57 protein-coding genes and 1 tRNA gene (1 of these 58 running past the window's edge) are annotated in these 56,456 nt (G+C 61.2%); 22 read left to right on the forward strand and 36 right to left on the reverse strand.

The genetic code is table 11. From position 1 onward, the window contains the following. On the reverse strand, nt 1–1,203 hold a 1,203-nt coding region (locus MUY21_RS12810), incomplete at its 3' end, for a site-specific integrase (protein WP_248410750.1). Nucleotides 1,204–1,567: 364 nt separating this feature from the next. Here MUY21_RS12810 and MUY21_RS12815 point away from each other — a divergent pair. Both MUY21_RS12815 and tagD read left to right on the forward strand, forming a co-directional pair. Next, nucleotides 1,568–5,170: a CDP-glycerol glycerophosphotransferase family protein gene (locus MUY21_RS12815; protein WP_248410751.1), complete on the forward strand. Its 3,603-nt coding sequence runs from the start codon at nt 1,568–1,570 to the stop codon at nt 5,168–5,170. Nucleotides 5,171–5,209: 39 nt separating this feature from the next. Further along, nucleotides 5,210–5,596 carry a glycerol-3-phosphate cytidylyltransferase gene (tagD, locus tag MUY21_RS12820; RefSeq protein WP_248410752.1) on the forward strand — a complete coding sequence of 129 codons (387 nt, stop codon included), beginning with the start codon at nt 5,210–5,212 and terminating at the stop codon, nt 5,594–5,596. A gap of 21 nt (nt 5,597–5,617) precedes the next feature. Here the strand turns inward: tagD and betB are convergent, their stop codons facing one another. From betB to MUY21_RS12835, 3 genes are all read right to left on the reverse strand, one after another. Next, nucleotides 5,618–7,072: a betaine-aldehyde dehydrogenase gene (betB, locus tag MUY21_RS12825; RefSeq protein WP_248410753.1), complete on the reverse strand. Its 1,455-nt coding sequence runs from the start codon at nt 7,070–7,072 to the stop codon at nt 5,618–5,620. Nucleotides 7,073–7,234: 162 nt separating this feature from the next. Further along, entirely contained in the window at nt 7,235–7,966 is a 732-nt protein-coding gene (locus tag MUY21_RS12830) for an RlmE family RNA methyltransferase (RefSeq protein ID WP_248410754.1), read from the reverse strand. Then, the gene (locus MUY21_RS12835) at nt 7,966–9,078 is read right to left on the reverse strand and encodes a Ppx/GppA phosphatase family protein (RefSeq protein ID WP_248410755.1); all 1,113 of its coding nucleotides are present in this window, start codon (nt 9,076–9,078) and stop codon (nt 7,966–7,968) included. The genes MUY21_RS12830 and MUY21_RS12835 overlap by 1 nt, the downstream gene beginning before the upstream one ends. Nucleotides 9,079–9,357: 279 nt before the next feature. Here MUY21_RS12835 and MUY21_RS12840 point away from each other — a divergent pair, with 279 nt between their 5' ends. From MUY21_RS12840 to MUY21_RS12875, 8 genes are all read left to right on the forward strand, one after another. Next, the gene (locus tag MUY21_RS12840; RefSeq protein ID WP_191285813.1) at nt 9,358–9,654 is read left to right on the forward strand and encodes a virulence factor; all 297 of its coding nucleotides are present in this window, start codon (nt 9,358–9,360) and stop codon (nt 9,652–9,654) included. A gap of 26 nt (nt 9,655–9,680) precedes the next feature. After that, complete coding sequence (locus MUY21_RS12845) at nt 9,681–10,619, forward strand: methylenetetrahydrofolate reductase (RefSeq protein ID WP_248410756.1); 939 nt, start codon at nt 9,681–9,683, stop codon at nt 10,617–10,619. 3 nt (nt 10,620–10,622) lie between these two features. Next, nucleotides 10,623–11,696: a methyltetrahydrofolate cobalamin methyltransferase gene (locus MUY21_RS12850; protein ID WP_248410757.1), complete on the forward strand. Its 1,074-nt coding sequence runs from the start codon at nt 10,623–10,625 to the stop codon at nt 11,694–11,696. A 156-nt stretch (nt 11,697–11,852) separates the two neighbouring features. Then, nucleotides 11,853–12,161, forward strand: coding sequence for a hypothetical protein (locus MUY21_RS12855; RefSeq protein WP_248410758.1), 309 nt, complete (start codon nt 11,853–11,855; stop codon nt 12,159–12,161). A gap of 197 nt (nt 12,162–12,358) precedes the next feature. Further along, nucleotides 12,359–13,534: a CoA transferase gene (locus tag MUY21_RS12860; RefSeq protein ID WP_248410759.1), complete on the forward strand. Its 1,176-nt coding sequence runs from the start codon at nt 12,359–12,361 to the stop codon at nt 13,532–13,534. A 138-nt stretch (nt 13,535–13,672) separates the two neighbouring features. After that, entirely contained in the window at nt 13,673–15,715 is a 2,043-nt protein-coding gene (locus tag MUY21_RS12865; RefSeq protein ID WP_248410760.1) for an ASKHA domain-containing protein, read from the forward strand. 55 nt (nt 15,716–15,770) lie between these two features. Continuing rightward, nucleotides 15,771–15,844: transfer RNA gene (locus tag MUY21_RS12870), tRNA-Gly, on the forward strand. Between the two features lie 60 nt (nt 15,845–15,904). Next, nucleotides 15,905–16,393: a thioesterase family protein gene (locus MUY21_RS12875; RefSeq protein WP_248410761.1), complete on the forward strand. Its 489-nt coding sequence runs from the start codon at nt 15,905–15,907 to the stop codon at nt 16,391–16,393. Between the two features lie 3 nt (nt 16,394–16,396). Here the strand turns inward: MUY21_RS12875 and MUY21_RS12880 are convergent, their stop codons facing one another. The 20 genes from MUY21_RS12880 to MUY21_RS12975 form a co-directional block, all read right to left on the reverse strand. After that, entirely contained in the window at nt 16,397–17,221 is an 825-nt protein-coding gene (locus MUY21_RS12880; RefSeq protein ID WP_248410762.1) for a sulfite exporter TauE/SafE family protein, read from the reverse strand. Nucleotides 17,222–17,229: 8 nt separating this feature from the next. Then, the gene (dusA, locus tag MUY21_RS12885; RefSeq protein WP_248410763.1) at nt 17,230–18,237 is read right to left on the reverse strand and encodes a tRNA dihydrouridine(20/20a) synthase DusA; all 1,008 of its coding nucleotides are present in this window, start codon (nt 18,235–18,237) and stop codon (nt 17,230–17,232) included. Between the two features lie 65 nt (nt 18,238–18,302). After that, a complete protein-coding gene (locus MUY21_RS12890) occupies nt 18,303–19,070 on the reverse strand; it encodes an SDR family NAD(P)-dependent oxidoreductase (protein ID WP_248410764.1) in 768 nt (255 codons plus the stop codon). Between the two features lie 81 nt (nt 19,071–19,151). Continuing rightward, nucleotides 19,152–20,933, reverse strand: coding sequence for a sulfate permease (sulP, locus tag MUY21_RS12895; protein ID WP_248410765.1), 1,782 nt, complete (start codon nt 20,931–20,933; stop codon nt 19,152–19,154). 41 nt (nt 20,934–20,974) lie between these two features. Continuing rightward, complete coding sequence (locus tag MUY21_RS12900; RefSeq protein WP_248410766.1) at nt 20,975–21,304, reverse strand: TIGR01244 family sulfur transferase; 330 nt, start codon at nt 21,302–21,304, stop codon at nt 20,975–20,977. Nucleotides 21,305–21,334: 30 nt separating this feature from the next. Next, complete coding sequence (locus MUY21_RS12905) at nt 21,335–22,222, reverse strand: MBL fold metallo-hydrolase (RefSeq protein ID WP_248410767.1); 888 nt, start codon at nt 22,220–22,222, stop codon at nt 21,335–21,337. A 45-nt stretch (nt 22,223–22,267) separates the two neighbouring features. Then, entirely contained in the window at nt 22,268–22,711 is a 444-nt protein-coding gene (locus MUY21_RS12910; protein ID WP_248410768.1) for a DUF6691 family protein, read from the reverse strand. Between the two features lie 11 nt (nt 22,712–22,722). Then, nucleotides 22,723–23,157 (reverse strand): YeeE/YedE family protein, encoded by a 435-nt coding sequence (locus MUY21_RS12915; RefSeq protein ID WP_191285799.1) that lies wholly within the window; start codon nt 23,155–23,157, stop codon nt 22,723–22,725. Nucleotides 23,158–23,327: 170 nt separating this feature from the next. After that, nucleotides 23,328–23,714 carry a DUF302 domain-containing protein gene (locus tag MUY21_RS12920; protein ID WP_248410904.1) on the reverse strand — a complete coding sequence of 129 codons (387 nt, stop codon included), beginning with the start codon at nt 23,712–23,714 and terminating at the stop codon, nt 23,328–23,330. Between the two features lie 195 nt (nt 23,715–23,909). Continuing rightward, nucleotides 23,910–25,184, reverse strand: coding sequence for an NAD(P)/FAD-dependent oxidoreductase (locus MUY21_RS12925; protein ID WP_248410769.1), 1,275 nt, complete (start codon nt 25,182–25,184; stop codon nt 23,910–23,912). A gap of 74 nt (nt 25,185–25,258) precedes the next feature. Further along, complete coding sequence (locus MUY21_RS12930; protein ID WP_248410770.1) at nt 25,259–25,969, reverse strand: c-type cytochrome; 711 nt, start codon at nt 25,967–25,969, stop codon at nt 25,259–25,261. 72 nt (nt 25,970–26,041) lie between these two features. Continuing rightward, on the reverse strand, nt 26,042–26,629 hold the full coding sequence (locus MUY21_RS12935) for a thioredoxin family protein (RefSeq protein ID WP_248410771.1): 588 nt from the start codon (nt 26,627–26,629) through the stop codon (nt 26,042–26,044). A 120-nt stretch (nt 26,630–26,749) separates the two neighbouring features. Next, nucleotides 26,750–27,799 (reverse strand): c-type cytochrome, encoded by a 1,050-nt coding sequence (locus MUY21_RS12940; RefSeq protein WP_248410772.1) that lies wholly within the window; start codon nt 27,797–27,799, stop codon nt 26,750–26,752. Beyond that, nucleotides 27,783–29,063 carry a sulfite dehydrogenase gene (gene soxC, locus MUY21_RS12945; RefSeq protein ID WP_248410773.1) on the reverse strand — a complete coding sequence of 427 codons (1,281 nt, stop codon included), beginning with the start codon at nt 29,061–29,063 and terminating at the stop codon, nt 27,783–27,785. The genes MUY21_RS12940 and soxC overlap by 17 nt, the downstream gene beginning before the upstream one ends. 94 nt (nt 29,064–29,157) lie before the next feature. Then, nucleotides 29,158–30,855, reverse strand: a complete 1,698-nt coding sequence (gene soxB / locus MUY21_RS12950) for a thiosulfohydrolase SoxB (RefSeq protein WP_248410774.1) — start codon at nt 30,853–30,855, stop codon at nt 29,158–29,160. A 111-nt stretch (nt 30,856–30,966) separates the two neighbouring features. Continuing rightward, complete coding sequence (gene soxA / locus MUY21_RS12955) at nt 30,967–31,818, reverse strand: sulfur oxidation c-type cytochrome SoxA (protein ID WP_248410775.1); 852 nt, start codon at nt 31,816–31,818, stop codon at nt 30,967–30,969. 27 nt (nt 31,819–31,845) lie between these two features. Then, a complete protein-coding gene (soxZ, locus tag MUY21_RS12960) occupies nt 31,846–32,175 on the reverse strand; it encodes a thiosulfate oxidation carrier complex protein SoxZ (protein WP_191285791.1) in 330 nt (109 codons plus the stop codon). Nucleotides 32,176–32,193: 18 nt separating this feature from the next. Further along, nucleotides 32,194–32,610 carry a thiosulfate oxidation carrier protein SoxY gene (gene soxY, locus MUY21_RS12965; RefSeq protein ID WP_191285790.1) on the reverse strand — a complete coding sequence of 139 codons (417 nt, stop codon included), beginning with the start codon at nt 32,608–32,610 and terminating at the stop codon, nt 32,194–32,196. A 38-nt stretch (nt 32,611–32,648) separates the two neighbouring features. After that, nucleotides 32,649–33,119: a sulfur oxidation c-type cytochrome SoxX gene (gene soxX / locus MUY21_RS12970; RefSeq protein WP_248410776.1), complete on the reverse strand. Its 471-nt coding sequence runs from the start codon at nt 33,117–33,119 to the stop codon at nt 32,649–32,651. Nucleotides 33,120–33,299: 180 nt separating this feature from the next. Further along, on the reverse strand, nt 33,300–34,037 hold the full coding sequence (locus MUY21_RS12975; protein ID WP_248410777.1) for a cytochrome c biogenesis protein CcdA: 738 nt from the start codon (nt 34,035–34,037) through the stop codon (nt 33,300–33,302). 95 nt (nt 34,038–34,132) lie between these two features. Here MUY21_RS12975 and MUY21_RS12980 point away from each other — a divergent pair, with 95 nt between their 5' ends. The 4 genes from MUY21_RS12980 (at nt 34,133) to MUY21_RS12995 (ending at nt 36,883) form a co-directional block, all read left to right on the forward strand. Further along, entirely contained in the window at nt 34,133–34,555 is a 423-nt protein-coding gene (locus MUY21_RS12980) for a thioredoxin family protein (protein WP_248410778.1), read from the forward strand. Between the two features lie 134 nt (nt 34,556–34,689). Then, the gene (locus MUY21_RS12985; protein WP_248410779.1) at nt 34,690–35,055 is read left to right on the forward strand and encodes a metalloregulator ArsR/SmtB family transcription factor; all 366 of its coding nucleotides are present in this window, start codon (nt 34,690–34,692) and stop codon (nt 35,053–35,055) included. 119 nt (nt 35,056–35,174) lie between these two features. Then, the gene (locus MUY21_RS12990; protein ID WP_248410780.1) at nt 35,175–36,233 is read left to right on the forward strand and encodes a YeeE/YedE family protein; all 1,059 of its coding nucleotides are present in this window, start codon (nt 35,175–35,177) and stop codon (nt 36,231–36,233) included. 155 nt (nt 36,234–36,388) lie between these two features. Beyond that, on the forward strand, nt 36,389–36,883 hold the full coding sequence (locus MUY21_RS12995) for a flavin reductase family protein (protein ID WP_248410781.1): 495 nt from the start codon (nt 36,389–36,391) through the stop codon (nt 36,881–36,883). Nucleotides 36,884–36,899: 16 nt separating this feature from the next. Here the strand turns inward: MUY21_RS12995 and MUY21_RS13000 are convergent, their stop codons facing one another. Further along, entirely contained in the window at nt 36,900–37,313 is a 414-nt protein-coding gene (locus tag MUY21_RS13000; RefSeq protein WP_248410782.1) for a hypothetical protein, read from the reverse strand. A 166-nt stretch (nt 37,314–37,479) separates the two neighbouring features. On the opposite strand from MUY21_RS13000, the gene MUY21_RS13005 reads away from it, so the two are divergent. Beyond that, on the forward strand, nt 37,480–38,493 hold the full coding sequence (locus MUY21_RS13005) for a hypothetical protein (protein WP_248410783.1): 1,014 nt from the start codon (nt 37,480–37,482) through the stop codon (nt 38,491–38,493). Nucleotides 38,494–38,577: 84 nt separating this feature from the next. Here MUY21_RS13005 and MUY21_RS13010 read toward each other — a convergent pair whose 3' ends face one another. Both MUY21_RS13010 and MUY21_RS13015 read right to left on the reverse strand, forming a co-directional pair. Then, nucleotides 38,578–38,784: a cold-shock protein gene (locus MUY21_RS13010; RefSeq protein ID WP_242111999.1), complete on the reverse strand. Its 207-nt coding sequence runs from the start codon at nt 38,782–38,784 to the stop codon at nt 38,578–38,580. Nucleotides 38,785–38,985: 201 nt separating this feature from the next. After that, nucleotides 38,986–39,399: a VOC family protein gene (locus MUY21_RS13015; RefSeq protein ID WP_248410784.1), complete on the reverse strand. Its 414-nt coding sequence runs from the start codon at nt 39,397–39,399 to the stop codon at nt 38,986–38,988. A 177-nt stretch (nt 39,400–39,576) separates the two neighbouring features. On the opposite strand from MUY21_RS13015, the gene MUY21_RS13020 reads away from it, so the two are divergent. Then, nucleotides 39,577–40,869, forward strand: coding sequence for an O-acetylhomoserine aminocarboxypropyltransferase/cysteine synthase family protein (locus MUY21_RS13020; protein WP_248410785.1), 1,293 nt, complete (start codon nt 39,577–39,579; stop codon nt 40,867–40,869). A gap of 71 nt (nt 40,870–40,940) precedes the next feature. Here the strand turns inward: MUY21_RS13020 and MUY21_RS13025 are convergent, their stop codons facing one another. Then, nucleotides 40,941–41,639: an SIMPL domain-containing protein gene (locus MUY21_RS13025; protein WP_248410786.1), complete on the reverse strand. Its 699-nt coding sequence runs from the start codon at nt 41,637–41,639 to the stop codon at nt 40,941–40,943. A gap of 187 nt (nt 41,640–41,826) precedes the next feature. Between MUY21_RS13025 and MUY21_RS13030 the strand changes: the two genes are divergently transcribed. Continuing rightward, nucleotides 41,827–44,871 (forward strand): hypothetical protein, encoded by a 3,045-nt coding sequence (locus tag MUY21_RS13030; RefSeq protein ID WP_248410787.1) that lies wholly within the window; start codon nt 41,827–41,829, stop codon nt 44,869–44,871. A gap of 61 nt (nt 44,872–44,932) precedes the next feature. Here MUY21_RS13030 and hppD read toward each other — a convergent pair whose 3' ends face one another. Beyond that, nucleotides 44,933–46,030, reverse strand: a complete 1,098-nt coding sequence (hppD, locus tag MUY21_RS13035; protein ID WP_248410788.1) for a 4-hydroxyphenylpyruvate dioxygenase — start codon at nt 46,028–46,030, stop codon at nt 44,933–44,935. Nucleotides 46,031–46,170: 140 nt separating this feature from the next. On the opposite strand from hppD, the gene MUY21_RS13040 reads away from it, so the two are divergent. Then, on the forward strand, nt 46,171–46,632 hold the full coding sequence (locus tag MUY21_RS13040) for an Lrp/AsnC family transcriptional regulator (protein WP_248410789.1): 462 nt from the start codon (nt 46,171–46,173) through the stop codon (nt 46,630–46,632). Nucleotides 46,633–46,701: 69 nt separating this feature from the next. Next, entirely contained in the window at nt 46,702–47,214 is a 513-nt protein-coding gene (locus MUY21_RS13045; RefSeq protein ID WP_248410790.1) for a class I SAM-dependent methyltransferase, read from the forward strand. Nucleotides 47,215–47,221: 7 nt separating this feature from the next. Here MUY21_RS13045 and cobT read toward each other — a convergent pair whose 3' ends face one another. Further along, complete coding sequence (cobT, locus tag MUY21_RS13050; RefSeq protein ID WP_248410791.1) at nt 47,222–48,241, reverse strand: nicotinate-nucleotide--dimethylbenzimidazole phosphoribosyltransferase; 1,020 nt, start codon at nt 48,239–48,241, stop codon at nt 47,222–47,224. 80 nt (nt 48,242–48,321) lie between these two features. Here cobT and cobS point away from each other — a divergent pair, with 80 nt between their 5' ends. Beyond that, entirely contained in the window at nt 48,322–49,110 is a 789-nt protein-coding gene (gene cobS, locus MUY21_RS13055) for an adenosylcobinamide-GDP ribazoletransferase (RefSeq protein WP_248410792.1), read from the forward strand. A 63-nt stretch (nt 49,111–49,173) separates the two neighbouring features. On the opposite strand, the gene MUY21_RS13060 is transcribed toward cobS, so the two are convergent. The 5 genes from MUY21_RS13060 to MUY21_RS13080 all read right to left on the reverse strand — a co-directional run bounded on the left by MUY21_RS13060 (nt 49,174) and on the right by MUY21_RS13080 (nt 54,343). Further along, nucleotides 49,174–49,680, reverse strand: a complete 507-nt coding sequence (locus tag MUY21_RS13060) for a CarD family transcriptional regulator (protein ID WP_191285772.1) — start codon at nt 49,678–49,680, stop codon at nt 49,174–49,176. A 296-nt stretch (nt 49,681–49,976) separates the two neighbouring features. Beyond that, entirely contained in the window at nt 49,977–50,312 is a 336-nt protein-coding gene (gene fdxA / locus MUY21_RS13065) for a ferredoxin FdxA (protein WP_191285771.1), read from the reverse strand. A 49-nt stretch (nt 50,313–50,361) separates the two neighbouring features. Then, a complete protein-coding gene (locus tag MUY21_RS13070; RefSeq protein ID WP_191285770.1) occupies nt 50,362–50,736 on the reverse strand; it encodes an RNA-binding S4 domain-containing protein in 375 nt (124 codons plus the stop codon). A 56-nt stretch (nt 50,737–50,792) separates the two neighbouring features. Further along, on the reverse strand, nt 50,793–53,687 hold the full coding sequence (locus MUY21_RS13075) for a helicase-related protein (protein WP_248410793.1): 2,895 nt from the start codon (nt 53,685–53,687) through the stop codon (nt 50,793–50,795). A gap of 50 nt (nt 53,688–53,737) precedes the next feature. Further along, nucleotides 53,738–54,343, reverse strand: a complete 606-nt coding sequence (locus MUY21_RS13080) for a tetratricopeptide repeat protein (protein WP_248410794.1) — start codon at nt 54,341–54,343, stop codon at nt 53,738–53,740. A 199-nt stretch (nt 54,344–54,542) separates the two neighbouring features. On the opposite strand from MUY21_RS13080, the gene MUY21_RS13085 reads away from it, so the two are divergent. Both MUY21_RS13085 and MUY21_RS13090 read left to right on the forward strand, forming a co-directional pair. Next, nucleotides 54,543–54,833 carry an SCP2 sterol-binding domain-containing protein gene (locus MUY21_RS13085; RefSeq protein ID WP_248410795.1) on the forward strand — a complete coding sequence of 97 codons (291 nt, stop codon included), beginning with the start codon at nt 54,543–54,545 and terminating at the stop codon, nt 54,831–54,833. Nucleotides 54,834–54,853: 20 nt separating this feature from the next. Then, entirely contained in the window at nt 54,854–55,813 is a 960-nt protein-coding gene (locus MUY21_RS13090) for an alpha/beta hydrolase (RefSeq protein ID WP_248410796.1), read from the forward strand. Between the two features lie 39 nt (nt 55,814–55,852). Here MUY21_RS13090 and pgi read toward each other — a convergent pair whose 3' ends face one another. Then, a protein-coding gene (pgi, locus tag MUY21_RS13095) for a glucose-6-phosphate isomerase (RefSeq protein ID WP_248410797.1) crosses the window boundary here: on the reverse strand, nt 55,853–56,456 show its end. 1,028 nt of this gene lie beyond the right edge of the window; 604 of the gene's 1,632 nt are visible here — the last part of the coding sequence; its start codon lies off the right edge, out of view; it ends in the stop codon at nt 55,853–55,855.

Here is a 56,456-nt window from a genome sequence, read left to right on the forward strand (position 1 = left end):
TTCAAGCATGGCGCGACGGCGACTCAGCATATCTGTCCGGCGATAGGCGCGCTCTACCTCGCTGCCGACCGTATGCGCCAGCGCGAGCTCGGCCAAAACATGGTCATATCCATGCTCAGCCGCCCAATCGCGAAAGGTGGACCGCAATCCATGCGGTACCACCGGACGGCCCGAGCGGGCGTCGAGATAGCCAACACCGCCCGCCTGTTCCTCGGACTTCTGCATTTTGCGCATGACGGCAGACAGCGACATATCCGATAGCATCCCGCCTTGCGGGGCAAAGAACACAAAATCGCTGCCTTCCAGGCGCGGCAAGTCACGCAACAGCATGACCGCCTGATCTGGCAACGGCACGCGATGCTCGCGCCCCGCCTTCATCCGATCCGCAGGAATGACCCACAGCGCTTCATCAAGGTCCACCTCATCCCAGGTCATACCGCGCACCTCACCCGAGCGTGCGGCGGTCAGGCAAAGAAACTGCAAGGCGCGGGCAGAATTGCCACCGCGTTTGGCAAGCGCAGCCCACCAGCGCGGCGCGTCCTTGAGCGTGAGCGCGGCATGGTGGCGGGTCTTGGTGATCTTCTCGGGCTTGGGCAGAAGCTCGGATAGAAACCCTTTGTAACGCGCCGGGTTGTCGCTCTTGCGGTGGTTGGCGACGATGGCCCAGTCAAAGACTTTCTCAATCCGTCCTCGCAAACGCTTGGCCGTTTCCGTCTTGGTCAACCAGATCGGCTCCAGGATGCGCAACACGTCCTGCACCATCACCCCTTCCATCGACATATGCCCGATGACTGGCATCGCGTAGTTGTCCAGAGTCGAACGCCATTGCTTGCGGTGCTTGTCGTTGCGAAACTCTTTGAGTTTGATCTCAAGATAGCGATCCACGGCATTGGCAAAGGTCATGTTGCCATTGTGCTTGTTTCGCTCGATGCGCGGGTCCTTGCCATTGCGCACCATGCGCTTGTTCTCAAGCGCATCCTCGCGCGCCATCGCCAGAGTGCTAATCGGATAGCTGCCCAGCCCAAGCTCGACGCGCTTACCCCCGACAACCACGCGCTGCACCCACTGCTTGCGCCCCTTCTTGTCGAGCCGTAGGTAAAGCCCGGTGCCTTTGCCATCGTGATACTTGCCAGGTTCCCGCGCCTTGCTCACGAAAGCCGCTGTCAGTCCCGAATTTGGCCTTGGCTTAGTTGAATCGGTCATAAATATATCCCCCATATTATCCCCCACTAGATGCCGGATACAGTAAGAAGGTGCAAGACTCTATGGGAACCTATAATCGGCTATATAACTATAAATATAAAGATTTAGCTGGACGCAGTGAGATTGGGTCGGAATGCCCTATGGCTGCCTGTCTCTCCGCCACTAAAATCCTTATCTCAGGCGTGGGTTGCGTGTCTGTCAGCCATGATTAAGGGTGAATTTCCCGTTCCTACGTGGCGTTAATCTGCTCGAAAAACACGTGCAGCCCGGGGCGGGCCGCAATCTCCACATCCCTGCAGCTGTTGACGCCCTTCCCGTTGAGAAATAACTGTATTGTGGAACGGGTTTTGCACGATTGGGTCCAATGAAACGTCCGAGGTCTCTTGAGGATATCCGTTCTCTCACACGTTTAGAGGTACTGGAAAAGATCGGGGCGCGGCTGCGTCTGAAATCACTGTCGCAGCTGAAATCACGCGTCAGATTTCGCAGATATGCCAGTGCATGGAACGTGCCTGTCGATGAGAAATACTATGCCCGGCACAACAGGGATGCGCTTGTCGGCGGTGAAAGCGGGCATGAACATTTCAACGCAACAGGCTATCGCGAACTGCGCAACCCGCGCGCGGATTTTGACATTTGGTGGTACACGCAGAACTATCTGCTGGGAACCGCCGATCAGGACGCCAACCCCCTGTGGCATTACAACAAGGTCGGTCAAGCGCGCGGTCATCTGGCTCGCCCCCCGCAAAAGGTGGAGTTCCGGCCAGAGTTTTCAAAACCCCTCGCCCCGTCGCCCCGGCGGATCTGCCTGTTTGCCGGAACCGATCCGGATGGGCGGGTCGACGATACGGTTGTGACCTATCTGCGCGAAGTGTCGCGCCATGCGGATGTGTTCTTCCTTGCCGATGGTCCCGCCGTCGATTCCGAGCTCGCTAAGCTGGACGGAGTGGTTGAACGGGCCTGGGCAAGACGCCACGGCATGTTCGAATTCGGGGCCTACTCGATCCTGGCGCGCGAACTGGTCGGGTGGAACCGGATCGGGGCATATGACGAACTGATCCTTGCCCATGACGGCTGCTATCTGGTGCACCCGCTGAAGGACACGCTGGATGCGATGGCCGAAAAGCCCTGTGCGTGGTGGGGGTTGGTGGCCGGCAAGGGGTTCATCCCCGACACCCCGCGCGATGGCACACCAGATGACACGCCGATCCCCCTGCCCGATATCAAGGCGCAGCATCTGACCGCATATGAAGCGGATGACATTTATGATTTCCATGTCGGCGCGGGGATGCTTGGTTTCAGGTCGGCCGTCCTGCGCGACCCGAAGTTCCGGCGCGTTCTAGATCACGTCACCCGCGAAGATGACCCCCGTCTAAGGGCCCGAAAATACGATATCGGACTGACCCGTTTCCTGATCGGGCATGGATACGCGTTCGAAACACTTGTCGAGGACGTCGCCGCCGACCTTCCGACCCTGACAACCAAGGTTTTCACCCTGATTGAGGGCGGATTTCCCCTGCTCGACCGCGCGCTGCTGGGTGCCAACCCGTTTCGGCAGCCCGGCCTGCATCATTGGAAGGCTCGGATCGCACGGGCCAACCCCGATCTGGACACAAACGCGATCGAGCGTGACCTTCTGCGCCGGTCCGATGCCGGGCGCCTGCATGCTGCCTTCCGCATTGCCAAGACCCCCGGTCTGTCCCCCGCCCCACGATCTGCGGCGGGGATGTTCTATGAGGATCGCATCACCCCGAAATACGATCATTGGTGGGCGTTCCCGGTCTGTGCTTATAGCCACCAGTTTTCCGACAACACCCGCGCGGTGTTTGAACGCGTAAAAAATGACCCGTCGATCAAGAAAATCGTTCTGACCCAAAGCGTTCCGATAGAAGCGAAAGGGGTGAACGTGGTCGTGGCCCCGCTCGGCAGTCATGAAGGGCAGACCTATCTTCTGCGTGCGCGGCAGGTGTTTCTGAGACATGGCGTCCAGTCCAATATCGGCTATCCGTTATCGGGTGATCTGCACAAGTTCCACAATCTGTGGCACGGTATTCCACTAAAGCGCATCGGCTACACTTCGCTGGATACCCAGCATGCGCTGGATGATGTTGCCCGTGAAAACGGGCGTCTGACATCGGTCATCGCCTCGTCGGATGTCGACCGTCTTGCCATGACCGCAGCCTATTGGCCGCTCACCTATCACGACATCTGGGTCACGGGCTTGCCGCGACACGATTATATCCTGACGGACGAGACCCTGCTGCCCCCAGATTTCCAACTCCGGCTGAACCAACTGCGCAAGACCCTGAACGGCCGCAAATTTGTCCTGTTCGCGCCGACCTTTCGTGCGGATCAGGAAACGGGATATTACAGGTTCTCCGAGCAAGAGGTCAGCGACCTGACCCAATGGCTGACCCGGCACGGCATGGTGATGGGAGTGCGCGAACACATGGCCGACGAGGCGCGCCTTTACAGTTCGCAACTTCAGGGGGACTGCTTCTTTGACGCCTCCGAACGCCATTTCCCGGATATCGAGCTGTTGTATCGCGAGGCCAACATCTTGCTGACGGATTACTCCAGCTGTTTCATCGACTTCATGCTGACCGGGCGACCGGTGATCAGCTTTGCCTTCGACATGGAGCATTACGAACAGAACGAACGTGGTCTTTATTATGATATGAAGCTCGTTTTTCCGGGACCGATCTGCACGGATTTCAATGGGTTGATGCAGGCGTTAGAGGGCTCTGTCCGCCCGGAGTCAGACCAGGACCGCGCGGCCTATGACTGGAAGGTCAACTTCTTCCACCGTTTCCGCGACGCGGGCAGCAGCCAGCGTGTGGTGGACAGGGTCCGAGACACCTATGCCGGATCAAAACTGCTTTGGGCGTCGCGACCGGGACAGACCACGCCGGACCGAGCGGTGACATTTGTCACAGCATCGGACCCGGCAGGTGGCACAACTTCACACCGTTTGCTCGCGCTGCTTGACCCGTTGCGCAAACAGGGCTGGAGTTGCACCGTCGTGCAAGGCGAGCAGCTGCGCCCGAAACATCTGCGCCAGACCCGGACATTGGTCCTGTGCGGGGGGCAAATGACCGAAAGCCTTCTGGATCTGTGCGAAACCTTCAAGGCACATGGTGGCAAGGTCATCTTTGACCTAGCCAATGCAACACATGATTTTGGCGCGGTCAGCGAAACCGATCTGTTTCTTGGCGATCCCGATGCCTCGGGTGATTTTCTGATACAGGCTGAGCGCACCCAAAGTATGATTGAAACGGCCGATTACGTAACGGTTTCAACGCCCGGTCTCGCCCGGATGCTTGAGCAGGTCGGGACATCCGGCACCGTTGTACCCAGTGTTTTGACACCCGATGACAGGAGCCATCTGACCGATCTGCCCCCCATCAGTCGCGATGACGGGGTGATCCGGCTGTGCCTGATCCTGGACCGTTTCACCCCGCTCGCGGATTTTTCCCTCTGCCGTGATGCAGTGTCCGAACTGCTGACACACCACCCTTCCCTGGAGCTTCACCTGATCGACGGGCCGGATATTGACGCGCTCGGAATGGCAGGTCACAGGGATCAGGTCAGGCGCCATCCGGTGCCGAATGGTGCTGAACTTCATCACCTTCTGAACCGCATGGACATCAACCTGGCCCCCGTCGCCCCGCTTGTATTCAGCCGGTCCAGGGACGATACGCGCTTGATCATGGCGGCACAGCACCGGATCCCGACGATCCTGACCCCCACCCATCCCTTTGCAGACGTGGCGGACGACCAGAAAACGGCCATACTGGCACAGACGAAAGAGGGTTGGACCCGGTCCATCGAGACCTTGATCAGCGACCCCGACCTGCGACACCGCATCGGCGTCGCAGCATTTCAGGACCTGCTGCCACAGTTTGCCGCGTCACGATCCGCCAAAATACTGGCAGAAGTTATGGACGCCGCCCACCGAAACGGCTAACCGTGCAGTCACCTTTCATGGCAACAAAGGAAACAGACCTTGCGAGTCATCACCTATGGAACCTTCGACACCCTGCATTATGGGCACATCCTGCTGCTGGAGCGCGCAAAGGCGATGGGCGATTACCTGATCGTCGGGTTGTCAACGGACACCTTCAACGCCACCAAGGGAAAAAAAGCACATCTCAGCTATGAGATGCGGCGGGATCTATTGCTCAGCCTGCGCTGTGTTGACCTGATCATTCCGGAAAACACCTGGGAACAGAAACCCGATGACATCCGCACCCACAAGGCCGACATCTTCACGATGGGCAGTGATTGGGAAGGCAAGTTCGACGAGTTGAAAGAGTTCTGCGAGGTGCGCTATCTGCCGCGCACCCCGCGTGTGTCCAGCACCGCGATCCGCAACGCGTCGGTCAAAGCCTGACGACTTTCGGGTAGTTTCTGATCAGAACGGCGCCTCCAGATCGCTCAGCCGGACATAGACGGTTTTCAGCTCGGAATAATGTTCGATCGCCGCTTTCGAGTTTTCGCGCCCGACGCCTGAAGCTTTGGTGCCTCCAAACGGGGCTTCGACAGGCGCGTCGTTATAGGTGTTGATGTAGCAGGTGCCAGCCTCGAACCCGGCCACCACGCGATGCGCGCGGGTCAGGTCGTTGGTGAACACCCCGGCGGCCAACCCGAACTCGGTCGCGTTGGCGCGGGCCATCACCTCGTCTTCGGTTTCGAAATCCAGCACTGACATGACGGGGCCGAAAATTTCTTCGCGCGCGATGGTCATGTCGTCTGTTACATCGGCAAAGACGGTGGGTTGCAGGAAGAACCCGTCCCCGTCAATCCGATTGCCGCCATAGACCAGACGCGCGCCCTCTTCTTTACCCTTCGCGATATAATTCATGACGATGTTCAACTGGCCTTCGCTAACCATCGGACCGAAACTGGTTTCCGGGTCGAGCGGGTCGCCGATGATGGCTTTGTCCAGCCGTTCTGCCAGACGCTTCAGAAACGCCTCTTTGATGCCCTTTTGCACGAAGACCCGCGTGCCGTTGGAACAGACCTGTCCGGACGAATAGAAATTGCCCAGAATGGCGCCGGACACGGCGTTGTCGGTATCTGCGTCGTCGAACACGATCAATGGAGATTTGCCGCCCAGTTCCATGGTGACATGCTTCATTTCGGCCGCCGCCGCGGCATAGACCTTCTTGCCGGTGGGCACGGAGCCAGTCAGCGACACTTTGGCCACACGCGGGTCAGTGACGAGCGCCGCGCCGACCTCGCCCATGCCCTGCACCACGTTGAACACGCCCGCAGGCGCGCCCGCTTCCATCAGGATTTCCGCGACTTTCAACGCCGATAGGGGTGTCGTTTCGGACGGCTTGAACACAGACGTGTTGCCGCATGCCAGCGCGGGCGCGGCTTTCCAGCACGCAATCTGGGTCGGATAGTTCCACGCCCCGATGCCGACGCAGACGCCCAAGGCCTCGCGCCGTGTATAGACGAAATCGCCGTTGGCTAGCTGGATGTGCTCGCCGGTCAGGCTGCCCGCGATCCCCCCGAAATACTCCAACGCATCCGCGCCCGAGGTCGCATCGGCAACGCTGGTCTCCTGATAGGGTTTGCCGGTGTCCAGCGTTTCCAGAACTGACAGGTCATGGTTGCGCTCGCGCATGATATCGGCGGCGCGGCGCAGAATACGGCCGCGTTCAGTGCCCGTCATCGCCGCCCAATCGGCCTGCGCCGCTTTTGCAGCGGCCAAGGCCTTGTCGATAATGGCGGGAGTTGCTGAATGAAGCTGCGCGATCACTTCGCCGGTGGCCGGAAAAATCACGTCGAACGGCGTGCCGTCGGTATCCTCGACATACTCACCGCCGATGAAATGGCTTGCTTTGGGTTGCGCTCTCATGCCCTTGCCTCTCTGCATTGTGCGATCTCAGCCGCCGGGCGGCGGGATTCGCACCTATCAATGGATTTGACCAAGTCTTTCAGGATGGGCTGGGAAGAACCATCCAAAAGGCGACGGACCAGGGCGCGCTTTCGACCCCTGCCCAAACGACCCCAAGATCCGTCAGCCCTTGAAGCCCATGGCTACCACGAATTTCTCGGAACTGTCCGACCGGCTGGACGGCGGCTTCACATTCATCACCTTCTCGAACTTCAGCTTGAGCAGCTTCTGCAACTCGCCCTCGGCCCCACCGGCCAGAACCTTGGCGACGAAGGTGCCGCCCTCGTCCAGCACGTCAAAGGCGAAATAGGCCGCGGCCTCGCACAGCGCGATGATGCGCAGGTGGTCGGTTTGCTTGTGGCCGGAACTTGACGCGGCCATGTCCGACATGACCACATCCGCCTTGCCGCCCAACAGCTCTTTCACCTTCACATCCGCATCGTCTTCCATGAAATCGAGCTGGTGGAATGTGGCGCCTGCCAGTGGTTCAACCTCTTGCAGGTCAATACCCAGAAACGTGCCGACCTTCTTGCCGCTTTTTTCGCCAAGCGCATTGATGCGCGGCACGGCGACCTGCGCCCAGCCCCCCGGCGCACAGCCCAGATCCACGACCCGCGCCCCATTCACCAGAAACCGGAACTTGTCGTCCAATTCCATGATCTTGTAGGCTGCGCGCCCGCGATAGCCTTCGGCCTTGGCGCGTTGCACGTAAGGATCGTTCAACTGCCGTTGCAACCACCGGGTCGAGCTGTTGCGCCGTCCGCGCGCGGTTTTCACCTTCACCGTCAGATCGCGCTGCCCGCGGCCCGAGCTTTTTCGCACCCGACCGCCTTTTTTGCCACCTGTGCCTGTCATCAGAATGGTCCGCCTTCCAAAACACCGTCCGCAGACATCTGCGAATACAGGATGCCCTCGCGCAACCCGCGATCCGCGACACTCAGCCGATCCGTGGGCCAGACCCGCAATAACGCCTGCAGGATCGCAGCGCCAGACATGATCAGCGATTGCCGGTCACGCCCGATATGCGAGTTCATTCGCCGCCCCTGTGGCCCGAGCGCCAGATACCCCTGGATCACACGCTCGATCTGGTCCGAGGTCATGCGCAGCCCGTCCACCTTGGTGCGGTCATAGCGGCGCAGCCCCAGATGGGTCGCGGCCACGGTCGTCACGGTGCCGGATGTGCCGATGATCTGGAACCCGGCGCGCGGGGGTTCGTGGTGGAACGGGCTGAAGCCCGCCAGTTGTTCTTCGAAATGCACCGACATCAGGGCATAGCGTCCGGCGTCGTCTTCGACATCATCAAACATCTCGCGCAATGTGGCCACGCCCAACGGGACCGAAATCCAGTCCACCACGCTGGCGGCCGGAAATTCGCTGGCGCCGCCGATGAAACCACGCCCCATCCGCATGATGGACCGTGCGCGTTCCATCGGCGGCACTTTGGACAGGTCGATCCAGACCAGCTCGGTCGAGCCGCCGCCGATATCGACGACAAGCAACTGTTCGGTTTTGGTCGACACCAGCGGCGCGCAGGAGACCACGGCAAGGCGCGCCTCTTCCTCGGGCTTGATGATCTCAAGCTCCAGCCCGGTTTCGCGCCGGATGTAGTTCATGAAACTTCTGCCATTTGACGCCCGGCGACAGGCTTCGGTGGCAACAAGGCGCATCCGTTTCACGTCATGCTTGATCAGCTTCTTGCGGCAGATGCGCAGCGCCTGAACGGTGCGCGACATGGACGACCGGCTCAGCCGGCCCGAGGCCTCAAGCCCGTTTCCAAGCTGCACCGATTTCGAAAAGCTGTCCACGACGTGAAACTGGCTCCCCTTTGGTTGGGCAACCAGCATTCGACAACTGTTGGTTCCAAGGTCCAGAGCCGCATAGAGGCTGGCCGGATCCACGGGTGACGGCGCGGGGGTATCGACCGCTTTCGGGAACGCGCCCGCACCTTTGGGACGCTTGGGCGCCATAGCTCACGCCCTCCATTTCAAGTTGGTTTAAAGATAGGGCGGCGCCGGTGGTCTGGCAATCCCCTCACGCGATCCGAGATGCAGAATTTCGTCGTCGCACATAATCATCTTGAGAAGTTTTCAGCCCTACCCCCATGGCCGGACGCGCTGCTCTGGCGTATCCCCATTGGGTCAATCAAAGTCGCGCGGGGTCGCTTGTGGCCCGTGTGACGTCGAAAAACGACGCAGGAAACGCCCCACCCACGCGTAGGTAAGGGACAGCGGAGGAGGAAGATTCGCATGCCAGACGTAACCATTGTGTATTGGAGGGATATTCCCGCCCAGGTGATCGTCGGCAAAGGGCGTCGCGGGGCCAAGGCACCGCTGCCCGAGCGGTTCGAACAGGCCATTGACCGGGCCGCCATGAAGGTGAACGCAAAAGACAGCGATGCCTATCTGGCGGAATGGCGCAAGGCTGCCCCCTATACCGTGGACGGAGACCCGCACGAGGTTGCAGCGGCCGAGGCCGCCCGGATCGACGCGGAATATGACAAAGAGCGGCTGATCGCTCTGATTGGCAACGACGGATGGGCGTAAGCCTGTCCCGAATAAAGGAGGCAGCCATGGCGCTGTTGAACTTCCGCAAGAAGCCGACCGAAGGTCAGGCCAAGCCCGCATCCCCCGCCCTTCGGGCGTTCCTGAAAGGCTATTCGATCGAGGTGATGCCGCGCACCGCCGAAAAGGTCGCCGATTTCCGCGACCTGCTGCCCGACGGCACCCGCGTCTATATCGCCCATATCGACGGCACGCCGATCGAAGACATGGTCGCCACCGCCAAACGCATCAATGCCGAAGGGTTCGAGGTGATGCCGCACTTCCCTGCGCGCATCATCAAGGACGAAGCCACGCTGGCCGACTGGATTGCCCGCTATCAGGGTGAAGCGAACGTGAAACAGGCGCTGCTGCTGGCCGGTGGGGTGGAAAAACCCCATGGTGACTTCCACTGCTCGATGCAACTGTTGGAAACCGGGCTGTTCGACAAGGCCGGGTTCACCCAGTTGAACGTGGCCGGCCACCCGGAAGGCAATCGCGACATCGACCCGGACGGGTCACGCAAGAACGTCATGGAAGCCCTTCTTTGGAAACAGAAATTCTCGGAACGCACCGACGCGCAGATGGCGATTGCCACGCAATTCGCGTTCGAGGCCGGGCCGATCATCAAATGGGCCGACAGCCTGAAAGACGCAGGCGTGGACCTTCCCATCCACATCGGCATCGCGGGTCCAGCCAAGCTGCAAACGCTGATCAAGTTTGCCATTGCCTGCGGCGTCGGCCCGTCCCTGAAAGTGCTGCAAAAACGCGCGATGGATGTGACCAAGCTGCTCTTGCCCTATGAGCCCACCGACGTTTTGACCGAACTGGCAAACCACAAGGCGGCCAATCCCGACTTCAACATCACTCAGGTGCATTTCTTCCCGCTGGGCGGGATAAAGACCAATGCGAACTGGGCCATCGAAAACGGCGGCGAAAACACCGCCCCAGTCAACATGACCAAAGGATAAAGAATGACCCGTACCATCGTTGAATCTGAAACGAAAACCGCCATTATCGGTTTTGATCAGCCGTTCTGTGTTATTGGTGAACGCATTAACCCGACCGGGCGTAAGGTTCTGAACGCTGAACTGGAAGCGGGCGATTTCAGCCGCGTCCAAAGTGACGCGCTGGCGCAGGTCGCGGCAGGGGCGACGGTGCTGGACATCAACTCGGGCGCGGTGTTTTCCAACAAGATGGCGGAAGACCCGCGTTATGCCGACAACAACTTCGTCGAACCGGACCTGATGCGGCAACTGGTGGAAACCGTGCAGGCGGTGACGGATTGCCCGCTGTGCATCGATTCGTCCGTTCCCGGCGCGCTTGAAGCCGGGCTGAAAGCCGCCAAGGGCCGCCCGCTTCTGAACTCGGTCACAGGCGAAGAAGAGCGGCTGGAAATGGTTCTGCCGCTGGTCAAGAAATACAACGTGCCGGTGGTGGCGATTTCAAACGACGATACGGGGATTTCCGAAGACCCGGATGTGCGTTTTGCGGTTGCCAAGAAAATTGTCGAACGCGCTGCCGATTTCGGCATCCCGGCCCACGATATCGTGGTTGACCCGCTGGTCATGCCCATCGGAGCCATGGGAACGGCGGGCCTTCAGGTCTTTACCCTCGTGCGTCGATTGCGTGAAGAACTGGGCGTGAACACGACCTGTGGCGCCTCGAACATCTCATTCGGGCTGCCCAACCGGCACGGCATCAACAACGCCTTCCTGCCGATGGCAATGGGCGCCGGCATGACGTCCGCGATCATGAACCCCGTCGCCCTGCCCGTTGGCCCTACCAAACTGGCTGAAAAGAAGGCTGAAGTGGAAGCCAAGGGCATCGTGATCCCCGCCGACATGGATGACGAGACCTTCTGCCAATTGTTTGGGCTTGGATCGACCAAACCCAAGGCCGGCAAGGAAATGGAGGCGATCCGCGCCGCCAATTTCCTGACCAACAACGACGATGGCGGGGCCGAATGGATCAAGTTCAACTCGGTGAATGCAGGGGCTGCGGGGGCAGCAGGTGGCCGTCGCGGAGGGCGTCGTCGCCGGGGCTGACCTCACCCGCAACGCAAATGATCAAGGCTCGCCCTGCGCGAGCCTTTTTTATTGGTGAAGTCATTCTCCACCGCTGACCCAAACGGTGTTTTGTGCTAGGATACCAAGGTTGAGAAGGTCTTGCATTCAGGCGCCACACCAAAGGAGGGTGAACCCATGATTGTGAGGATATTTCAGGTCGTTATACGACCCGGCAAGGAAGAGGCGTTCAGTACATTCTTCCACGACACCGCAATTCCGTTGATGAAAAGAACCAAGGGACTCGTCCATGTGATCCCGGGCGCACCGCTGCCCGACACGCCCAGTGAGTTCTGTTTCGTCATGGTTTGGGAAAATATCAACGCGTTGAAGGCCTTTGTCGGTGACGACATTTCCAGCCCGCATATCGACCCGGCGGAAGCAGAGCTGGTTGAATCGCGGTCCATCAAACACTATCAGTTCGTTGAGTCCGAACTGTTATTATAACTGTTTTTCATTGCCTTACGCAGTTTTATTAATGCTTCTTGCGCCTTGAACGACGCAAGACGATGTCAAGCGCGGCAGAGGAGGTGCAGAAAACCTCCTCCTTCCCTTCGGTCAATCGCTGGATTTGACACATCTCAAAGTCACCGGGGTGCGCGACCTCTACCCAGTGCCTGTGCGTAACAGGAAAGGACCGGCCGATGAGCGCCCCCCTCGACGACATCACCATACTCGATCTGACCCATGTGCTGGCAGGCCCCTATTGTTCGATGATCCTGTCGGATCTGGGCGCCAGGGTCATCAAGGTGGAACAACCCGAAACCGGCGATGACACCCGCCACTTCCCGCCGTTTCGCGATGGGTTCAGCGCCTATTTCGCCACCATCAACCGCAACAAGCAATCCATTGCCCTGAACCTGAAGAGCAACGCGGATCGCGCTGTTTTTGAACGTCTTTTGGGTCAGGTCGACGTCGTGATGGAAAACTATCGTCCCGGCGTGATGGAGCGTCTGGGCTATGGCTGGGACAGCCTGTCGGCCAAACACCCCCACCTGATCTATGGGGCCGTGTCGGGCTTCGGCCATACCGGACCGGACGCCGAGCGTCCCGCTTATGACATGGTGGTGCAGGCCCGTGGTGGCGTGATGTCGATCACCGGCGAGAAGAACCGCGAACCGGTGCGTGTGGGCGCCTCGGTCGGCGACATCGTGGCTGGGATGTTCCTGGGCCATGGCCTTCTGGCGGCGCTCTATCAACGGCAGAAAACCGGCAAGGGGCAGAAGATCGACGTGGCGATGCTGGACAGCCAGTTGGCCATTCTGGAACATGCCGTCGCGATCACCAGCGAAACAGGTATCCCGCCGGGTCCGTCCGGGGCGCGCCATCCGTCCATCGCACCGTTCGAGACCTATCACACCAAGGATGGCCTGATGGTCATCGCTTGCGGCAATGACGCACTGTTTCGGAAGTTCTGCGAAGTGATCGGCAAGCCGAAATGGGCCAAATGGGTAGAGTTCTCCACCAATCTTGCCCGATGCGAAAACGTCATGCTGCTCAGGCGCAAGATCGAGGCCGTCACCCTTGCCCATCCGCGCGCCTATTGGATCAAGCTCTTTACCGCCTCCGGCATCCCCTGCGCGCCCATTCAGGACGTGGCCGAAGCGATGCGGGATCCGCAAATTCTTGCCCGCAACATGGTCGTGAACATGCCCGCGCCAGGGGATGACCAACCGTTCAAGGCGGCGGGCAACCCGATCAAGATGTCAGACATGCCCGACATGACCGTGGCCGGACCTGCGCCCCTGCTGGATGGGGACCGCGCCGAAATTCTGACATGGCTTGAGCAATGTGAGACCGGCACGCCCCCTGCCCGGTGATGCATTGGGTCTGCTAAGCGTCTGATTTCCCCTGTTCTGACGAAAAAGACGTTTCCTTCCCGAAGATGCCGCTGGCAGGCATTGCACCTGCTGGCGGCATCCGTAGATTGGGCGAAACTTTGCAGGGAACGCGCGCGCATGTCACAGGATCCTTTGGTCGTCTTCACCCCCTCCGGCAAACGGGGCCGATTTGCCGTCGGCACCCCCATTCTGACCGCTGCGCGCCAGTTGGGCGTCGATCTGGACAGCGTCTGTGGCGGGCGCGGCATTTGTTCGAAATGTCAGATCACACCTGCCTATGGCGAATTTCCGAAACATGGGGTCACGGTGCACGAGAATGCCCTGTCGGACTGGAACAAAGTCGAACAACGCTATGACGACATTCGCGGCCTGCCCAAGGGGCGTCGGCTGGGCTGTCAGGCCACGGTGCAAGGCGATGTGGTGATCGACGTGCCCCCCGAAAGCCAGGTGCACAAACAGGTCGTGCGCAAACGGGCCGAGGCGCGGGACATCACGCTCGACCCGCTGGTCAAGCTGTTTTATGTCGCCGTGGAAGAGCCCGACATGCACGAACCGTCCGGCGATCTGGAGCGTCTGATCAAGGCGCTGCATGAGCAGTGGGACCTGGACGATGTGAAAGCGGACCTGCATATCCTGCAATCCATGCAGCCGATCCTGCGCAAGGGCGATTGGAAGGTCACGGTGGCGGTGCATCTGGGCGATGTCGAAAACCCGCCCCGCATCATGCACCTGTGGCCCGGATATTACGAGGGCGCCGTATACGGCGTGGCGATCGACCTGGGCTCGACCACCATCGCCGGCCATCTGTGTGACTTGGCCACGGGCGAGGTCGTGGCCTCGTCCGGCTTGATGAACCCGCAGATCCGTTTTGGCGAAGACCTGATGAGCCGGGTCAGCTATTCGATGATGAACCCCACCGGCGCGCAGGAAATGACCGATGCGGTGCGCGAGGGGCTGAACACTCTGTTTGCGCAAATCGCGTCCGAGGCCGAGATCGACACCTCGCTGATCATGGATATGGTCGTGGTCTGCAACCCGGTGATGCATCACCTGTTGTTGGGCATTGACCCGTTCGAACTGGGGCAAGCGCCGTTCGCGCTGGCGACCTCCGATGCGCTCAGGCTTCGGGCGGATGATCTGAACCTGTCCGTCCACCATTCGGCCCGCGTCTATCTGTTGCCCTGCATCGCGGGCCATGTGGGGGCGGATGCCGCCGCCGTCGCCCTGTCGGAAGCGCCCGACAAGTCTGACGACCTTGTGCTGGTCGTCGATGTGGGTACGAATGCCGAGATTTTGCTGGGCGACAAGACCGGCGTGCTGGCCTGTTCCTCGCCCACAGGTCCCGCCTTTGAAGGCGCGCAGATCAGCGCGGGTCAACGCGCGGCCCCCGGCGCGATTGAACGGGTCGAAATCGACCCCACCACCAAGGAACCGCGTTTCAAGGTCATCGGATCGGACCTGTGGTCCACCGATCCCGGCTTTGACCTGGCCATCGCCACCACCGGCGTGACCGGCATTTGCGGCTCGGGCATTATCGAGGTGATCGCCGAAATGCGGATGGCCGGGCTGGTTGATGCGGGCGGGCTGATCGGATCGCCCGAACAAACCGGCACCGATCGGTGTTTCGCAGACGGGCGTACCTATTCCTATCGCCTGTGGGACGGTGACGGCGCAAATGGACCGATTGCCGTCACCAATGCCGATATCCGCGCAATCCAGATGGCCAAGGCCGCGCTTTATTCCGGTGCGCGGCTTCTGATGGACAAGCGCGGCGTCGATAAGGTGGATCGAGTGGTGCTGGCCGGGGCTTTTGGGGCGCATATCTCGGCCAAGCACGCGATGGTACTGGGGATGATCCCCGATTGCCCGCTGGACAAGGTGACATCTGCAGGCAACGCGGCGGGAACAGGTGCACGCATCGCACTGTTGAACCGGGGGGCGCGGGCCGAGATCGAAGAGACGGTGCGCAAGATCCAGAAGATCGAAACCGCGGTCGAGCCACGCTTTCAGGAGCATTTCGTCAATGCCTCGGCCATGCCCAACGCGGTGGACCCGTTCCCTATCCTGCGCGGGGTCGTCACCCTGCCCGACCTCAGCTTCAATGCCGGCGGCGGCGAGGGCGATACGGGCCGACAACGGCGCAGACGCAGGCGCGGCTGACACGCGCACAGGGCCACTTGACGGCCCGGCGCCGGTGGCATAACCAAAGCCAAAGGCGGGTGTAGCTCAATGGTAGAGCAGCAGCTTCCCAAGCTGACGACGAGGGTTCGATTCCCTTCACCCGCTCCAGATTTCCACTCCCCGCCGGATGCCGATACCAGCGCAGCTGGCCGATCATATGGTATCCTGATGTCTGATCCCTTCGCCCATATCCCGCTTGTCACGCCCCTGAATGCCGCACAGTTGCAAAGTGTGGGTGTGCCGAAGGGTTGGCATTATGGGCTGGCTGACCGGGTCCGGTTTCACGAGTTGGACGCCCTGAACCACGTGAACAACGTCGCCTATTTCCGGTGGTTCGAGTCGATCCGCATCCCCTATTTCGCGCATGTTCACGTGACGAGCTATCAGGACGGCGATCCGCAGGTGGTGCTCGCCACGAACTATGCGCGCTATTTCAAACCTCTGCATCTGGGCGACAATTACGTGATCACCACGCGCACCAAAAGCTTTCGCACCAGTTCCTTCGTGATGGAATACGGCACGTATGTGGATGGCGAACTGATGTGCGGCTCGGAAAGCGTGATCGTGACGCTGGAACAGGACGGCGTGACAAAGCGACCACTGCGGCCTGAGACCATCGCGGCCTTCCGGGCCGAAGGGGCCGAAGGGCCGGCGTAACAGCTATCCCAGCAGCGCCTTGCGCAGCATGTTCAGCGCCACCAGAGTCAGAAACACCGCAAACACCCGTTTCAATGGCTTGGGGTCCATCGCGTGCGCGATCTTCACGCCATAAGGCGTGGTGATCATCGTCATCGCCACCACCAAAGCAAAGGCGGGCAGGTTAACGGCCCCAACCGTGAAAGGCGGCCGGGCATCCGGCGCGATGGACACCATCAGAAAGCCCAGCACCGACGGCACGGCAATCAGCACGCCGAACCCGGCCGCTGTGGCCACCGCGTTGTGAATGGGTCGCCCGTGCAGGGTCATCAAGGGCACCCCGAAACTGCCGCCACCAATGCCCATCAACACGGAAAGGAACCCAAGCATCGGTGACAGAACCGCGCGGCGCAGTCCTGTCGGCATCGCTTCGGCCAGCCGCCAATCGGCACGCCCAAACCCCAGATAGGCGCCGATCACCAACCCCAGCCCACCAAAGATGGCCTGCAACACGGTCGAGCGCAGTCCCGAGGCCACCAGCACCCCGATCACAGCGCCCACCGCGATCCCCGGTGCCCATGTTTTCAGGATGTCCCATTCCACCGCGCCCTTGCGATTGTGCGAATGGACCGAGCGCAGCGAGGTGACGATAATGGTCGCCAGAGACGTCGCCAGGCAGACCTGCATCAACTGGTCCGACGCGTAACCCAGCGCGGTGAAGGCATAGAAAAATGCAGGAACAAGCACGATCCCGCCGCCGACGCCCAAAAGCCCCGCCAGAACTCCGGCGAAAGCACCGATTACAAGCAAAAGCCCGGCCATCGGCAGAAGGATTGAAAGATCAGGCATGGATGGTCTCAGCTTGCAGGGACGTGGTCTGGCACATGTGACAGCGCCTCGGCCAGCAAGGCAACCCCTGCCCCGTCCTGTGACGCCCCCTCGGACAGGATACGCCGCCATTTACGCGCACCGGGACGCCCGGTGAAAACACCCAGCATGTGCCGGGTGATCGAATGCAGACGCACACCCTGAGCGAGTTGCGCCTCGATATAGGGATACATCGCCTCGACCACCTCATGCGCCGAACGCACAGGTGCAGGATCACCGAAAATCACCCGATCGGCACCAACAAGCACAGACGCCGGGTCGTGATAGGCCGCCCGCCCGATCATCACCCCGTCCATCACATCCAGATGAGCGCGCGCGTCATCAAGCGTCGTAATGCCCCCGTTGATCGACAGATGCAGATCAGGGAACGCCGCTTTCATGCGATGTACCAACGGGTAGTCCAAGGGGGGAATATCCCGGTTCTCCTTCGGGCTGAGGCCCTGAAGCCAGGCCTTGCGGGCATGAATCGTGAACCGTGTGACACCTGCCGCGGCGACGGTTTCGATGAAGGCGGGCAACACATCGTCGGGCGCTTGATCATCAACACCGATCCGACATTTTACCGTCACTTCAATATCGTGTGCCGCATCTTTCATCGCCGCCATGCAGTCGGCCACCAATGGCGCATCCCGCATCAACACCGCCCCGAACGTTCCCGACTGCACCCGATCCGAGGGACAGCCGACATTCAGGTTCACCTCGTCATACCCCCGTTCGACACACAATTTGGTGGCCGCGGCCAGTTCCCTGGGGTCCGACCCACCAAGCTGCACGGCCACGGGATGTTCTTCGATATTGTAGTCCAGCAAATGCACCGCACCACCGCGCACCAAGGCCGGGGCCGTGACCATCTCGGTATATAAAAGCGCGCGGCGGCTCATCAGCCGGTGAAAGTATCGGCAATGGCGGTCTGACCAATCCATCATGGGTGCGACGGACAGGCGGGCGGCGGCGCGTATGTCGTGACTGGTGCTCATCGCGCGCTTCATAAGCGATGGCGGGGCGCAAGGCCAGAGCCTCGCGCATCGGGGCGGTTTTGTCGTTACCGCGGCGCCATGCGGATCGCGCCGTCCAACCGGATCACCTCGCCGTTCAACATGCTGTTTTCCACGATATGTCGTGCCATGGCGGCATATTCCGCCGGGTCGCCAAGGCGCGAGGGGAACGGGACTTGTGCGCCCAGGCTGTCCTGCACCTCTTGCGGCAAGCCTGCGACCATGGGGGTCTTGAAGATGCCCGGTGCGATGGTCATCACGCGAATGCCGTCGCGCATCAGGTCGCGCGCCATGGGCAGGGTCATGCCCACCACGCCGCCCTTGGATGCGGCATAGGCCAACTGCCCGATCTGCCCATCAAAGGCTGCAATCGACGCGGTGTTGATGATCACGCCGCGTTCGCCGTCCTCCGTCACCGGGTCCGCCAGCGCCATGCCCGCCGCCGATTGGCTGGCACAGTTGAACGTGCCGATCAGGTTCACACCGATGGTTTTCGCGAACACGCCCGGATCATGCGCCTCACCCTTTGACTGGGTTTTCGACGCAGGCGCGATGCCCGCGCAATTGACCATGATGCGTTCCTGCCCAAGCGCCGAGCGCAGGGTCTTGAAGCCTTCAGCCACTGACGCCGGATCGGACACGTCCACCTTGGCAAATGCGCCACCGATTTTGTCCGCCATCGCCTGCCCGGCACCCTCGTTCAGGTCAAAAATGCCGACCTTGGCACCTGCGTCTGCCAGTGCTTGGGCCACGGCGCCGCCAAGCCCTGATGCGCCGCCGGTGACAATGGCAACGGTGTTTTTGGTGATCTGCATGGGGAACCCTCCGTGAAGTCTGTGGCTTGGCCTAGCAAGAATTGCACAAGCGTTCAATAAATCACGATAGGCCGCCCGAAGTTACGCAGCGTCGCCCTGCCCCGCGCAAACCGGCACCGATCCATCCACCGGCCCCAGCGCCTGCATCGCGGCGAACTGGGTCAGATAGACACAGCCGGTCAGGTTCTGAATGAAATCAGTGCGCTTCAGGCGGTCCATGACCGGGCCTTTGACCTCGGACAGGCTGAGTGTGATGCCCGCCTCGTCCAAACGGCGGTTCAGTTCTTCAAGCGTTTCCAGCGCGGACAGGTCGATCTCGTTCACCGCTGAACACATCAGGACGACATGTTTGATGCCGCCTTTTGCGACACGTGCCAGCAGGTAATCCTCGATAAACCGGGCGTTGGCGAAATACAGGTTCTCATCCAGCCGCAGCGTTACCAGTTCGGGATGGGTCAGCACCGCGTGGCGGTTGATGTTGCGAAAATGCTGGGTGCCGGGAACCAGACCAACCTCGGCGATATGGGGGCGCGAGGTCTTGTAAAGATAAAGCACGATGGACAGGACGACGCCCGCGGACACCCCGATTTCGACCCCGAAGCCAAGGGTCAGCAAAATGGTCGCCAGAACGGCGGTGAAATCGGCACGGTGATACGCCCAGGTGGCTTTCAGGATATGGAAGTCCACAAGGTTCAGCACGGCGACAATGATGGTCGCAGCCAGCGTGGCTTTGGGCAGGAAGAACAGAAGCGGCGTCAGGAACAGGGCGGCCCCGGCAATGCCGATGGCGGTGAAGGCCCCGGCTGCGGGCGTTTCTGCACCGGCGTCGAAATTGACGACCGAACGTGCAAACCCGCCCGTCACCGGATAGCCGCCCGACATGGCGGCCGCAATGTTGGAGGCCCCCAGTCCCACAAGCTCCTGATCCGGGACAATGCGCTGGCGCTTCTTGGCGGCCAGCGTCTGCGCGACCGAGATACTTTCGACGAACCCGATGATCGAGATCAGAAGCGCCGAGCCAAGCAGGCTGGTCCAGAGGTCAGCGTCAAAACTGGGGAAGGTCAGCGGTGGCAGACCCTGCGGCACGTCACCCACGATGGCCACGCCCTTCGATTGCAGGTCAAACCCCCAGGTGATCAGCGTGGTGACGGCAACCGCCCCGACAGGCCCGGCTTTCGCCAGAATATCCGCCATGCGCGGACCAAGCCCCCAGGACAGAAGCAGCGGCTTCAACCCCTTGCGCACCCAGAACAAAAACGCGACCGAGCCCGCGCCGATGGCCAGCGTGATCAGGTTGGTTTGCGTAATATGGGACAGCAGCGAGCCAATCAGGTCAAAAAGTGAATGGCCTTGCGCCTCGACCCCCAGGATATGTTTCAACTGGCTGGTGGCGATCAGCAGCCCCGAAGCGGTGATGAAACCCGCAATCACCGGGTGGCTCAGGAAGTTTGCCAGAAACCCCAGACGGAACACGCCCATGACCAGAAGGATCAGCCCCGACAGGAAGGCCAGCGTGATTGCGGCGGCGGCATAGTCTGCGGGGTTGTCCAACCCCAGATTGCCAACAGCCGCTGCCGTCATCAGGCTAACCACGGCCACCGGCCCCACCGCCAAGGCCCGCGAGGTGCCGAAGATCGCATAGGCCACCAGCGGCAGGATCGACGCATATAACCCCATTTCCGGCGGCAGGCCCGCCAGAAGCGCGTAGGCCAGCGATTGCGGGATCAGCATGATCGTCACGATCACCGCCGCCACCATGTCCGAGGTGAAAGCCGCGTTGTCATAACGCGCGCCCCAGTTCAAAATCGGCACAAAACGTCTAAGGGCAGCGCCGCGCGCCACCTTGTTCGTCACCTGGCTCATGAGATTTTTCCTAGTTCATCAAGCGGCTTACCCCGCGCAGGTCACGCGTTGGCCTGTGCCGTCATCCACAAAATCTCGCAACGTGCGCCGGACCGGCAATAGGCAAAGACCGGTCCCGATGCGTCCTCGACCACGCGCTTGAACGCGTCCATCACGGCGAAGGCATCGTCCCGGTTCGACATCGGCAGGAATGACGTGCCCAGCCCGGCCGCCTTGGCTGCCGCGCTGATCTCGGCCCACGCCGGCTGCCCTGGCTCTTCGCCATCGGGTCGGTTGCACATCACCACGGTGAACCCTGCCGCCTTGATGGCGGGGATGTCATCCACGGTGATCTGCGGTGCAACCGTCACCTTGTCATCGAGTTTCTTCATCTGCATCTGTCTGCCTTTCCAAGCAACAATTCACAACGTGTTCACGGGCACCTTCAGGAATGTCCTGCCATCCTCGTCCGCAGGCGGCATGTCGCCCGCGCGCATATTGACCTGAAGCGACGGGATGATCAGCCGCGGCATGTCCAGTTGCGCGTCACGCTCGGTGCGGAACTTCACGAATTCCTCTTTCGTCTTGCCGCCGCCCACGTGGATATTGTGCGCCTTTTCGTCCGCCACCGTGGTTTCCCACTGAATGTCGCGCCCGTTCGGCCCGTAATCGTGGCACATGAATAGCCGCGTTTCATCGGGCAGCGCCAGCACCTTCTGGATCGAGTCGTAAAGCTCACCCGCATCGCCGCCGGGGAAATCGGCCCGTGCCGATCCGCCATCGGGCATGAACAGCGTGTCACCCACAAAGGCCGCATCCCCGATCACATGCACCATGCAGGCGGGCGTGTGGCCGGGCGTGTGCATCACGAAGGCGTCCATCGTACCGATCTTGTAGGTGTCACCATCCTCGAACAGCCGGTCGAACTGACTGCCGTCGCGCTGGAACTCGGTGCCTTCGTTGAAGACCTTGCCGAACACCTCTTGCACCACGGTGATCTTTGACCCTATGCCGATCTTGCCGCCAAGCTGGTCCTGGATATAGGGCGCGGCGGACAGGTGGTCGGCATGGACATGGGTTTCGATCAGCCATTCAAGCTCCAGCCCTTCGGCTTTGATGTAGTCGATGATTTCGTCCGCATGGTCATGGGTGATCCGCCCGGCCGCATAGTCGATGTCCATCACGCTGTCGATCACGGCGCATGATTTCGACGCCGGGTCTTTGACCACATAGGAAATCGTGTTTGAATCTTCCTCGAAAAAGGCTTTCACCTCGGGTTTGAGGGACGTGTTGACGGGATAGTCTTTCATGTCATGTCCTTTCCTGTCTGTGCGGGTGCGATTGTCGCCCCGATGTCAGTTGGCCTGCGCCGCATCTTGGCGTCGGGCGGTGGTCGCGATCATCCAGCGGGCCAGAAACAGGCCCACGATCATCGAGGCCGTGAAGATCAGAACCGATGGGTTGCCGGTCGAAATCACCGGCAGCGCCGCACCGGGGCAAAACCCGGCCAGTCCCCATCCCAGCCCGAAAGTGAACGACCCCAGCACCAGCCTGCGGTCGACCAGTTTTGTGCCGGGCAGCTTGAAGGACTGGGCAAAGATCGGTTTCGGGCGCTTGAACACCAGCGCATAGCCCGGTGCCGCGACCAGAAGCGCCGCGCCCATCACGAAGGCCAGGCTGGGATCCCACGCGCCGAACACATCAAAGAAATTCAGCACCTTCGCCGGGTTTGCCATGCCCGAGATCGCTATCCCCAGCCCAAACACGACGCCCGTCAGATATGTCAGAAGAAGTTTCATCGCCAATCCTCCTACAGGCCGAACACGTGACGGGTCAGAAACACCATCACCGCCGTGCCCGCCATGAAGGTCAGCGTGGCAACGATCGAGCGTGGCGAGAACCGCGCCATGCCGCAAACGCCATGCCCGGACGTGCAGCCCGAGCCATAGGTGACGCCAACCCCAACGATCAGCCCGCCGATGATCATCGACAGGGTCGAGACCGGCACCTGGATCGTCGGAAAACCGCCCGTTGCCGCCAGAAAGACCAGCGGACCGGTCAGCATGCCCGCAAGGATCGCGGCCCGCCACGACCAGTCGGTCGAACTGTCAGGTTGCAAAAAGCCGGCCAGAATGCCGGTGGCCCCCAGCACATTGCCGCGCAGCCACATCAACAGCACCGAGGCCAGGCCAATCAGCGCGCCCCCAAGGGCAGAGGCCCAGGGTGTGAAATCCGTTTCAATCATCTTTGCCTCACCATTCATCCGGTTCGCACGTTAAGTTAATGGCGGCCCACGCCGGGAACAAGGGTTACATTCATTTTTTTGAATGTTTTTATTCCTGCCGTGGCGTCATGCAAAACCCCGCCTGCCATTCGGACATGCGGGGTCTGTTTTTACAAGGGTTTTGGCACGGGTCAGTCGGCAACAGCCTCTTGCACGATCTCGTCCAGCAATGCCTGCACCTTTTGCATGTCGCCCTCGGGATACTTGCTGTATCCGACACGCACCTCGCCGTCCTTGTCGGTGACGAAGATGCCGTAAGGGCAAAAGCTGATATTCATCGGATCAGCTTCCATCACTTCGCGGCTGATCTGGGCCGAACAGAACAGGAAGATATCCGCGGCATCATAGATTTTGACATCGGACCCGACATCGGCCTTGGTGCGTTCCAGCATCGCGCCGGTGTGGCTGACATAGTCGATCACCAGCCCCTTGCCGACAATGGCAGTCTCCACCGCGAAAGTGGCATCGTCGAAATCGCCTTCAAACGCATAGGTGATCGCGTGGTCGGTTTCCTGCATGGCATGATTGTCGGCCAAGGCCGGGGTGGCCAGAAGCGCGGCGGTCAGGGTGAGGGTCAGAAACGGTTTCATGAAGACTTCCCTTGCAGATTTCGGTCAGGGTCGTTGCCCTGTCCATAGGTTATGCGGGGGCCGGATCTTGGACCCCCGCCTTTGCCTGAAACATATTCGATCAGGCGAATATTAGCAACCGGATCAGCCGAACATGTCGGCAGTGATCCCCGCATACCAACCAATGCTTTCCTCATAGGTGGTCTTGCGCAGCGCGGCGTCCTCTCCGGTCTGGCTGATGAAACCGTCAACCTTGGCGATCTTCTCGTCCGTCGCCTCATAGCTCGCGCCCACCTTCACGCCGTCATCGGTGTCGATCAGCGACCAGCAAGTGTTGGTGAACTTGGCCGGGAACTGCTTCGACCCGGTGAGCGCGGCGCGCACCGCCATCGCGGCCACCTTGGCCTGGCTGTTGGCGGCAAAGCCCGACTTGGGCATGTCACCCTGGTGGCTGGCGTCGCCCAGAACATGGATGTTCTCGTCCGCGCGGGATTGCATCGTGTGCGGGTTGACCGGGGCCCAGTTGCCATCGTTGACGCCCGCAATCTCGCAAATCCGCCCGGCTTTCATCGCCGGGATCACGTTGCAGACATCGACCTTGGTTTCTTCGCCATCAATCGTCACCGTCATCGCTTCGGGGTTGACCGAGACATTGCCGCCCCCGAACTCCGGCCCGATCCAGTCGATCATCCCGTCATAATGGTCCGCCCAGCCTTCCTGAAACAGCGCCATTTTTGAAAACTTCTCTTTCGGGTCGGCGATGATGATCTTCGCGGTCGGGTTCCGGTCCTTCAGCACATGCGCCACCATCGAAATCCGTTCATACGGCCCGGGCGGGCAGCGGAACGGGTTGGGGGGCGCGATCATGGCGAAGGTGCCGCCTTCGGGCATGGCCTCGATCTGCGCCTTCAGAAGCTCGGACTGCGACCCGGCCTTATAGGCATGGGGCATGGCGTTCTGGTGGGACACGTCCCAGCCATCAACCGCGCCATCGACGAAATCAATGCCGGGGGACAGGATCAAACGATCATAGGGCAGCACAGCCCCCCCGGCCAGGGTGACGGTGCGCGCGTCGCGGTCAATTCCGACCGCCCAGTCATGCACCACGTTGATGCCATACTCCGCGGCCAGCGTGCCATAGCTGTGCGCGATCGAGTTGAGCTCGCGAAAACCGCCAATATAGAGGTTCGAGAAGAAACAGGTGTAATAGCTGCGCGAAGGTTCGATCAACGTCACGTCAATCTCGCCCTTGCTGTCCTTGGCGATATAGCGTGCGGCGGTCGCCCCGCCTGCCCCGCCGCCAATCACAACCACTTTGGGTTTGCCATGGTTCGAAGCCTGCGCCATCGGTGCCGCCAAGGTGGCCGCAGCCGCCCCCGCCGCAGCCCCGCCCATGAAAAGACGTCTGTTCAGTTTCATCTGGTTTCCTCCCGGTTTGGTGCGAAAACCGCGCGCACCTGTCGCGTTGGGCGGGCCCGTCCCGGCCCCCCTGCCTATGACCCGGCCGCCGCGAAATAGGCGGCCAGGGCAGCAATCTCTTCGTTGGACAGGCGGCCTGCCATCATCTGCATCACGGGATGCGGGCGGAACCTGTCCTTGTAGGCATGCATGGCGACCACGAAATCCTCGGCCGGCCAGCCGATGATGGGCGGAATGCCGTCATTGTCACCGCTGAGCTGGTGGCAGGATGTGCATTCCGAGGACAGGTATTCGCCGTAGTCCGGGTCGCCCTGAATGGCCAGGATCGTCGGATCGACCGAATGGTCGGTGCCGGGTGCGGTCGGTGCGGCCTCGGGTATGTTGGCCGGGTCGTCCGAATAGCGGCGTAAATACGCAAGCAAATCAGCCCTTTGCCCCTCGTCCTTCAACCCATTGTAAGCCATGCGCGTGTCCGAGGCGAAGGCCTTCGGGTTTTCGACATAGCGGTCCAGCAGGTCAAAATTCCAGACCAGCCCATCCTTGCCCATGCGCGTCAGTCCGGCCGAATACCTGAACCCCTCGATCCCGGCGGCGCGGCGCCCGAACAGACCGTTCAGATGCGGCCCGACGCGGTTTTTTGCCCCTTGCCCAACGGAATGGCAGCTTGCGCATTCATCAAACACCTCGGCCCCTCTGTCGGCATCACCGAGTTCGTTGGAGTGCGCGGGGCTTGCCCAGACCAAAGTTGCAACCAAGCCCAATATAATGTGTCGATTCCACCCCATGACCGAAGGCTAACCTGTTAAGTTAACCCACTCAATAAATTTCATATGTTGATGCGTGCATTCGGGCGTCACCTACCAGACATCAGGCGTTTCGCCGTTTTCCTCCATCTTTTGGAACACGTCTTGCAGATAACGCTGGAACACCTGATCGCGATAGGCGTCCGAGGTCACGAATTCCAGCGATTTGAGAAAATGGAACGGTTTGAAATAGCCGGGCATCCGAAACGCCTCGGCATTGCGGGCGGTGCTGGTATCGGGCGCATCGGAGGGAAAAATCACCACGGTCGGCGTGAAGTTCACGCCCCATTTCACCGCAAGATCACGTTCCTCCAGTGCTTCGCCATCAAAATCCACCACTTCGCGCGCGCCGAACATGTTCAACTGCACGACCATGAAGTTTTCGGTCAGGTGATCGACGATCTGCTGGCGTGCGAAATTCACCTCGTGCAGCTCACGGCAATACGGGCAGCCCTGCTGTTCAATGAGGATCAGAAGATCTTTGCCCTCCGCGCCTGCCTCGGCCAGATCATCGGGCATTTCAAGGAAACTGTCGGTGAACCACGGCTGCTTGTGCAACCCGTCATCGCCCAGTTCAGCTGCGTTTGCGGGGAAGCCGAGCACATAGGCAAGAATGCCAAAATATAGAGCAAGAATACGCATTTGACCCTCCAGTATGTAGCTACCAAAAACTAGCACAGACGCCGTCATTCGCCAAACCAACGAAAAAGGGCGCCGTTGTCATCCAACGGCGCCCAGTCAGAGTATGAACCGCTTACTGAACTACTGGCTGTGAGATTTCAGGAACTCAAGCACGGCCTCGATATCCGCGTCCTTCTTCAGACCTGCAAAAGACATCTTGTTGCCTTTCAGATATTTGCGCGGGTCGGCCAGGTAGCCCGACAGGGTTTCAGTGTTCCACACCAACCCGTCTTCGCCCGCCGCCATCATCGGCTTGGAGTATTTGAAGCCGTCAACCGTGCCAGCAGCCCGTTCCCAGACGTCATTCAACATCGGGCCAACACCGTTTTTCGCACCCTCGCCCACCTTGTGGCAGGCTTTGCATTTCTTGAACACCTTCTCGCCCTTCTCGGCCAGTTCAGTGTCGAATGCCACGGCCACGGGGGCCGCGTCTTCGGCGGCCGGTGCGGCGGCTTCGTCCGATGCAGCCGGGGCTGTCGTCTCAACTTCGTCCGCGCTGGCGCCTGCGTTGGGGTCGCCTTTGAACACCACCGTTTTGGTGATCTCGACCGCGCCGGGCTTGCAGTTTTCCATGCAGCGTTCGGTGAACACCGGGTACTCCGTTTCCGGGCGGTCATCGACGAAGAACCCGTCCGCGTTCGGCATTTCTACATCCAGGAACGTATCTTTCGACAAAGTGAAATCGTCATCCACAAGATAGTTCGAATAAAGGATATAGGCCACGATCGCATAAACGTCGTCGTTCGACAGGCTTTGCGCATTTCCAAACGGCATCGACCGGCGCACATAGTCGAATGTGGTCGACAGATAAGGCCAGTATGACCCGACGGTTTTCAGCGGATCTTCGTCCGCCAAAGTACCTTCGCCGCCTGCCAGTTTCGGCCAATTGCCCACTCCTTCGGCGAAATCGCCGTGACAAACGGCGCAATGCTCGGCAAACACCTCTTCACCTGTGAACACGTCGCCCGACCCTTCGGGCAGGTTTGAGCCATCGGGGAACACATCCAGATCCCATGCTGCGATCTCAGCCTCGGTCGCGGCGCGACCCAGCCCCAGCTTTTCGGCCATCGCAGGGGCGGCTGTCAGGGTGGCAAGCGCAGTTGCCATCAGGACCTTAGGAAACTTCGACATTGTTTGCCTCTCCTTCAGCATTCACGTGCCATGTCTGGATGCCGTTGTTGTGATAGATCGAGTTCAGCCCGCGCACTTCGCGCAGTTGCGCCTTGGTCGGCTGCACATAGCCGGTGTCATCCATCGCGCGTGATTGCAGGAACATTTCCGACCCGTCCCAGTCGATATCCAGATAGAAGCGGCTCAGCGCCATGGGTTTGCCGGGTTCGGCCAGCCGCGCCTCTTGCCAGGTCACACCGCCATCCAGCGACACATCCACCGCCGTGATTGCGCCATTGCCCGACCATGCAAGCCCAGTGATCACCAGCGGGCCCTTGCCATGCGTGATTGGCATTTGCGGGCTGGGGCTGGTGATGATCGACTTCGCGTCCATCGTCCAGGTCCACTTGCGCGACGCGCCGTCGGCCATCGTGTCGGTGTATTTCGATGTCTCTTCCCGGCTTTCAACCGGCTTGTCCATCACCTCGATCCGTCTGAGCCATTTGACCCACATATTGCCTTCCCAACCGGGCACCACAAGGCGCACCGGATAGCCGTGCTCCATGCGCAGCGCTTCGCCATTGGCTTTGAAGGCGATCATGCAATCGTCCAGCGCCTTTTCCATCGGGATCGAGCGACCGTTCGAGGACGCATCCGCCCCCTCGACATAGACCCATTTGCCCGCCAGATCGCCCGCCGCGTCCAGCCCGGCTTCTTCCAGAAGCGTGCGCAAAGTCACGCCGGTATATTCCATATTGTGGATCATGCCGTGGGTGTATTGCGCGCCATTCAACTGCGCGCCGGCCCATTCCATGCCGGTGTTGGCAGCGCATTCCAGAAAGAAGGTGCGTGTGACGCGCGGGAAGCGTTCCAGATCGTCATAGGTGAACACCAAAGGCGAATCGACCATGCCGTTGATCATCAGCCGATAGTCTTCTTTTTTCAGCGTGATCGCGCCCGAATGGTGACGTTCAAACGCGCAGCCCTGCGGGGTGATCGTGCCATCCAGCGCATGAATAGGCGTGAAGTTGATCGACGAAATCGTGTCCGCTGTCAGCCATTCGACCGTGCGCCGGATCACGTGATCTTCAAATTCAATCGGCATCCCATAGGGCGTCGCATCCACCCCGTCGCCCAGGCCTGCGGCCCAATCCTGCACCTCGGTTATCAGCGGATCCCCCTCGGCGCGTGCGGCCCCTGCGGCCCCCAGGGCGGCCCCGGTGGCGGCGGCCCCTTTCAGGAACGCGCGGCGGGATGCGCCGGGTTTTGTAGAGCTGTCAGTCATTTGGCATCTCTCCTCTTGCATTTCAATATTCGCCTATGTGCATGGATAGGCTGGAAAAATGGCCCGAAGCATCTCTGCTCCGGGCCGTGTCAGATCAAGCGCCGACCACTGTGACCGAGTTGTTCGGGTCCAGTTTGACGGTGCCTTGTTTCTTGATGTGGCTTTCGACCACATCCCATATCTGCGGACCTTCCGTGCCTTCGTTCACGCTGGCCCAGCCCGCGACCACATAGCTTTTGGCCGGATCAATCGCCTCGCCGGTTTTCAGCAAAGTCATCTCGGTGATGCGGCTGCCTTGCGGCTTGGTGATGTCGATGCGGTAGCCCATACCACCGATGCGCACCATGTCGCCGCCCTGCTGGTAATAGGGGTCTGGATTGAACAGGTTGTCGGCCACGTCCTCAAGGATCGTGTGAATGAATTCGCCGGTCATCTCGGTGCGATAGGCCTGCCCGTAGGACATCGAGGTCACGTTCCAGATATCCTCGCGCGTGATCTCTTGCCCCGGTAGGATCGACGGCCCCCAGCGCACGCCGGGCGACATGGCGATGTCAGCCTCGCGTTCGTTGATCAGCGCGTCACAGATCAGGTCATCCCACGATCCGTTGAAGTTGCCGCGACGATACAGAAGCGTGTCGGTGGTGCCGATCAACTCTTCCAACTCGGCCTTGTAAGGCGCGCGTTGCTCGTCGATCAGTTGCGTGATCGTGGCGTCCGGCGTGATCACATCTGCGAAAATCGGGATCAGCTTGTGGCGGATGCCCATCATCTTGCCGTCGCGCACGTCCAGATCGACGCGGCTGACGAATTTCGAGTTCGACCCGGACGCGATGATGAAGGTCTGTTCAACCTGCACTGGTTCGGGCAGCGCGTCATGGGTGTGGCCCGAGAGGATCACGTCGATCCCCGTGACCTTGCCCGCCATCTTCTTGTCGACGTCAAAGCCATTATGGCTCAGCACGACGACCAGCTCGGCCCCCGCCGCGCGCACCTCGTCCACCATGGCTTGCATGTTCTCGTCACGAATGCCGAACGAGTATTCGGGGAACATCCAACCAGGGTTTGCAATCGGCATATAGGGGAAGGCCTGCCCGATCACCGCAATCTTCACCCCGCCGCGTTCGAAGAACTTGTAGGGTTTGAACAGCTCGGCGGGCTCGTCCCACTCGGCATCAAAGATGTTTTGACCAAGGGCGGCAAAGGGCAGATTTTCAACGATCTCGTTCACCCGGTCCGACCCCAGCGTGAACTCCCAATGGAAGGTCATCGCGTCAGGTTTCAGCGCGTTCATGACGTTGACCACGTCCTGCCCTTCGGTGTGATAGCAGGTGTAGGATCCGTGCCATGTGTCGCCCCCGTCCAGAAGCAGCGCATCGGGGCGGTCGGCCCGGATGGCATTGACCACGGTCGCAACGCGATCCATCCCGCCCACACGGCCATATTCGCGCGCCAAGGCGGTGAAGTCGTTATACGTCAGCGCATAGGCCGACGGCGACCCATCCTTGATCCCGTAAAATTCGCGATAGGCCGCCCCGGTGATGTGCGGCATCTGCCCCTTGGCCGGCCCAACTCCCAGATTGATCTCGGGCTCGCGGAAATAGATCGGTTTCAACTGCGCGTGAATGTCGGTGATGTGGATCAGGCTGACATTGCCGAACGTGTCGAACTTCAGAAGGTCATCCTGCGTCAGCGCCTGCTGCGCGGCCAGACGCGCCCAGTTTCCAAAGCCCGACGCGCCATACAGCGCCGATGCGGCCATCGAGACCTGAAGAAAATCACGACGAGAGATCATGTGCGGTTTCCCTTTGTTCGTCAGCGCAGGGACCAACACGATCCATGCAGTGCTTTGAATGTATACGCGTAAAGAAACCCCGCCCGGCAAAACCCGGACGGGGCGAATGGCTTAGTTGCGGACCGATGGCCCTTCGACCGACAGGCCGTTGCCGCGCGAAGCGACGTAAAGCTCCAACGCCACGAATTCGGGCGATCCGGGGCTGAACGTCTCGGCGCGGGTATCGCGAATGCAGCCTTTGAAACGCGAATGCGCGCCGTTCAGCTTGGTGTTCTTCAGGCGATAGGTCGGAAACCCGTTGATCTGGCCCTGGCTCAAATGGTCGGCGCGGATCATGTTGCCGTAATTGTCTTCGTGGCAATTCGCGCAGCTCAGTTCCAGCTGGCCAAAGCGGGTGTAATAGATTTCCTTGCCCTTTTCCCAGGTCTCCTGCGCGGGACCGTCAATGGCGACATTGACCGGCATCCCCCGCGACACCGAGGCCAGAAGCGCCTCGACGTCGATGGCGTCGGACTTGTCATAGCCCCACGGCTCGGCCCCCATGCGGTTTTCGCGGCAATCATTGACCTGCATCTGAAGCGTGCGCATCTCGCCCGCCTCTTCGTTCCACTTGGGATAGACCGCTTTCACACCGGCCATTTCTTCCGGCGCACCGTGACAATCGGCACAGGATTTGCCTTCGGTCCCTTCCGCCGTGGCCCAGATCTCGGCCCCGTTTTCGACGCCCAGCATACCGGGGTTGTCGAAGTCATCCATCTGCATGGATTGGGTCTGATCCGACCGGAACCGCCAACCGGACATGACCTCGTCCAACGCGTCCGACAAATGCGCCGGCGCGGCGGTCTTGGTGACGATCTCGATGTCGCCATTGATGACCAGTTCAGCGTTTTCATCGGCTGTGGCAATCGCCGCCCCGGTGAAAAAGGCAGCGACCAGGGCTGCAATGCCGTGAAGTTTTTTCATTATTATGTCTCCTCCCTTGCGCCAGGCTCAGCTGACCGCGATCGGCTTGGATTCTTCGTAGACCGAGCCGTCATCGTCGTACCAGGTGAACTTGAACTCGCCGCCCTCGTCGACGCGGGCATCGAACTCCAGATACGGGTTGGTCGAGATCGCAGGTTCCAGCGTCACGTCGATGACCATCTTGCCGTTCAACTCGCAGGTGAACCGGTTGATGATCGAGCGCGGGATCAGGTTGCCGTCGCCATCCTTGCGCTGGCCCGATTCCATCTTGTGGCTGATCAGGGTCTTCAGGGTCACCACTTCACCGGCACTTGCCGACTTGGGGACTTTCACGCGGGGTTTTACACCTTTTGCCATGTCTTCAAGCTCCTCTGATTAGCCGCCGCAGCCGCCGATGGTGACTTTTACCGTGGATGACGCTTTCACGAAGCTGCCATCGGGCATCTTTGCAATGGCAATCACGTCCTGCGTGCCGGCCAGACGCATCCGGGTCGAGGCCGCCTGGCTGCCCGCCGCTTCGCCAAAGTTGAACTGGGCCACGCCGGGGGTCGGGTTGCCCGCGGCCAGCACGATGATGCTTTCCGCACCGGGTGCGTCGACCGAAATCGGAACGGTGTTGCCGTTCTCGGCAATCTCGGGCGCGGTCAGGGTGATCCCGCCTTCGCCCATGTCAGCGCCGCCGGTAAAGGCGGCAATCGCGTCATCCGCAGCCGCGGCAGCGCGCATTGGCAACATCGCAACGGCAGTCGCGCCGAGGCCAAGTGCCAGAGCTTCACGTCGTGTGAACTTCATCTGAATCTCCTGTAGATAGGGTTTGCCGATCCGTGCGCTTATTGCAGCGTCATCAGATAGGCGACAACATCTTCGATCTGCTGCGCTGTCAGCAGCGGCTCAACCTCGCCCTCATGGGCCTTGCCGGTATAGGCGTTGCCCAGGCGCGTGAATCCATCGGTCTTGTAAAATGACGGCATCATCGACCCTTCGAACATCATCTTGGCATTTGCCACGATGCCGCGCAGTTCGGCTTCGGTCCAGCGGTCGCCCGCGCCATCCAGCAGCGGCCCCACTTCACCGTGGAACGGCACATCTGCCAGATCGGTGATTTCGTGGCAGGCAACGCAGTTGCCCAGCGACTTCGTTGATATGACCTTGGCGCCCTCTGTCGGGTTGCCCGCGACACCTGTCAGCGACTGGGCGATCGCCCCGTCCTCGTATGTGACATCCGCAGGCGCTATCGTTTCTGCATTTGCCATCCCAAGCCCCGCAAGCAGAGCGAAAAGCGTGATCGTTGTCCGCTTCATGATACCTCCCATGACCGTTGTGTGCACAACTGTGTGCTAACGTAACATGCTAAGTAATTTCCGCAACATCAAATTCTAATTTTTGAATTTCTATCTACCCCAACCGGGGCAAAGCCCGTCCAGCCCTGCGCAAGGCCTTTCTGGCAAGCGTCAACCCGATGCCGGGACCGGCGCGGTCGGTCAGCCGATATTGCCAAACCAGGGTATCCATTCCAGCATGAATTGCCCAATGGCGTTCACGCTGTTGGTGGCGATCAGAATCGCAAAGACCACCAGCATCACCCCCATCGTGCGTTCGACCCATGGCAGGTATTTTCGATTGCGTCCGGCCCAGGCCAGGAACGGGCGCGCAAACAGCGCCGCGATCACAAAGGGCGTGGTCATGGCCAGCCCATACACCGCCAACAGAAGCGCCCCGCGCCACAGGTCCCCCATCCCCGAGGCGATCATCAGGATCGACGCCAGCGCGGGCCCGACGCAGGGCGTCCAGCCAAACCCGAAGGCCAGCCCCATCAGATAGGCCCCGATCAGGGTGCTGGGGGCGGCGGTGCTGTCCAGCCGCGCCTCGCGATACAGAAGCGGGATCTTCACGATGCCCAGAAAATGCAGGCCGAACGCCAGAAGCAACGCCGCCCCCAGATAGCTCAGCGGCTCCTTGTAACGCGCAAAGGCGGACCCCAGCGCCGTCGCCCCCAGCCCCAGCAGAATGAAAATCGTCGTCACCCCCAGGGCGAAGGCGATCGCCGAGACCACCAGCCGCCGCTGCGCCCCCGGGCTGATCCGCCCCTCGCCCGTCAGCTCGTTCATCGAAATGCCCGCCATATAGCACAGATAGAACGGCACCATCGGCAGGATGCAGGGTGTGAAGAAAGACAGCAGCCCCGCAAGGGCTGCACCGGCGAATGAGATGTCGAGCATGACCATTCCTTGAACTCAGGACATATTCAAATTAGATGTTGTATCGAAACAAGGTCAACCACTTCCCGAAATCGGCTCAACCACAGGATTACATCATGTCGCCTTTCCGTGCCGTTCTGGCCGCCGTCTTTCTGGGGGTCTTCACCCTGCCCGCCCTGGCGGTGGAATTGGTCATGGTCGAAGAACCCGGCTGCCCCTGGTGCGCGAAGTGGGAGCGTGAACTGGGCGCGATCTATCCCAAGACCGCCGAGGGTCAGGCCGCGCCGCTGCGCAAAGTGCAGCTGCATGACCTGCGCCGCAAGGGCGGGCCTGACAGCCTTGGCATCGCGCTGGAGCGTCCGGTGATGTTCACACCGACCTTTCTGCTAATTGGAGACGGCGGTGAACTGGCGCGGATCGAAGGCTATCCGGGCGAGGATTTCTTTTGGGGTCTTCTGAAGGTGATGCTGGTCGAGAAAACCGGGTTCACACCCGACGCCACGCCGCCGGCCGGGGCCACCGACCAGACGCCCGACTAAGGCCTACGCCATCCGGGCGATCCGGCTGTGCCTGCCGAACCACGCCGCGGGCGCGCGACACCGCGCCCAGATTGCAAAAACCGCAATGCGTCTATATGACAAGACAAAGCGGTATCAACGAAAAGGACACCACTATGGCACTGCCTGTCATCCGCGAGGACATGACGCGCGACGAGCTGGACAAGATGATGACCAGCGCCTGCGACGCCTCGACCCTTCTGAAGGCAATCAGCCACGAAGGGCGGCTGATGATCCTGTGCCACCTTGTCACCGGCGAGAAATCGGTGACCGAGCTGGAGCATCTGTTGCACGCCCGTCAGGCTGCCGTGTCACAGCAACTGGCACGCCTGCGGCTTGAAGGCCTCGTGACCCCGCGCCGTGAGGGCAAGACGATCTACTACTCGCTGACGGATGAACGTCCGCGCCGCATTCTGGAAGTGATATACGAACTTTTCTGTTCGACCGGTGACACGGAAGGCATGAAGAAGGCGGCCGAATAACCGCCGTCTCGCCGCGCCCCACGCCACATCGTCCATGCCGACGGCAGACAAACGGTTTTCGCCGCTGACCGGAAAGCTGGCGGCTCACCTCCCGGTTCGGGATACAGGAGCATTCACCCATGTTCGACTGGATCAGCGACGCCAACCTTGCCGCCCTGATCGGGCTTGTGGGCGGCGTGATGCTGGGTCTGTCGGCCCGGCTGGGGCGGTTCTGCACCCTGGGGGCCATCGAAGACGCGCTTTATGCCGGGTCGTCGCTTCGGATGCGGATGTGGGGCATAGCCATCGGCGTGGCGATGATCGGGACACATCTTCTGATCGGATTGGGCATTCTTCCCGAAGCCGAGGCGATCTATCTTCGGCTCGGATGGAGCCCGCTGGCCTCGATCCTGGGCGGTCTCATGTTCGGTTATGGCATGGCCTTGTCGGGAAATTGCGGCTTCGGCGCGCTGGCTCGGCTGGGCGGCGGCGATCTGCGCGCCTTCGTGATCGTGGTGGTGATGGGGCTGTCCGCCTATGTCGCCATATCCGGTCCGCTGGCTTATCTGCGGGTGCTGGCCTTCCCTGAAACGCCAGCCGACCCCGCCGCGCTGCCGTCGCTTTCGATCAAGCTGGAAAGCCTGACAGGACTGCCGGCCCCTGCCATCGGCATCGGGGCCGGGATCATTCTGATCCTCGCCATGTTCACCACGAAAGGGATGCGCCACAGCCCGCTGCCCGCGTTCTGGGCAACCATTGCCGGGCTTGCGGTGGTGATCGGCTGGGGTGGCACAGCCTGGGTTTTTGGCAACGGGTTTGCACCCATCCCGGTGGAAAGCCACACATTCTCGGCCCCCTTGGGAGATACGATGATCTATCTGATGACCTCGTCGGGATCATCGCTGAACTTCGGTGTGGGCAGCGTCGCGGGCGTACTGATCGGGGCTTTCATCGGCAGCCTGTTCAAGGGACATTTCCGATGGGAAGCCTGCGAGGACCCGCGCGAGTTGAAACGGCAGATCGGCGGCGCGGCAATCATGGGGCTGGGCGCGGTCATTGCCTTCGGCTGTTCCATCGGGCAAGGCCTGTCTGCGTTCGCCATCCTGTATTACGGCGCGCCGGTCACATTCCTGGCGATCGTCGCCGGGGCTGCGCTTGGATTGCGGCAGTTGATTTCCGGCTTTGCCGTCGCCGAGTGACGCCTTCCGAGCCAAACCGCCCCCAAATCGCAACGCCACGCCGCGTCAGGGCGCATTCGCCCTTTTCACGCATGTTTCCACAAGCTAGGGTCCGCCCCTGAACCGACCCGGTTGCCCGCAATCGGACGAACAGGAAGACAGGACACCGCTGGGTCATGACGAATTTCACCCCAAGCCCGGATCACGCCGCCGCGTTTCGCGCAGCCCTTGGCCTGTTCACCACAGGCGTCACCATCGTGACGGCCAAATCCGCGCGCGGCCCGCTGGCGATGACGGTGAACAGCTTCACCTCGGTCTCGCTGGACCCGCCTTTGATTCTGTGGTGCCCGGCCAAGGTCTCGGCCCGCCACGATGCCTTTGTCACCGCCGAACATTTCGCGATCCACCTGCTCTGCGACGACCAGGTCGATATCGCCCGCCGCTTTGCCCAACAGGGCGAGGATTTTTCAGGCCTGTCCTGCCGCGAGGATTTTCACGGCGTGCCGGTGATCGAGCCGTGCCTGGCACGCTTCGACTGCACAACCGAACGGATTGTCGATGCCGGGGATCATTCGATCGTGTTGGGGCACGTGCATCGGGTCACAGCGCATGAAGGCCGCCCGTTGACCTTTCATGCCGGCCGTTTCGGCGGGTTTGGCGACGCACCCTGACCGCCGCCTGCGCCCATCAGGGCGTCATGATCTGCGCACGTTCATAGCTGGTCACCGCCTCGGTCCCGTCATCATAGACCAGCCGCACCGACACCAAGTCGATCGACTTCAGATCGAATACGACATAGGGCAGTTTATCTTCCGCCTTGATCGCATTGGGCTGCGGCTCGTCCTCATAGCATGGTTCAGCGTCGAACTGCCGTTCACTCCCGCCATTCAGCGCATAATGGATCTGGTCCAGCCCGCAGCGCCATGCCAGCAGGTGCGTGAAATACAACAGATCCTTGCCGTCATATTCGCGTACGGCGACCCAACTGCCCTTGGTGGCGTCGAGAATGGGTCGCACCTCGTTCGCCGTGGTGAAGTTCTGTGCCTGTGCCGGCACCGCAAGTCCCACAAGAAAGGCCGTTGTGGTCAGTGTTCTCAGCATACTCAACTCCTTCAAGGGCACAGTGAAACGCCATTATTTACAATGTGATGCACGGTCGCTGCCCCGCGCCGCCAGCCCGGCAGACCTGCGCCCGGTCTGAAACGCTTTCAGACTCGCACCCATGGTGCCTATACTGCCCCAAACACCAAGAGCAGGCAAAGCACAGATGACCACCGCCCCCAAAAAATCGGCGAAAACATGCCCTGATTTCAACATCGTGATCGTCGCTCAGGCGGGGCGCTTGTCCTATGAGGCGTTGCTGTTTGCCGCGTCCCTGCGCCTATCGGATCCGGGTTTTCGTGGGGAGTTGCTGGTGGCCGAACCGCAACCGTCGGACCGCTGGCCGAACGATCCGCGTCTGAAACCCCATATCCGCGAGGCGCTGGAAACGCTGGGTGCCTGGATCATTCCCTTCAAGAACCACCATTTCGGACATGACTACCCCAATGGCAACAAGATCGAGGCGCTTTCTGCAATGCCCGAAGGGGTGCCGTTCGTGTTTTTCGACACCGACACGGTGATCTCCGGTCCGTTGTCACAGGTGCCGTTCGATTTTGCCCGCCCATCCGCCTCGATGAAACGCGAGGGGACATGGCCCAAGGTGGAGCTTTATGGACCGGGCTATGGCGAGACGTGGAAATCGCTTTATGACAAGTTCGGGCTGGATTATGCTGCATCGCTGGACCTGAGCCAGCCGGACGAATACTGGCAACGCTATCTCTATTTCAACGCGGGCTGGTTCTTCGGTCCCTGCCCGCAGACATTTGGGCAGAGGTTTCTGAACTATGCGTGTGCGATCCGCGATGACCGACCCGACGCGCTGGTCTGTCAGGAACTGTTCCCGTGGCTCGATCAGATCGCCCTGCCCCTCGTCGTGTCAAGTTTCGGAGGCGGCCGTCCGGGACCGGAACTGGATGGGCTGGACGGCGACATCACCTGTCACTGGCGCATCCTGCCCCTGGCCTATGCGCGCGAAAGCGACCGGGTGATTGATGTGATCGAAACCGCGTCTGCGCCCAACAAGATCAAGAAGATCCTGAAGGAATACGAGCCGATGAAGCGGATGATCTATCAGGGACGCGGCCAGAAGGTGCGTGCCATGTTTGATCGCGACGCCCTGCCCCGGCGCGAACAGAAGATCCGCAATCAGATCAAGCGCGAAGGGTTCTGGATGCGGTGACTGGGCTGCCCGCGCAAATGAAAAAGGCGCATCGTTTCCGATACGCCTTCTTTGTCTGCAAAGGATTGGCCCAAGGGCCGGTCCTTATGCCAGAGCGATATTCGTCGCGCTTTCGCGGCCGTCACGGCCGGGCTCGATGTCGAAAGTCACTTTCTGGTCGTCTGCCAGACCGGTCAGGCCTGCGCGCTCAACAGCAGAGATGTGCACAAACACGTCTTTGCCGCCGCTTTCGGGTGCAATAAAGCCAAAGCCTTTAGTTGCGTTAAACCATTTGACGGTTCCATTAGCCATCGTTTTTCTCCTAGTTAGTCTGCCCACGTCATGCGGCAGGTCGGCAAAGTCAGTACAAGATCGAGAGACTGAGCCTTTAGGAGCAGTGTAGTCGATAGTGGTAACGTCGCAGGCCCTACATGGGGCTCTTGCGACTGGAATACAAGTGTTTTTCTTTTGCGGCAGTTGATCGGAAGATTTCTGCGCAATCGCCCACACGCATCACCTGTCAAAGACCTGTTCAAGATCGCGAAAGCCTTTCACCTCGATCGGGTTGCCGGACGGGTCGCGAAAGAACATGGTCCATTGTTCCCCCGCCTCGCCTTCAAACCGGACGGTCGGCGGGATCACCCATTCGGTGCCATGTGCCTCAAGCCGATCCGCCAGCGCGCGCCAGTCGTCATAAGCCAGCACCACGCCGAAATGGGGCATCGCCACCAAATGCGCGCCAACCTTACCGGTGTCCGCCGTCTCAAACGGTGTGCCCAGATGCAGGCTGAGTTGATGGCCAAAGAAACTGAAATCGACCCAGGAATCGGTCGATCGTCCCTCCGCGCATCCCAGCAAATCGCGATAAAAGGCACGCGCGGCATCCAGATCGGTGACATTGATGGCAAGGTGGAACGGGGTCAGCATGGCAGTCTCCGAAAAAAGGTTCTGAAAATCATAGCAGGGCGCGAAAAAAGGACCACCCGAAAGCGCAGAGCCGGACATGGTTCCGATGCACAAATTGGCCCATCCCTGCGTCTTTGACCCGTTGAAGCCCCGCGCCCTTTGCCCTAGCCTGCGCTCAACAAAATAAGGGAGACATCCATGTCCGACGACCGCCAACTGGGCTTTGACACGCTGCAAATCCACGCAGGGACCGAGCCTGACCCCACAACCGGTGCCCGTCAGGTGCCAATTTATCAGACGACCGCCTATGTTTTCAAAGACGCCGAACACGCCGCGCGTTTGTTCAATCTGGAAGAGGTCGGATATATTTATTCCCGCCTGACCAACCCGACGATTGCAGCGCTGCAAAACCGCATCGCAGCACTTGAAGGTGGCGCGGGCGCCGTCTGTTGTTCGTCCGGTCACGCAGCCCAGATCATGGCGCTGTTTCCCTTGATGGGTCCCGGCAAGAACCTGGTCGCCTCGACCCGGCTATATGGCGGCACGGTCACGCAGTTCAGCCAGACGATCAAACGCTTCGGTTGGGAAGCCAGATTCGTCGATTTCGACGACGAAGCCGCCGTGGCCGCCGCCATCGACGACAACACCCGCGCGGTGTTCTGCGAATCCATCGCCAACCCCGGCGGCTATATCACCGACATCCCCGCAATTGCCGCGATTTCGGACAAGGCGGGCGTTCCGCTGATCGTCGACAACACCTCGGCCACGCCTTACCTGTGCAACCCGATTTCGCTGGGCGCGACGCTGGTTGTGCATTCGACCACCAAATACCTGACCGGCAACGGCACGGTGATGGGCGGCTGCGTGGTCGATTCGGGCAAGTTCGACTGGATGGCGTCCGACAAGTTCCCCTCGCTCAGCCAGCCAGAGCCGGCCTATCACGGTCTGACCTTTGCCGAGGCGCTTGGCCCGATGGCCTTCACCTTCCACTCCATCGCCATCGGCCTGCGCGATCTGGGCATGACGATGAACCCGCAAGCGGCGCATTACACGCTGATGGGGATCGAAACCCTGTCGCTGCGCATGGAAAAGCACGTCGCCAACGCCGAGAAGGTCGCCAAATGGCTTGAGGCTGACCCGCGCGTGGATGCCGTGACCTATGCCGGGCTGGACAGCTCGCCCTATAAACACCGCGTGGCGACCGTCTGCCCGAAAGGCGCTGGCGCGCTGTTTACGGTTGCGGTGAAAGGTGGCTATGACGCTTGCGTCAAGCTGGTGGACAGTCTGGAACTGTTCAGCCATGTGGCCAACCTTGGCGACACGCGGTCCTTGATCATCCACTCAGCCTCGACCACGCACCGGCAGTTGTCGCCCGAGCAGCAAGAGGCCGCAGGCGCAGCCCCCAATATGGTGCGCATTTCCATTGGCACCGAGGATGCCGACGACATCATCGCCGATCTGGATCAGGCGCTGGCGAAGGCCACGGCATAAACCGACCCTTCAAACGGGAAAAGGCCGCATAGGATGCGGCCTTTTCTGTTTTAATATCAGACTTTTGAGCGTCAATCCTGATCCAGCTCAAACACCATGGTCACGCTTGATCCGATCTCAAGCTCGCCCGCCGCAATCGGCATATCCGATTGCGCGGCTTCCATCGCCATACGGCCATAGGCGGGCGCAGGGGAATATCCGCCGCCTTCCTGGATCGACACGACAGACCCCAGCTTCACACCTGCCGCCTCCGCCAGCACCTTCGCCCGCGCCATTGCATCGTTGACGGCGTTCGTGCGCGCCATATCCTCGGCCGGACCACGATCCTGAAGATCGAACTGCAACCCATTGAGTTGATTGACACCATCCGCCGTCACCGCCGACATGATTGACCCCAACTTGTCCAGATCGCGCACCCGCACTGACACCATGGTATTAGCCGTAAACCCCACCAGTTTTGGTGGACCGTCAGAATTGCGGTTGTAGTCATATTTCGGCGACAGGTTGATCTGCGAGCTTTGCATGTCACGCGGCTCGATCCCCTGTTCGGCCAGTCGCGCAAAGATGTCCTGTGCGACCTGTGCGACCTGATCCAGTGCAGCCCCAGCCTCGGTCGCCTCTTTCGTCACGCCAAGGCTGATCCGCGCCATGTCGGGCTGAACCTCGGCGATGCCTTGCCCCGTGACAGTCAGCCGCGCGCCCGCGTCATCCGCCCAGACCGGCGATGCCGCCGTCATCATCAGACCCAAAATCGCTATCATTTTCCGCATCTTGCTCTCCTGTTTTGGGTCACTCTGCGCCGATCTTTGCCGGGTGCAAGACAGGAATACCGGCTGCCCTTTTCATGAGCGAAAAGCTGCTATAGTTTCAAAGAGGTGCGCCCAGCCAGTGGGTTTTATCTGCACGTTCGGGGGGTCCGGCATTTTCCGGACGGGTGTTAGCAGGACGACAAACGACATGAAGCCCAATTTTGCGCTTGATCTCAGCCATGACGGCATCGGCCTTGTCCATCGCGGCAAGGGCGGCTGGGTCTTGGTGGGCGAGGTGTCGCTGGATCATCCCGACCTGTCCAGCGGGCTGGACCTGTTGCGCCGCAAGGCGGCTGATCTGGAAAGCGGCGGGTTTTCCTGCAAGCTGATCATCCCGCCCTCGCAGCTTTTGTTCACCAGCATGACCGCGCCCGGACCCGACGATGCGACCCGCGTGGCGCGGATCCGCGAAGGGCTTGAGGGTCTGACCCCTTATGACGTTGACGATCTGGTCTTTGATTGGCGCGCCGATCCGCAGGAAGACGGAATGGTTCACGTGGCCGTCGTGGCGCGCGAAACACTGGACGAGGCGGAAACCTTTGCCAATGAACACAAGCTGAACCCGCTCAGCTTCGTGGCCCGTCCGTCGGGCAGTTTCGAGGGCGAGGCGTTCTTTGGCCCCACAAACAGCGCCGTGGCAAAGCGGGGTGCCACGGTTGAACCCGACAACGCGCCGGTGCCCGCCGTTTTGGGCGGTTTGGCCGACAACCGGCAGGCTAAACTGTCAGCCCGGGATGCGGCGCAGACGGATCAGCCCGCGACGGCCGGGACGGACGCCAAAAGCTCGGCCGGGGTGGCCCCCTTGCCCGAGCTTGCACCCTTTCCGCCAACCCCCGACGTGCCCGCGCCCAGCGGACCGTCCGCGCCGCCCGCGTCTGCGCCTGCCGGCTCATCGACGCCCGCGCCAACGCCTGTATCCGAGCCTTTGCCCGAGCCTTCGACCGCGCCTGTGTCCAAGTCCGAACCGCAGGCAGCACCTGTTGGAAAGAGTGAACCCGCCCCGGTCCGTCCTCCGGCAGTCGATGCACCGGCGAAACCCGTCCCGACCGCGTCACCCGCCACACCCGATGCCGGAGCAGACGCGCCGTCGTCTGAAGACACCGCGTCGCAGCCTGCCGCGAAAGACGCCCGGACAAAAATTTCGGGCATCGTGCCCCCACCCCCGCCGCCATTGGCCCCGGACAATGCGTCCGAAGCCGTCGCCCCCAACACGTCCGACGCCCCGACCTTCTCGTCCCGCCGGACAGACGACGACGAGCGCGGCAAGGCGGCAGTTGCCCCGGACGCCTCCAGCGCCCCTGCGCCCGAACCCACCGGGATCGAGGTCAAACCCCGTCTGTCCTTTGGGGTCGACCGTACGGCACCGGATGGCAAGGCGCCGCCGTCGCCCGCCCCCGCCGATCCGCCGGTTCAAACACCCGTCCATGTGCCTGTGACTGCGCCCGTCGCGTTTGGTGATGATCCTGCGCTGACCCCTTCGCCTGCATCTGGCAAACGCGGGCGGAAGGAACCCGACGCGGGTGACCGCAAGGGGGCCGAGAAACTGACCGCTGCGGCCCGCAAGGGGGCGTCAGGTCTGGCCAGTGCGGCGGATGCTGCGGGCAAGTTCGGGCGCAAGGCGGCGCAGAAGTTCGACGACCGCCGGCGCGAAAAATCCGACGCGGGTCCGGCGGACAGGCCCAAAGTATCGTTTGCCAAATTGCGTAAACGCGACACGGGCCAGAGCGACGACAGCAACCGCATCAGCGATACCGCGGTCGCGCCGCCTCCGCCGCGTATGGGTGACGGCCCGGCTACGCCCCCCGCGCGCGCGTCGAAGCCCGCCAGAGCCCCCTCGCCACGCGCCCGCGAAGCCGAAACAATGACTGTTTTTGGTGCCAGGCAGACGCAGGCGGTCGGCGGCAAGCCCAGATATCTGGGCCTGTTTCTGGTTCTGGGCCTTCTGCTTCTCATGGCCATCGTGGCGATCTGGTCAATGTTCTTCTTGAACGACAGCACCACCTGGCTGTTTCCCGAACGTGATGATCCGTTCGAGGCCGCGATCTCGGTCGAACCGGATGCCAGCCTTTCGGATGACGCACAGGACGACATCGCCACCGCTCCTGATGGCGACGCCGATCCGTCCACCGCGTCGTCAGGCACATCAGGCGCGCATGATCCGCTGACGCCCGAGGCCGCTCAGGCCCGATACGCGGCGACCGGCATCTGGCAACGCGCGCCCGAACCACTGACCAGCCCTGAAACAACCGATCTGGATGACCTCTATATCGCGTCGATCGACCCGGCCACAACGGCGCAGGATGCCGTGGCCCTGCCTGACGCGACCCTGCCCGCAGGGGCGGCGGCAGAGATCAATACCGCCCCGCCTCCGCCATTGGGCACCACTTTCGCGCTGGACGAAAACGGTTTGGTCATCGCCACACCTGATGGTGCGCTGACGCCAGAGGGGATCATGGTCTTTGCCGGTAAGCCCGCCCTTGTGCCTGCGCCACGCCCCGGCAGCGCGGTCACCGCCCCCGCCACCGAAGCCACTGTGGACGCAACCACCACCCTTCCGCGTGTGCGCCCGCGCGCCCGTCCCGAGGGGCTGATCGAAGGCAACGAACGTCTGCTGCTGGGCGGTCGGACCCGAACCGAACTGGCCGTTTTGCGTCCCCGCGCACGCCCGACCACGCCGCAGGCCGCGGTGCAGGCTGCCGCCATCACCGCCGCGCTGCAAGCCGCGGGCGAACCTTCCGCCAATCAGGAAGCGGGCAACCCATCAACAGCCGGGATCATCGCCCCGACCGAACAGGCCATCGCCACATCGCTTGAGCCGCGCCACCGCCCGTCAGGGTTCAACCGCATCGTCGCCCGCAGCAACGCCGCCCGCGACGATGCGTCGGACGGATCGGTTGCCGTGGCCGCCGCGTCGGCACAACAAAGCGTGACGCCCAGCATCCCGACGCGCACTTCGGTTGCAAAGCAGGCTACGATCAAGAATGCGATCAACCTGCGCAAGATCAGCCTGATCGGCATTTATGGCTCGTCCTCTTCCCGACGGGCGCTCGTCCGCCTGCCCTCCGGCCGCTATCAGAAAGTGGGCGTCGGCAGCCGATTGGACGGCGGCAAGGTCGTCTCGATCTCGGCCACGGCGCTGGTCTACAAGAAAGGGTCGCGGTCCATCACGTTGAAAGTGCTGCCTTTCGGTTGAACGGCAAAACGCCCGGCAGATGGACCACCGGGCGCTTCATTTCGATTGTGCGGATTGGGGGTCAGGCCACGTCGCCCAACTCTCCGTTCTCGATCTGCTCGCGTTCGATGGATTCGAACAGGGCTTTGAAATTCCCCTCGCCAAACCCGTCATCGCCTTTGCGCTGAATGAACTCGAAGAAAATCGGCCCAATCACGGTTTTCGAGAAGATTTGCAGCAGGATGCGCGTCTCGCCCCCTCCGACCACGCCTTCGCCGTCGATCAGGATGCCGTGTTTCATCATCTTGTCCTTGGGTTCCTCGTGATCTTTCACCCGGTCATAGGACATGTCGTAATAGGTTTCGTTCGGGCCGGGCATGAACTTCAGACCACGCGATGCGATTTCATCGACCGAGGCATAGATGTCTTCGGTCCCGACCGCGATGTGCTGAATGCCCTCGCCCTTGTATTTCTCAAGATAGGCGACGATCTGCCCCTTTTCGCCCCGGTCTTCGTTGATCGGGATGCGGATCTTGCCACAGGGCGAGGTCAGCGCGCGGCTGTAAAGCCCGCTATGCTTGCCCTGGATGTCAAAAAACCGGATTTCACGGAAATTGAACAGATCGCCATAGAATTTGAACCACACATCCATGTTCCCCTTGAACACGTTGTGGGTCAGGTGGTCGAGGTAGTAGAAACCGACGCCTTTGGGATGGGCGTTCGAAATCCAGTCGAATTCCTCATTATAGGCGCTGGTGTCGAAATACTGGTCGATGAAATAGATCAGCGACCCACCAATGCCATAGATCGCAGGCACGTCCATGGCCTTGCCGTCGCCTTCATAGGGCTTGGCGCCCATCTTGACCGCGTGATCGAAGGCGTGGTGGGCATCGACAACCCGCCAGCCCATCGACGGCGCGCAGGGGCCGTGTTTGGCGATGAACTCTGCAGCGTGGCTGCCGGGCTCCATGTTGATCAGATAGCTGACATCGCCCTGCTGCCACAGCTCGATCTTGCGCGCTTTGTGGTTGGCGGTGTGTTCAAACCCCATCTTGGTGAACAGATCGCGCAGCTCTTGCGGATCAGGGTGGGCAAATTCGACAAACTCGAACCCGTCTGTCCCAGCGGGGTTTTCTGCATTGATTTCGGCGCGTGGCGCGTCATGTGGAAACGGACCCATTGGCTCACTCCTGTTCGTTAACACGTTATGGAGTGACTATCCTGCATTCTGCTTGAATTTTCCGCGCATTCTTTGCATGTTCTAAAGGGTATTTTGCGCGCTTTACGCGCAGTGGGCCAGATATTGCGGGATATACGCATATGGATGAAACGGATCGCAAGCTGCTCAAGGCGTTGCAGCGCAACGCGCAGATGACAGCGCAGGATTTGGGCGAGCATCTGAACCTGTCAGCCAGCCAAGCCGGGCGCAGACGGCAGCGGCTTGAGGAGCAGGGCTATATCCGCGCCTATGCCGCGCGGCTTGACCCGGCGCGGCTGGGATTGCAGGTGCAGGCCTTCGTGCAAGTGCAGATGGAAAGCCAATCACCCGAGTCCGCGCGCGCCTTTCTGCGACTGGTCAACCTGCGCAGCGAGATCACATCGGTCTGGACCCTGACCGGAAACTCCGACTATCTGATGCGGGTTTATTGCACCGACCTTGGCGCGCTGAACGTGCTGATTCACGAGGTGTTGCTGCCGCACCCGTCGGTGGCGCGGGTGCAAAGCCAGATCGTGCTGGATCACGTCAAACAGGACACACCCCTGCCCACGGATCACGGATAGACCGGGACCGATTTGATCACGAAATATCTCACTTAGCCAATTTGATCCGCATAGGCTATCGCTGGGTGCATGGCATATGATTACGACAAACTCTACCGCGAGACACCTGATGCGCTTGGCCCACCAACCAAGATCATCACCCGCTTCTTTGATCGGCTGAAACAAGACACGATGCGTGTTCTGGATGTTGGGTGTGGTCAGGGTCGCGACGCGCTGTTCATTGCCCGACAAGGGCACAGCGTCGTGGGCGTCGATCGTTCCCCCCATGGCATTCGCGACCTTGAAGCCACTGCGAAGCGGGAAAAGCTGGCCATCACGGGTGTCATTGCCGACCTCGCGACCTATGACCCGGACGGTGCGTTCGATGTGGTCCTGATTGACCGGACGCTTCACATGCTGGCACGACCCGTGCGACGCGACGTCCTATCGCGGCTGCTGGATCACGTGGCGGATCGGGGATGGCTGCTGATCGCGGATGAGCCGTCAAATATGGCGGATTTCGAACGCACGATTGCCACACATTCTGCCGCATGGACAACTGAGCTCAGCCAAGCTGGCTATCTGTTCCTGCGGCGGGCTTGATCCGGGTTCAACCGTCCGCAACGCCCGCCTCGGCAAAGGTCGCCATGCCGGAATGACAAGCCACCGCGCCTTGCAGGATGGAGATGGCCAAAGCCGCCCCCGACCCTTCGCCCAGACGCATTCCCAGCGACAAAAGGGGCTCTTTCCCAAGGGCTTTCAGCACCGCGCCATGCCCGCCTTCCGCCGAAACATGCCCGGCCACCGCGTGATCAAGCGCCGAGGTTGAGATCTGCTGCAAACACGCCGCCGCGGCCGAGCATATGAACCCGTCCAGGATCACCGGAATGCGCTCGACCCGCGCGCGTGCCATGGCGCCGGCCATTGCGGCAAGTTCTCGTCCGCCAAGGCAGCGCAGCGCCTCGACGCCGTCCCCTTTGGCCGTTGGGTTCTGCGCCAGACCCGCTTCCACGACCCGCGCCTTCAACGCAACGCCCGCGTCATCGACACCCGTGCCACGCCCGGCCCAATCGGCGCCCGTGCCGCCGAAAAGCGCATGCGCGATTGCCGCAGCGGCAGTGGTGTTGCCGATCCCCATATCGCCAACCACGAGCAGGTCGGTGGACGCATCCACTGCGGTCCACCCCGTCGTCAGGGCCACAAGCAGGTCCGCCTCGCTCATCGCGGGGCCTTGGGTGAAATCGGCAGTTGGGTGGTCCAGCGACAGGGCATGCACATCCATCTTTGCCCCGAAGGTCCTGGACAACTGATTGATCGCCGCGCCGCCGTGTTGGAAGTTCAGAACCATCTGTTCGGTCACCTCTGCCGGAAAGGCCGAGACCCCCTGCGCCGTAACACCGTGGTTTCCTGCAAACACAATGACTTGCGGCGCGTTGATCACAGGACGCCCGGTGCCACGCCAGCTTCCGTACCAGATCGCCAGATCCTCAAGCCGACCCAGCGCACCGTGGGGTTTGGTCAGCTGGCCGTTGCGCTCCTCTGCCGCCGCCCGTGCCGCTGTGTCGGGGCCGGGTGCCCCTGCCAGCAAGGCTTTGAAGTCGGCAAGCGTGGCGAACGGTGAGGTGGTCATGTCTAGGTTCCTGATTGATTCCCGTTGCCACCCTCTTTACCCATGGCGGTGATGCACAACCAGACCGCAACAGACCAAAAATGACCAAAGACGACATTCGCCCCCAGGATGACGAGGCGCTGGCGACGCGCGTGGATCTTCCCGCCGCCATTGGGCTGCTGACGCGGTTGCCCGTGCGGCTGGACCCGGACGCGGCGGTCAAGCGCGGCGCCCGGTCGGCCTGGGCCTGGCCGCTTGTCGGGCTGATCCCGGCCGGGCTGGGCGCGGCAATCGGGCTGGTTGCCCTCGGGCTGGACTTGCCACCGTTGTGGGCGGCCTTGGCGGCACTGGTGGTGCAGATCATGATGACCGGTGCCATGCATGAGGACGGTCTGGCCGATACAGCCGACGGGTTCTGGGGTGGCGCCACCCGCGCACGGCGGCTTGAGATCATGAAAGACAGCCGCATCGGCGCCTATGGCGTGATTGCGCTGGTCCTGTCGCTTGGGTTGCGCGCCGCGGCGCTGGCCGTAATCCTGCCGTCCGAGGGCGCGTTCTGGGCACTTCTGACCGTCGGAGCGGTCAGCCGGGCGCCAATGGTGGCGCTGTTGGCCATGCTGCCCAACGCGCGTTCCGGGGGCCTGTCGCAAACTGTCGGGCGGGTGCCCCGGCAGACGTTGCTGCTGGCGCTTGGCTGCACCCTGCTGGTTGCGCTGATCCTGACTCCCTATGCGCTGGTTGCGCTGTTTTTCTGGACGGGGCTCAGCAGCCTTCTGCTGGCCGCCTTGGCCCGTCAGAAGATCGGAGGCCAGACCGGTGACATATTGGGTGCCAGTCAGCAGATTGCTGAAATTGCGGCGCTGGCGGTCTACGCGGCCCTTTTGACCTGACCGCAAACGAAAACCGCCGCCTGACAGGTGCAGACGGCGGTCGATGGGCTTGTGACGTGGGGTTTAGGCGGCGCGCGATTGCAGCACGTCGCCGATCTTTTTCTGTGCCGCCAGATCGTCGCCGCCCGCAACGGCGGACACTTCGCGCGTCAGACGTTCCAGCGCAGCTTCGTAAAGCTGACGCTCGGAATAGCTTTGTTCGCGCTGATCATCCGTGCGGTGCAGGTCGCGCACCACTTCGGCAATGGCGATCAGGTCGCCCGAGTTGATCTTCTGTTCGTATTCCTGTGCCCGGCGCGACCACATGGCCCGCTTGACCCGCGCCTTGCCTTTCAGGGTTTTCATCGCATCCGACACCTCGTCCGGGCTGGCCAGATTGCGCATCCCCACCTCGGTTGCCTTGTTGGTCGGCACCCGCAGTGTCATCTTGTCCTTTTCGAACGAAATGACGAAAAGCTCCAGCTTGATCCCGGCGACTTCCTGTTCCTCGATCGAAACGATCTGTCCAACCCCATGGGCCGGATAGACGACATATTCGTTCGGGCGGAAATCCAGCTTTTTCTTACTCATACGGCGCATCCTTCGCGTAAATGTTGCTTGGCTTGTCAGGCTGGCACGATCTGTCCGGTCGACAAAAAACCGCAGGGTATGAAAATACCCGTCGGCTGACTGTCATTTTCGGTACGTTTCACCGGCATCCGGTGGTGCTTGCCCCAACAAAATCACCCTTATCATACCACAAAAAACGACACAGCGAAAGCGCCGCAGTGCGGCAGGTGGTGTTTTCGCTTGTGCCCCAAGGGATTAGCCAACTGACCGTTGGTCAAATACCCACCTGATCGGTGCCGATCCGCGACACGGGCGAATCACTGCTCTGCCGGCGCTTCGGAAAAGTATTTCTGCAACTTCCCTTCTTCCCCGTCGCGTTCTTCCGCATCGGGCAAAGGGTCCTTGCGTTCGATGATCACCGGCCAGAGTTCCGAGTATTTTCGGTTGAACTCGACCCAGCTTTCCGTGCCCGGTTCGGTGTCGGCCCGGATGGCATCGGCGGGGCATTCCGGTTCGCACACGCCACAGTCGATGCATTCATCGGGATGGATCACCAGCATGTTTTCACCTTCGTAGAAGCAGTCCACCGGGCAGACTTCCACACAATCGGTGTATTTGCAGGCGATACAATTGTCTAAGACGACATAGGTCATGATGACACCTCACTTTGGCATACAGCCCCCAATATTGCAGCCCGCGCCATCATTCAAGGGATCGCTTGCGCGAAAGGTCCAGGCTGCGACGATCTTTCTTGGTCGGGCGGCCTTTACGGTCAGACCGGTTTGCTGGCGCCGACGAGCCGGGAACAGTGTCCTTGCCCGTGGCGGGCGGATCGAGGTCATCATACAGCGCCTGTGCCTCGGGGGCCGGTCCGCGCCGGGTCGACAGCGCGAGAATGCGGATCACCCGCACCTGGCGGCCTTGCGGAAAGGTCAGCACATCCCCTGCCCCGATCCCAAAGGACGGTTTGGACACCTTGTCGCTGTTGACCCGCAAATGACCCGCCGCGACCATCTTGGTGGCCAGCCCGCGCGTCTTGAAAAAGCGCGCGTGCCACAACCATTTGTCGGCCCGCATCCTGGCCCCCTCCCGGTCGAAGCCCTGCGCGGATGGATCTGTTCTGGTTGCGCGGGTCAGTTCTTTTCCTTCAGGGCCAGAAGGGCGGCAAAGGGGTTGTCCGGGTCAATGGCTTTTTCCTTTTTCGGACCGGACTGATAGCTTTTGGGCTTGTTGTCACGCGGCCCTTTGCGCGGTCCCCCGCGCCCCGGCTTGCCACCCTTCCTGCCGTCCGGTTTCGCCCCTTGTTTGCCGCGCGGGCGATCCCCGCCAGCGCGGTCCCCACGGGGGCCGCCACGGGCACGGGCAAACCCACCCCAGGTGAAGGTATAGAAGACCTCCTGTTCGGGTGTGTCTTCGCCCGTCTGCGCGTCGGCACTGTCTGTCGGAGTCTCCGGCACTTCCGCCGGAGGTTCTGACGGGGTTTCGCCCGGTTGTTCGACCGGCACTTCGGCAGGTGGCGGGGTCGGGGTTTCGGTGGGGGTCTGAACCGGCGTTTCCGCAGGTGTCTGGCCGGGCACCTCGTCCGGTGTTCCGCCGTCGGCTTTCACCTGTGCCTCTGCCTCGGCCGCTGGCGCCTTGACCTTCACCCGCTCGCCCTTCTCAGCCTTGTAGCCAAGCCCCTGCATCAGGTCGGCGAATTGCTCAAGCGTCATGCCGGTGATCGACAACATATCGGCCTTGGCTTCGAACCCGCCCCGGCTGTCCTCGGCCCGCAACTGGTCAGCCAGCCGTTCCAGCATGTCGATGCGGATCGCGCGCGCCCCGGCGGGGCGATAGCCTGCCAGCATATAGGCAGACGGGTCCACCCCTTCGACCACGGGGATGGTGACGAGACCGGGCGGGGGCGATTCCGGAAACTCGGCCAGATCCTTGAACAGGCTGTCCAGCACCAGTCGCAGCCGGGTCGGCGCGGGTTTCAGAAGCAGCGGCATGAAGATGGTGAACTGACCAAAGCGAACACCGTGTTTGCGCAGCGCGGCGCGAGCGTCTTGGTCAAGGTCTTTCACCTCTTGCGCGACCTGATCGCGGGGGATGATCCCCAGCGCCTCGATCATGCGGAAGCCAAAGCCGCGGGCCAGACCGGTCAGACTTTCGTCCTTTTCGATGGCGGACAGAGGTTCAAACAGGGCCTGCACCTTGCGGTCGATGAAATGCTGCAAGCGGCGCGTGACCTTCTCGGCCACATCCGTTCCGGCTTCGTCATCGACAAACGCTTGAACGCGGGGCTTGCGCACGTCTTCGCCCTTGACCAGCTTGCCCACGGCCAGCTCGCCCCACATCAGGCCACCCTGTTCGGTGAAGTCCAGTTCGGTATCCGGCGCGTTATAGAACCGGTCGGCGCGCAGGTGAAATTCCGGCGCCAGCGCCTTCAGACTGGCCGCGCGAAGGGTTTTCGCCTCTTCCGGGCTTTGGGCGGTGTCCTGGCTGAACCGGAACCCCTCCAGCCGGCCAACATGCTGGCCTTCCACGGTCACTTCACCTTTGTCATTCACGTCAGCCACGAGGCTCTCCTTCTGTTTCAACCGCCGCAGCAAAACGGATGTGCGGCGATCTACAAATCTTTTGGTCAATGCGCTGTGCAACGCATCCGACAGGCGATCTTCTACAGCACGAGTCTCTCCGCGCCAATGGGCAACATCATCCAGCCAATCGCCCCGTTGTGCAACATATGTCCATGTACGAATATATGCCAAACGCTTGGAAAGGGTATCAATATCGCCATCGGTGCGGTCAATACGCTTCACCTGACGCGCGAACCAGTCGGCGCGCACCCGCCCATGTTGATGCAGATCGCTGAACAGGTTGGTGATCAGCGTGGCGTGCTCGGCGTGGCTGATGCCGCGAAAATCAGGCAGGCGGCACACGTCCCACAGCAACCTGACCGAGCGGGCGTCGGTCGTGCGCGCAACCACCTCGGCGTCTTCGGCCAGCATCTTCAGCGCGACCAGATCATCGGCGTCGCGCGCCCGTGTCAGGCGGTCATTCGTGGTCGGCATTTCAAGCGAGCGGATAAGCGCCGGAACGCTGCCAAAGGACAAGTCCGCATTGCGCCAGCACAGTTTGCGGATAGACGTGAAACTATGCGATGTGATCGCCTCGGCCACTGCGTCGGACAGTGGCGCGACTTCGCCCGTCACCCCGAACGAGCCATGTTTCATATAGCGCCCTGCCCGCCCTGCGATCTGCGCCAGTTCATTGGGGGCCAAATCACGCATCCGGTGTCCGTCGAATTTTGACAGGGCCGAAAACGCCACATGGTCGATATCAAGGTTCAGCCCCATACCGATGGCATCGGTGGCGATCAGGTAATCAACCTCGCCGCTTTGATACATCTCGACCTGCGCATTGCGTGTCCGCGGCGACAGCGCGCCCATCACAACAGCGACCCCGCCCTTCTGGCGACGCATCAACTCGGCGATGGCATAGAGGTTATCGACCGAGAACCCCACGATGGCCGACCGTCCGGGCATCCGGCTAAGTTTTTTCGACCCGGCATGGACCAGCTCGGAAAACCGCTCGCGATACAGAAACTGCACCTCGGGCACCAAGGCCGCAATCGCGCCGCGCATCGTGTCGGACCCCATGAACAGCGTTTCCTGTGTGCCGCGCATATGCAGCAGGCGGTCGGTGAACACATGGCCGCGTTCCGGGTCGGCGCAAAGCTGTATCTCATCAATGGCCACGAAATCCGCACCAAGACCCAGCGGCATCGCCTCGACCGTCGCGACCCAGTATTGCGCGCGTTCCGGCACGATACGTTCTTCGCCCGTCAACAGCGCAACCGCGTTGGGGCCACGCAAGGCCACCAGTTTGTCATAGACCTCGCGCGCCAGAAGGCGCAGCGGCAGGCCGATGACGCCGGAGCGATAGCCCAGCATCCGATCCAAAGCATAATGGGTTTTGCCGGTGTTGGTGGGGCCAAGCACGGCAGTGATCCGCGGGCCACCCCGCGCGCTGTCCGAGACCATGTTCTGCCCTTCCGTCCGTATCGGTGGGCGCGATTGCCCGCGCCCGCCTCTCAGATATCCCGCCCCTCGGCGGTTTCAAGTCGTTCGACGGCTTCTTTTATGCGCGGATTGCGGGGATGTATAGCAAGCGAATGGCGATAGGCTTCAAGCGCGGCTTGGGGGTCGCCCAACTCCTCCATGATCATCCCAAGGCCGGACAAGGCCGAAAAATGGCGCGGCTCAAGCGTCAGGACACGCGCGATATCGTCCAGCGACAGGCCCAACCGCCCCGACAGGTAAAAGGCGGTGGCACGGGCGTTCCACCCTTCCGCAAAGCCGGGGGCGTGATCGGTCAGCGCGGTCAGATGTTCGATGGCCACATCGAAGTCACCTGCCTCCATCGCATCGCGCCCGCGTTCCAGCAGAAGGTCGAACGCATCCGACCCGGACCGCGACCAGAGATCCCAGATTTCCTCTTCCAGCGCCTTCCAGTTGCTGTCATCCGCCTCGGCCAACAGCGCAAACAAATGTTCCAGTTGATCTGCCGCGGGCTGCGTGATGTTTTGCGTGGCGCGTGGCGCATCCGGCGACGGCGCGGCCGTCTGGGCGGCTGCCGAAATCGGCAGACCAGCGGCAAGCGCAAGAATCGACGCAGCAATGAGACATGAGCGGGCCATGCCGCAATCCTAGCAGAACCCCGCCCCGACGGCAGACACTTTTGCGTGCGGAACCGACCCTGGTCGCCGGCGAAACATTGCACCCGGGCGAATTTCCCGAACGTCACTTTACCGAAAAGCGATTTACGCCCGCGTCAACACTGCGTTAGCATCCCTGCGATACTGACGCCCAAGCGGGCAGCAAAAGAAAGGATATGACGTGAGCGATGTGATCAATGCGGCAGTGGCCGCCCTGAACGAAAAGATGGATGGCGGCTTTGACGGCGGAACGGCGAAGTTCGTGCTGAACGGTGAAGGCGCGATCATGGTCGACAGCAACGGCGCCCGCCCCGGCGATGAAGAAGCCGACGTCACCCTGACCGCCGACACCGATGTGTTTCAAGAGATGCTGTCGGGCGAAACAAACCCGACCACGGCCTTTATGACCGGCAAATTGTCGGTGGACGGCAATATGGGCCTGGCGATGCAGCTTGGCGCGGCGCTGGCCTGACGCCACCGGAAGGACACGAAATGTCAGACGCCCCGCTGTTCAATGACATCGCCAAAGGGCCGCCCAATGGGCGCGCCTTCTGGCGCATGGCGTCGGACGGTGTGCGGGTGCGTCTGGCGCATTGGCCCAAGCACGAGGGCACGACCGGGCGTGGGACTGTCCTTCTGCTTCCCGGCCGCACCGAATATATCGAAAAATACGGCCTGACAGCGGCTGAGCTGGCCGAACGTGGTTTTGACACGCTGATCATCGACTGGCGCGGACAGGGGCTGGCCGATCGGCCTGATGATGAACGCGCACTGGGGCATGTCGATGATTTCGACGAATACCAGCTTGACCTGACCCAGATGCTGGCGCTGGCGGGCGACCTTGACCTGCCGCGCCCCTTCACGCTTCTGGCTCATTCGATGGGCGGTTGCATCGGGTTGCGCGCGCTGCACAACGGGCTGGATGTGGTCGGGGCCTGTTTCAGTGCGCCGATGTGGGGCATCGTGATGTCCAAACCCGTTCGCCCGCTGGCATGGGGCTTTTCCTGGGCCTTGCATCGCAGCCCGTGGAAGCTGGCCCTGTCCCCCGGCACCGCGCGCCAGACCTATGTGCTGGCCGAAGCCTTTGACGACAATATGCTGACCACCAATCGCGAGATGTGGGACATGATGCGCGCGCAGGCAAAGGCGCATCCCGAACTGACGCTGGGCGGGCCGACAGCAGGCTGGCTGTTTGCGGCTCTGTCCGAAATGCGGGCGCTGTCCCGCCTGCCTGCCCCGAACCTGCCTGCGGTCACCTGGCTGGGCACGCATGAACGCATCGTCGAACCCGCCCCCATTCATTCGCTGATGGCGCGCTGGCCGAAGGGGCGACTGGAAGTCCTGCAAGGGCTTGAACACGAAGTAATCATGGAAGCGCCAGAGGTGCGCGGTCGGGTTTACGATTCGATTGAAGAACTGGCCGAAGGGCGCATGGCCACGTCAGCCGCCTGATCCCGACCCGCGTTCTCTGCCCGGCGGACCTGTGGCGGCTTATGTCACGGTGCGGCTTTTCTTCATCGCCTGAAGATGCGCGACCAGGGCACGGGTGGACCCATCCAACTCTGACCCCTCTGTAACGCCGGATACGACCGGTTCCAACGCCACCGCAAGCTCCTTGCCCAGTTCGACCCCCCATTGGTCGAACGAGTTGATACCAAGGATCACCCCTTCGACAAACACCCGGTGTTCATACAGCGCGATGATCTGACCCAGCACCTCGGGCGTCAGCTTGGGATACAAGAGCGTGGTTGACGGCCGGTTGCCCGGAAACACCCGATGCGCGGCCTGACGTTCCAGCTCATCCCCTTCGAAATCCTGCGCGGCCATCATCTGCCGCGCCTCCTCAAGCGATCGGCCTTGCATCAACGCCTGAGACTGCGCCAGACAATTGGCCATCAGCAGCCGGTGCTGGTGGTCCAGTTCCGGCTCGTGCCCCGAGGCGCCGACCATGAACTCGCACGGGATGATATCCGTTCCCTGATGGATCAGCTGATAAAACGCATGCTGCCCGTTGGTGCCGGGTTCGCCCCAGACCACGGGGCCTGACACCTCGTCCAGCAGACTGCCATCCAGGGCAACGCGCTTGCCGTTGCTC

The organism is Aliiroseovarius sp. S2029, from assembly GCF_023195575.1.
GTDB classification, from domain to species: Bacteria; Pseudomonadota; Alphaproteobacteria; order Rhodobacterales; family Rhodobacteraceae; genus Aliiroseovarius; species Aliiroseovarius zhejiangensis.

Bases quoted from the DNA above. Each gene is read 5' to 3' on its own strand.
- MUY21_RS12875 (WP_248410761.1), top strand. From the start codon at position 15,905: ATGTCTGATCCCTTCGCCCATATCCCGCTTGTCACGCCCCTGAATGCC.
- MUY21_RS12920 (WP_248410904.1), bottom strand. From the start codon at position 23,714: ATGCAGGAAACCGACCACGCGATCACCTATGCGTTTGAAGGCGATTTC.
- MUY21_RS12905 (WP_248410767.1), bottom strand. From the start codon at position 22,222: ATGAAAGACTATCCCGTCAACACGTCCCTCAAACCCGAGGTGAAAGCC.
- MUY21_RS13045 (WP_248410790.1), top strand. From the start codon at position 46,702: ATGGCATATGATTACGACAAACTCTACCGCGAGACACCTGATGCGCTT.
- MUY21_RS12930 (WP_248410770.1), bottom strand. From the start codon at position 25,969: ATGGGGTGGAATCGACACATTATATTGGGCTTGGTTGCAACTTTGGTC.
- MUY21_RS12900 (WP_248410766.1), bottom strand. From the start codon at position 21,304: ATGAAGAAACTCGATGACAAGGTGACGGTTGCACCGCAGATCACCGTG.
- MUY21_RS13000 (WP_248410782.1), bottom strand. From the start codon at position 37,313: ATGCTGAGAACACTGACCACAACGGCCTTTCTTGTGGGACTTGCGGTG.
- MUY21_RS12830 (WP_248410754.1), bottom strand. From the start codon at position 7,966: ATGACAGGCACAGGTGGCAAAAAAGGCGGTCGGGTGCGAAAAAGCTCG.
- MUY21_RS12850 (WP_248410757.1), top strand. From the start codon at position 10,623: ATGACCCGTACCATCGTTGAATCTGAAACGAAAACCGCCATTATCGGT.
- fdxA (WP_191285771.1), bottom strand. From the start codon at position 50,312: ATGACCTATGTCGTCTTAGACAATTGTATCGCCTGCAAATACACCGAT.
- MUY21_RS12975 (WP_248410777.1), bottom strand. From the start codon at position 34,037: ATGCTCGACATCTCATTCGCCGGTGCAGCCCTTGCGGGGCTGCTGTCT.
- MUY21_RS12835 (WP_248410755.1), bottom strand. From the start codon at position 9,078: ATGGCGCCCAAGCGTCCCAAAGGTGCGGGCGCGTTCCCGAAAGCGGTC.
- MUY21_RS12815 (WP_248410751.1), top strand. From the start codon at position 1,568: ATGAAACGTCCGAGGTCTCTTGAGGATATCCGTTCTCTCACACGTTTA.
- MUY21_RS12840 (WP_191285813.1), top strand. From the start codon at position 9,358: ATGCCAGACGTAACCATTGTGTATTGGAGGGATATTCCCGCCCAGGTG.
- hppD (WP_248410788.1), bottom strand. From the start codon at position 46,030: ATGGGTCCGTTTCCACATGACGCGCCACGCGCCGAAATCAATGCAGAA.
- soxX (WP_248410776.1), bottom strand. From the start codon at position 33,119: ATGAAGCGGACAACGATCACGCTTTTCGCTCTGCTTGCGGGGCTTGGG.
- soxA (WP_248410775.1), bottom strand. From the start codon at position 31,818: ATGAAAAAACTTCACGGCATTGCAGCCCTGGTCGCTGCCTTTTTCACC.
- MUY21_RS12940 (WP_248410772.1), bottom strand. From the start codon at position 27,799: ATGTCGAAGTTTCCTAAGGTCCTGATGGCAACTGCGCTTGCCACCCTG.
- MUY21_RS13060 (WP_191285772.1), bottom strand. From the start codon at position 49,680: ATGAGTAAGAAAAAGCTGGATTTCCGCCCGAACGAATATGTCGTCTAT.
- MUY21_RS12880 (WP_248410762.1), bottom strand. From the start codon at position 17,221: ATGCCTGATCTTTCAATCCTTCTGCCGATGGCCGGGCTTTTGCTTGTA.
- MUY21_RS13075 (WP_248410793.1), bottom strand. From the start codon at position 53,687: ATGGTCTCGGACAGCGCGCGGGGTGGCCCGCGGATCACTGCCGTGCTT.
- MUY21_RS12995 (WP_248410781.1), top strand. From the start codon at position 36,389: ATGACGAATTTCACCCCAAGCCCGGATCACGCCGCCGCGTTTCGCGCA.
- MUY21_RS13040 (WP_248410789.1), top strand. From the start codon at position 46,171: ATGGATGAAACGGATCGCAAGCTGCTCAAGGCGTTGCAGCGCAACGCG.
- sulP (WP_248410765.1), bottom strand. From the start codon at position 20,933: ATGAGCCAGGTGACGAACAAGGTGGCGCGCGGCGCTGCCCTTAGACGT.
- MUY21_RS12855 (WP_248410758.1), top strand. From the start codon at position 11,853: ATGATTGTGAGGATATTTCAGGTCGTTATACGACCCGGCAAGGAAGAG.
- MUY21_RS12915 (WP_191285799.1), bottom strand. From the start codon at position 23,157: ATGATTGAAACGGATTTCACACCCTGGGCCTCTGCCCTTGGGGGCGCG.
- MUY21_RS12990 (WP_248410780.1), top strand. From the start codon at position 35,175: ATGTTCGACTGGATCAGCGACGCCAACCTTGCCGCCCTGATCGGGCTT.
- MUY21_RS13070 (WP_191285770.1), bottom strand. From the start codon at position 50,736: ATGCGGGCCGACAAATGGTTGTGGCACGCGCGCTTTTTCAAGACGCGC.
- MUY21_RS13090 (WP_248410796.1), top strand. From the start codon at position 54,854: ATGTCAGACGCCCCGCTGTTCAATGACATCGCCAAAGGGCCGCCCAAT.
- MUY21_RS13015 (WP_248410784.1), bottom strand. From the start codon at position 39,399: ATGCTGACCCCGTTCCACCTTGCCATCAATGTCACCGATCTGGATGCC.
- MUY21_RS13020 (WP_248410785.1), top strand. From the start codon at position 39,577: ATGTCCGACGACCGCCAACTGGGCTTTGACACGCTGCAAATCCACGCA.
- soxC (WP_248410773.1), bottom strand. From the start codon at position 29,063: ATGACTGACAGCTCTACAAAACCCGGCGCATCCCGCCGCGCGTTCCTG.
- MUY21_RS13010 (WP_242111999.1), bottom strand. From the start codon at position 38,784: ATGGCTAATGGAACCGTCAAATGGTTTAACGCAACTAAAGGCTTTGGC.
- MUY21_RS12935 (WP_248410771.1), bottom strand. From the start codon at position 26,629: ATGCGTATTCTTGCTCTATATTTTGGCATTCTTGCCTATGTGCTCGGC.
- MUY21_RS12980 (WP_248410778.1), top strand. From the start codon at position 34,133: ATGTCGCCTTTCCGTGCCGTTCTGGCCGCCGTCTTTCTGGGGGTCTTC.
- MUY21_RS12910 (WP_248410768.1), bottom strand. From the start codon at position 22,711: ATGAAACTTCTTCTGACATATCTGACGGGCGTCGTGTTTGGGCTGGGG.
- betB (WP_248410753.1), bottom strand. From the start codon at position 7,072: ATGAGAGCGCAACCCAAAGCAAGCCATTTCATCGGCGGTGAGTATGTC.
- MUY21_RS13030 (WP_248410787.1), top strand. From the start codon at position 41,827: ATGAAGCCCAATTTTGCGCTTGATCTCAGCCATGACGGCATCGGCCTT.
- dusA (WP_248410763.1), bottom strand. From the start codon at position 18,237: ATGAGCACCAGTCACGACATACGCGCCGCCGCCCGCCTGTCCGTCGCA.
- soxZ (WP_191285791.1), bottom strand. From the start codon at position 32,175: ATGGCAAAAGGTGTAAAACCCCGCGTGAAAGTCCCCAAGTCGGCAAGT.
- MUY21_RS12860 (WP_248410759.1), top strand. From the start codon at position 12,359: ATGAGCGCCCCCCTCGACGACATCACCATACTCGATCTGACCCATGTG.
- MUY21_RS12985 (WP_248410779.1), top strand. From the start codon at position 34,690: ATGGCACTGCCTGTCATCCGCGAGGACATGACGCGCGACGAGCTGGAC.
- soxB (WP_248410774.1), bottom strand. From the start codon at position 30,855: ATGATCTCTCGTCGTGATTTTCTTCAGGTCTCGATGGCCGCATCGGCG.
- soxY (WP_191285790.1), bottom strand. From the start codon at position 32,610: ATGAAGTTCACACGACGTGAAGCTCTGGCACTTGGCCTCGGCGCGACT.
- MUY21_RS13080 (WP_248410794.1), bottom strand. From the start codon at position 54,343: ATGGCCCGCTCATGTCTCATTGCTGCGTCGATTCTTGCGCTTGCCGCT.
- MUY21_RS12925 (WP_248410769.1), bottom strand. From the start codon at position 25,184: ATGAAACTGAACAGACGTCTTTTCATGGGCGGGGCTGCGGCGGGGGCG.
- MUY21_RS13025 (WP_248410786.1), bottom strand. From the start codon at position 41,639: ATGCGGAAAATGATAGCGATTTTGGGTCTGATGATGACGGCGGCATCG.
- MUY21_RS12845 (WP_248410756.1), top strand. From the start codon at position 9,681: ATGGCGCTGTTGAACTTCCGCAAGAAGCCGACCGAAGGTCAGGCCAAG.
- cobS (WP_248410792.1), top strand. From the start codon at position 48,322: ATGACCAAAGACGACATTCGCCCCCAGGATGACGAGGCGCTGGCGACG.
- cobT (WP_248410791.1), bottom strand. From the start codon at position 48,241: ATGACCACCTCACCGTTCGCCACGCTTGCCGACTTCAAAGCCTTGCTG.
- MUY21_RS12865 (WP_248410760.1), top strand. From the start codon at position 13,673: ATGTCACAGGATCCTTTGGTCGTCTTCACCCCCTCCGGCAAACGGGGC.
- MUY21_RS13005 (WP_248410783.1), top strand. From the start codon at position 37,480: ATGACCACCGCCCCCAAAAAATCGGCGAAAACATGCCCTGATTTCAAC.
- MUY21_RS12890 (WP_248410764.1), bottom strand. From the start codon at position 19,070: ATGCAGATCACCAAAAACACCGTTGCCATTGTCACCGGCGGCGCATCA.